The sequence below is a fragment of the Enterobacillus tribolii genome (assembly GCF_003363015.1).
Classification (GTDB): Bacteria; Pseudomonadota; Gammaproteobacteria; order Enterobacterales; family Enterobacteriaceae; genus Enterobacillus; species Enterobacillus tribolii.
The window spans coordinates 57672-114608 of record NZ_QRAP01000004.1 but is presented as its reverse complement, the minus strand read 5'-3'; the positions used below and the strand labels follow the sequence as shown (position 1 = coordinate 114608).

The 56937-nt window shown below is 56.9% G+C and carries 50 protein-coding genes, 8 tRNA genes and 1 pseudogene (2 of these 59 running past the window's edge); 29 read left to right on the top strand and 30 right to left on the bottom strand.

What is annotated here, in order from left to right; genetic code table 11:
* The 4 genes and pseudogenes from ptsI to C8D90_RS09930 form a co-directional block, all read right to left on the bottom strand.
* On the bottom strand, nucleotides 1-894 hold the 5' portion of the coding sequence (gene ptsI / locus C8D90_RS09945; RefSeq protein ID WP_115458291.1) for a phosphoenolpyruvate-protein phosphotransferase PtsI. Its footprint begins 834 nt before the window's first position; only the first 894 of its 1728 coding nucleotides appear in the window; its start codon is at nucleotides 892-894; its stop codon lies off the left edge, out of view.
* Nucleotides 895-943: 49 nt separating this feature from the next.
* Nucleotides 944-1201 (bottom strand): phosphocarrier protein Hpr, encoded by a 258-nt coding sequence (gene ptsH / locus C8D90_RS09940; RefSeq protein ID WP_013316619.1) that lies wholly within the window; start codon nucleotides 1199-1201, stop codon nucleotides 944-946.
* Nucleotides 1202-1596: 395 nt separating this feature from the next.
* A complete protein-coding gene (gene cysK / locus C8D90_RS09935; protein ID WP_115458290.1) occupies nucleotides 1597-2565 on the bottom strand; it encodes a cysteine synthase A in 969 nt (322 codons plus the stop codon).
* 215 nt (nucleotides 2566-2780) lie between these two features.
* Nucleotides 2781-2969 (bottom strand): annotated as a pseudogene (locus C8D90_RS09930) (tyrosine-type recombinase/integrase); the annotation flags it as partial.
* Between the two features lie 44 nt (nucleotides 2970-3013).
* Here C8D90_RS09930 and C8D90_RS09925 point away from each other — a divergent pair.
* The 3 genes from C8D90_RS09925 to C8D90_RS09915 all read left to right on the top strand — a co-directional run bounded on the left by C8D90_RS09925 (nucleotide 3014) and on the right by C8D90_RS09915 (nucleotide 4517).
* Nucleotides 3014-3298, top strand: a complete 285-nt coding sequence (locus tag C8D90_RS09925; RefSeq protein ID WP_115458288.1) for a hypothetical protein — start codon at nucleotides 3014-3016, stop codon at nucleotides 3296-3298.
* Between the two features lie 189 nt (nucleotides 3299-3487).
* Nucleotides 3488-4102: a pesticin C-terminus-like muramidase gene (locus tag C8D90_RS09920; RefSeq protein ID WP_115458287.1), complete on the top strand. Its 615-nt coding sequence runs from the start codon at nucleotides 3488-3490 to the stop codon at nucleotides 4100-4102.
* Between the two features lie 4 nt (nucleotides 4103-4106).
* Nucleotides 4107-4517: a lysozyme inhibitor LprI family protein gene (locus C8D90_RS09915; protein WP_162844386.1), complete on the top strand. Its 411-nt coding sequence runs from the start codon at nucleotides 4107-4109 to the stop codon at nucleotides 4515-4517.
* A 203-nt stretch (nucleotides 4518-4720) separates the two neighbouring features.
* Here C8D90_RS09915 and cysZ read toward each other — a convergent pair whose 3' ends face one another.
* Entirely contained in the window at nucleotides 4721-5482 is a 762-nt protein-coding gene (gene cysZ, locus C8D90_RS09910) for a sulfate transporter CysZ (protein WP_115458285.1), read from the bottom strand.
* A gap of 274 nt (nucleotides 5483-5756) precedes the next feature.
* Here cysZ and zipA point away from each other — a divergent pair, with 274 nt between their 5' ends.
* The 4 genes from zipA (at nucleotide 5757) to C8D90_RS09890 (ending at nucleotide 9925) form a co-directional block, all read left to right on the top strand.
* Nucleotides 5757-6794: a cell division protein ZipA gene (gene zipA / locus C8D90_RS09905; RefSeq protein WP_115458284.1), complete on the top strand. Its 1038-nt coding sequence runs from the start codon at nucleotides 5757-5759 to the stop codon at nucleotides 6792-6794.
* Between the two features lie 129 nt (nucleotides 6795-6923).
* The gene (gene ligA / locus C8D90_RS09900; RefSeq protein ID WP_115458283.1) at nucleotides 6924-8945 is read left to right on the top strand and encodes an NAD-dependent DNA ligase LigA; all 2022 of its coding nucleotides are present in this window, start codon (nucleotides 6924-6926) and stop codon (nucleotides 8943-8945) included.
* Between the two features lie 8 nt (nucleotides 8946-8953).
* A complete protein-coding gene (locus C8D90_RS09895) occupies nucleotides 8954-9169 on the top strand; it encodes a DUF3820 family protein (protein ID WP_115458282.1) in 216 nt (71 codons plus the stop codon).
* Between the two features lie 90 nt (nucleotides 9170-9259).
* Nucleotides 9260-9925: a hypothetical protein gene (locus C8D90_RS09890; RefSeq protein ID WP_147291347.1), complete on the top strand. Its 666-nt coding sequence runs from the start codon at nucleotides 9260-9262 to the stop codon at nucleotides 9923-9925.
* A gap of 39 nt (nucleotides 9926-9964) precedes the next feature.
* Here the strand turns inward: C8D90_RS09890 and C8D90_RS09885 are convergent.
* The 5 genes from C8D90_RS09885 to C8D90_RS09865 form a co-directional block, all read right to left on the bottom strand.
* Nucleotides 9965-10040 (bottom strand) — tRNA-Lys (locus C8D90_RS09885).
* A 7-nt stretch (nucleotides 10041-10047) separates the two neighbouring features.
* A tRNA-Val gene (locus tag C8D90_RS09880) sits at nucleotides 10048-10123 on the bottom strand.
* 37 nt (nucleotides 10124-10160) lie between these two features.
* Nucleotides 10161-10236, bottom strand: a tRNA-Val gene (locus C8D90_RS09875).
* Nucleotides 10237-10274: 38 nt separating this feature from the next.
* Nucleotides 10275-10350: transfer RNA gene (locus C8D90_RS09870), tRNA-Val, on the bottom strand.
* Between the two features lie 45 nt (nucleotides 10351-10395).
* Nucleotides 10396-10471, bottom strand: a tRNA-Val gene (locus C8D90_RS09865).
* 264 nt (nucleotides 10472-10735) lie between these two features.
* On the opposite strand from C8D90_RS09865, the gene gltX reads away from it, so the two are divergent.
* The gene (gene gltX / locus C8D90_RS09860; protein ID WP_115458280.1) at nucleotides 10736-12151 is read left to right on the top strand and encodes a glutamate--tRNA ligase; all 1416 of its coding nucleotides are present in this window, start codon (nucleotides 10736-10738) and stop codon (nucleotides 12149-12151) included.
* A gap of 87 nt (nucleotides 12152-12238) precedes the next feature.
* Here gltX and C8D90_RS09855 read toward each other — a convergent pair whose 3' ends face one another.
* The gene (locus tag C8D90_RS09855; protein ID WP_115458279.1) at nucleotides 12239-12634 is read right to left on the bottom strand and encodes a DNA-binding protein; all 396 of its coding nucleotides are present in this window, start codon (nucleotides 12632-12634) and stop codon (nucleotides 12239-12241) included.
* 262 nt (nucleotides 12635-12896) lie between these two features.
* Between C8D90_RS09855 and C8D90_RS09850 the strand changes: the two genes are divergently transcribed.
* The 4 genes from C8D90_RS09850 (at nucleotide 12897) to C8D90_RS09835 (ending at nucleotide 13990) form a co-directional block, all read left to right on the top strand.
* Nucleotides 12897-12972: transfer RNA gene (locus tag C8D90_RS09850), tRNA-Ala, on the top strand.
* Between the two features lie 85 nt (nucleotides 12973-13057).
* A tRNA-Ala gene (locus C8D90_RS09845) sits at nucleotides 13058-13133 on the top strand.
* A 65-nt stretch (nucleotides 13134-13198) separates the two neighbouring features.
* Nucleotides 13199-13274: transfer RNA gene (locus C8D90_RS09840), tRNA-Ala, on the top strand.
* Nucleotides 13275-13402: 128 nt separating this feature from the next.
* Nucleotides 13403-13990: a 2-phosphoglycerate kinase gene (locus C8D90_RS09835; protein WP_196238500.1), complete on the top strand. Its 588-nt coding sequence runs from the start codon at nucleotides 13403-13405 to the stop codon at nucleotides 13988-13990.
* Nucleotides 13991-14000: 10 nt separating this feature from the next.
* Here C8D90_RS09835 and C8D90_RS09830 read toward each other — a convergent pair whose 3' ends face one another.
* Complete coding sequence (locus C8D90_RS09830) at nucleotides 14001-15185, bottom strand: NupC/NupG family nucleoside CNT transporter (RefSeq protein ID WP_115458278.1); 1185 nt, start codon at nucleotides 15183-15185, stop codon at nucleotides 14001-14003.
* Between the two features lie 387 nt (nucleotides 15186-15572).
* Between C8D90_RS09830 and C8D90_RS09825 the strand changes: the two genes are divergently transcribed.
* Entirely contained in the window at nucleotides 15573-16805 is a 1233-nt protein-coding gene (locus C8D90_RS09825; RefSeq protein WP_115458277.1) for an Nramp family divalent metal transporter, read from the top strand.
* Between the two features lie 66 nt (nucleotides 16806-16871).
* Here the strand turns inward: C8D90_RS09825 and C8D90_RS09820 are convergent, their stop codons facing one another.
* The gene (locus C8D90_RS09820) at nucleotides 16872-17195 is read right to left on the bottom strand and encodes a hypothetical protein (protein ID WP_115458276.1); all 324 of its coding nucleotides are present in this window, start codon (nucleotides 17193-17195) and stop codon (nucleotides 16872-16874) included.
* A 322-nt stretch (nucleotides 17196-17517) separates the two neighbouring features.
* Here C8D90_RS09820 and C8D90_RS09815 point away from each other — a divergent pair, with 322 nt between their 5' ends.
* The gene (locus C8D90_RS09815) at nucleotides 17518-19182 is read left to right on the top strand and encodes an alpha-keto acid decarboxylase family protein (RefSeq protein WP_115458275.1); all 1665 of its coding nucleotides are present in this window, start codon (nucleotides 17518-17520) and stop codon (nucleotides 19180-19182) included.
* 5 nt (nucleotides 19183-19187) lie between these two features.
* On the opposite strand, the gene C8D90_RS09810 is transcribed toward C8D90_RS09815, so the two are convergent.
* Complete coding sequence (locus tag C8D90_RS09810) at nucleotides 19188-20063, bottom strand: LysR family transcriptional regulator (protein WP_115458274.1); 876 nt, start codon at nucleotides 20061-20063, stop codon at nucleotides 19188-19190.
* 119 nt (nucleotides 20064-20182) lie between these two features.
* On the opposite strand from C8D90_RS09810, the gene C8D90_RS09805 reads away from it, so the two are divergent.
* Both C8D90_RS09805 and C8D90_RS09800 read left to right on the top strand, forming a co-directional pair.
* Entirely contained in the window at nucleotides 20183-20638 is a 456-nt protein-coding gene (locus tag C8D90_RS09805; RefSeq protein WP_115458273.1) for a multidrug/biocide efflux PACE transporter, read from the top strand.
* Nucleotides 20639-20677: 39 nt separating this feature from the next.
* On the top strand, nucleotides 20678-21373 hold the full coding sequence (locus C8D90_RS09800; RefSeq protein ID WP_115458272.1) for an aspartate/glutamate racemase family protein: 696 nt from the start codon (nucleotides 20678-20680) through the stop codon (nucleotides 21371-21373).
* On the opposite strand, the gene C8D90_RS09795 is transcribed toward C8D90_RS09800, so the two are convergent.
* Nucleotides 21368-22627 (bottom strand): ion channel protein, encoded by a 1260-nt coding sequence (locus C8D90_RS09795; protein WP_115458271.1) that lies wholly within the window; start codon nucleotides 22625-22627, stop codon nucleotides 21368-21370. The genes C8D90_RS09800 and C8D90_RS09795 overlap by 6 nt on opposite strands.
* A 327-nt stretch (nucleotides 22628-22954) precedes the next feature.
* Between C8D90_RS09795 and glk the strand changes: the two genes are divergently transcribed.
* Nucleotides 22955-23926, top strand: a complete 972-nt coding sequence (gene glk, locus C8D90_RS09790) for a glucokinase (RefSeq protein WP_115458270.1) — start codon at nucleotides 22955-22957, stop codon at nucleotides 23924-23926.
* 61 nt (nucleotides 23927-23987) lie between these two features.
* Here the strand turns inward: glk and C8D90_RS09785 are convergent, their stop codons facing one another.
* Nucleotides 23988-24362 carry a MysB family protein gene (locus tag C8D90_RS09785; RefSeq protein ID WP_115458269.1) on the bottom strand — a complete coding sequence of 125 codons (375 nt, stop codon included), beginning with the start codon at nucleotides 24360-24362 and terminating at the stop codon, nucleotides 23988-23990.
* 754 nt (nucleotides 24363-25116) lie between these two features.
* Between C8D90_RS09785 and C8D90_RS09780 the strand changes: the two genes are divergently transcribed.
* The gene (locus C8D90_RS09780; RefSeq protein ID WP_115458547.1) at nucleotides 25117-26616 is read left to right on the top strand and encodes a glucan biosynthesis protein G; all 1500 of its coding nucleotides are present in this window, start codon (nucleotides 25117-25119) and stop codon (nucleotides 26614-26616) included.
* On the top strand, nucleotides 26609-29140 hold the full coding sequence (mdoH, locus tag C8D90_RS09775; RefSeq protein WP_115458268.1) for a glucans biosynthesis glucosyltransferase MdoH: 2532 nt from the start codon (nucleotides 26609-26611) through the stop codon (nucleotides 29138-29140). The genes C8D90_RS09780 and mdoH overlap by 8 nt, the downstream gene beginning before the upstream one ends.
* A 70-nt stretch (nucleotides 29141-29210) precedes the next feature.
* Here the strand turns inward: mdoH and ygjK are convergent, their stop codons facing one another.
* From ygjK to ebgR, 6 genes are all read right to left on the bottom strand, one after another.
* Nucleotides 29211-31565 carry an alpha-glucosidase gene (ygjK, locus tag C8D90_RS09770; RefSeq protein WP_260503134.1) on the bottom strand — a complete coding sequence of 785 codons (2355 nt, stop codon included), beginning with the start codon at nucleotides 31563-31565 and terminating at the stop codon, nucleotides 29211-29213.
* A gap of 16 nt (nucleotides 31566-31581) precedes the next feature.
* The gene (gene ygjJ, locus C8D90_RS09765; RefSeq protein WP_115458266.1) at nucleotides 31582-32643 is read right to left on the bottom strand and encodes a protein YgjJ; all 1062 of its coding nucleotides are present in this window, start codon (nucleotides 32641-32643) and stop codon (nucleotides 31582-31584) included.
* Nucleotides 32644-32689: 46 nt separating this feature from the next.
* Complete coding sequence (locus C8D90_RS09760) at nucleotides 32690-34111, bottom strand: amino acid permease (protein ID WP_115458265.1); 1422 nt, start codon at nucleotides 34109-34111, stop codon at nucleotides 32690-32692.
* Between the two features lie 75 nt (nucleotides 34112-34186).
* Nucleotides 34187-34636 carry a beta-galactosidase subunit beta gene (locus C8D90_RS09755; protein WP_115458264.1) on the bottom strand — a complete coding sequence of 150 codons (450 nt, stop codon included), beginning with the start codon at nucleotides 34634-34636 and terminating at the stop codon, nucleotides 34187-34189.
* Nucleotides 34633-37722 (bottom strand): beta-galactosidase subunit alpha, encoded by a 3090-nt coding sequence (ebgA, locus tag C8D90_RS09750; protein WP_115458263.1) that lies wholly within the window; start codon nucleotides 37720-37722, stop codon nucleotides 34633-34635. Before ebgA ends, C8D90_RS09755 begins: the two co-directional genes overlap by 4 nt.
* Nucleotides 37723-37915: 193 nt before the next feature.
* Nucleotides 37916-38902 (bottom strand): transcriptional regulator EbgR, encoded by a 987-nt coding sequence (gene ebgR / locus C8D90_RS09745; RefSeq protein WP_115458262.1) that lies wholly within the window; start codon nucleotides 38900-38902, stop codon nucleotides 37916-37918.
* Between the two features lie 225 nt (nucleotides 38903-39127).
* Between ebgR and C8D90_RS09735 the strand changes: the two genes are divergently transcribed.
* Nucleotides 39128-39460, top strand: coding sequence for a tRNA-binding protein (locus C8D90_RS09735; protein WP_115458261.1), 333 nt, complete (start codon nucleotides 39128-39130; stop codon nucleotides 39458-39460).
* A gap of 32 nt (nucleotides 39461-39492) precedes the next feature.
* Here C8D90_RS09735 and C8D90_RS22175 read toward each other — a convergent pair whose 3' ends face one another.
* Complete coding sequence (locus C8D90_RS22175; protein WP_196238499.1) at nucleotides 39493-40389, bottom strand: hypothetical protein; 897 nt, start codon at nucleotides 40387-40389, stop codon at nucleotides 39493-39495.
* Between the two features lie 221 nt (nucleotides 40390-40610).
* On the opposite strand from C8D90_RS22175, the gene C8D90_RS09725 reads away from it, so the two are divergent.
* Complete coding sequence (locus tag C8D90_RS09725) at nucleotides 40611-41018, top strand: hypothetical protein (RefSeq protein ID WP_115458260.1); 408 nt, start codon at nucleotides 40611-40613, stop codon at nucleotides 41016-41018.
* A 101-nt stretch (nucleotides 41019-41119) separates the two neighbouring features.
* On the opposite strand, the gene C8D90_RS09720 is transcribed toward C8D90_RS09725, so the two are convergent.
* The 6 genes from C8D90_RS09720 to ptrR form a co-directional block, all read right to left on the bottom strand.
* Nucleotides 41120-41506 (bottom strand): VOC family protein, encoded by a 387-nt coding sequence (locus tag C8D90_RS09720; protein ID WP_221810572.1) that lies wholly within the window; start codon nucleotides 41504-41506, stop codon nucleotides 41120-41122.
* 161 nt (nucleotides 41507-41667) lie between these two features.
* Nucleotides 41668-42450, bottom strand: a complete 783-nt coding sequence (gene moeB, locus C8D90_RS09715) for a molybdopterin-synthase adenylyltransferase MoeB (RefSeq protein ID WP_115458258.1) — start codon at nucleotides 42448-42450, stop codon at nucleotides 41668-41670.
* Nucleotides 42451-42453: 3 nt separating this feature from the next.
* Nucleotides 42454-43689, bottom strand: a complete 1236-nt coding sequence (moeA, locus tag C8D90_RS09710; RefSeq protein ID WP_115458257.1) for a molybdopterin molybdotransferase MoeA — start codon at nucleotides 43687-43689, stop codon at nucleotides 42454-42456.
* A gap of 156 nt (nucleotides 43690-43845) precedes the next feature.
* A complete protein-coding gene (gene fghA, locus C8D90_RS09705) occupies nucleotides 43846-44685 on the bottom strand; it encodes an S-formylglutathione hydrolase (protein ID WP_115458256.1) in 840 nt (279 codons plus the stop codon).
* A gap of 10 nt (nucleotides 44686-44695) precedes the next feature.
* On the bottom strand, nucleotides 44696-45823 hold the full coding sequence (locus C8D90_RS09700; RefSeq protein WP_115458255.1) for an S-(hydroxymethyl)glutathione dehydrogenase/class III alcohol dehydrogenase: 1128 nt from the start codon (nucleotides 45821-45823) through the stop codon (nucleotides 44696-44698).
* Nucleotides 45824-45867: 44 nt separating this feature from the next.
* Entirely contained in the window at nucleotides 45868-46749 is an 882-nt protein-coding gene (gene ptrR, locus C8D90_RS09695; protein ID WP_115458254.1) for a putrescine utilization regulator PtrR, read from the bottom strand.
* A 102-nt stretch (nucleotides 46750-46851) separates the two neighbouring features.
* Here ptrR and C8D90_RS09690 point away from each other — a divergent pair, with 102 nt between their 5' ends.
* From C8D90_RS09690 to C8D90_RS09655, 8 genes are all read left to right on the top strand, one after another.
* Nucleotides 46852-48030, top strand: a complete 1179-nt coding sequence (locus tag C8D90_RS09690; RefSeq protein ID WP_115458253.1) for a YbfB/YjiJ family MFS transporter — start codon at nucleotides 46852-46854, stop codon at nucleotides 48028-48030.
* A gap of 120 nt (nucleotides 48031-48150) precedes the next feature.
* Nucleotides 48151-48813 (top strand): GTP cyclohydrolase I FolE, encoded by a 663-nt coding sequence (folE, locus tag C8D90_RS09685; protein WP_115458252.1) that lies wholly within the window; start codon nucleotides 48151-48153, stop codon nucleotides 48811-48813.
* A gap of 68 nt (nucleotides 48814-48881) precedes the next feature.
* Nucleotides 48882-50087: a DUF418 domain-containing protein YeiB gene (gene yeiB, locus C8D90_RS09680; protein WP_115458251.1), complete on the top strand. Its 1206-nt coding sequence runs from the start codon at nucleotides 48882-48884 to the stop codon at nucleotides 50085-50087.
* Between the two features lie 221 nt (nucleotides 50088-50308).
* Nucleotides 50309-51319: an HTH-type transcriptional regulator GalS gene (galS, locus tag C8D90_RS09675; protein ID WP_115458250.1), complete on the top strand. Its 1011-nt coding sequence runs from the start codon at nucleotides 50309-50311 to the stop codon at nucleotides 51317-51319.
* Nucleotides 51320-51633: 314 nt separating this feature from the next.
* A complete protein-coding gene (gene mglB, locus C8D90_RS09670) occupies nucleotides 51634-52626 on the top strand; it encodes a galactose/glucose ABC transporter substrate-binding protein MglB (RefSeq protein ID WP_115458249.1) in 993 nt (330 codons plus the stop codon).
* A 144-nt stretch (nucleotides 52627-52770) separates the two neighbouring features.
* Nucleotides 52771-54300, top strand: a complete 1530-nt coding sequence (gene mglA, locus C8D90_RS09665; protein ID WP_115458546.1) for a galactose/methyl galactoside ABC transporter ATP-binding protein MglA — start codon at nucleotides 52771-52773, stop codon at nucleotides 54298-54300.
* 23 nt (nucleotides 54301-54323) lie between these two features.
* Nucleotides 54324-55334 carry a galactose/methyl galactoside ABC transporter permease MglC gene (mglC, locus tag C8D90_RS09660; RefSeq protein ID WP_115458248.1) on the top strand — a complete coding sequence of 337 codons (1011 nt, stop codon included), beginning with the start codon at nucleotides 54324-54326 and terminating at the stop codon, nucleotides 55332-55334.
* A gap of 131 nt (nucleotides 55335-55465) precedes the next feature.
* A complete protein-coding gene (locus C8D90_RS09655) occupies nucleotides 55466-56041 on the top strand; it encodes a UbiX family flavin prenyltransferase (RefSeq protein ID WP_115458247.1) in 576 nt (191 codons plus the stop codon).
* Between the two features lie 48 nt (nucleotides 56042-56089).
* Here the strand turns inward: C8D90_RS09655 and C8D90_RS09650 are convergent, their stop codons facing one another.
* A protein-coding gene (locus C8D90_RS09650; RefSeq protein WP_230472996.1) for an OmpA family protein crosses the window boundary here: on the bottom strand, nucleotides 56090-56937 show its 3' portion. 151 nt of this gene lie beyond the right edge of the window; the window shows 848 of its 999 coding nt (coding positions 152-999); its start codon lies off the right edge, out of view; the stop codon is at nucleotides 56090-56092.

Here is a 56937-nt window from a genome sequence, read left to right as displayed (position 1 = left end):
TTCGGTGCGGTACAGGCCCACGCCTTCCGCGCCGTTGCGCTCAGCGCCGGCAACGTCGCGTACGGTGCCGATGTTGGCGCAGACTTCAACCTGATGGCCGTCCAGCGTGATCGCCGGCAGGTCTTTCAGCTTGGCCAGTTCGTTTTTCTCGGTGATGTACTGGTTCTGTGCGGCTTTCAGTTCTTCGGTGATGTCAGCCGTCGGGTTAACGTAGATCTTGTTGTTAACCGCGTCGAGAATCAGGTTATCGCCGTTGTTCACCTTCTTGGTCACGTCGCTGGTGCCGACGATAGCCGGCAGCTCCAGGGAGCGCGCCATGATGGAGGTGTGGGAGGTACGGCCGCCCAGGTCGGTGATGAAGCCCAGCACCTTATCAAGGTTCAGCTGTGCGGTTTCCGACGGGGTCAGATCGGTGGCGACCAGAATCACTTCATCCTGAATCGCGCTCAGATCGACAATGGTCATACCCAGAATATTTTTCAGCAGACGCTTACCGATGTCGCGGACGTCGGCGGCGCGTTCTTTGAGGTATTCGTCGTCAAGTTCTTCCAGGGCTTTGGCCTGGGTGTCGATCACTTCAAATACCGCCGCGTCGGCGCTGCACTTGTCGTCTTTGATAAGGGCTATGATTTCCTGCTCAAGCTCTTCGTCTTCCAACAACATGATGTGGCCTTCGAAGATGGCGGCTTTTTCTTCGCCGAGGGTCTCGCTGGCTTTAATCCTGATCGCTTCAAGCTGCTGGGCGGCTTTGTCGCGACCGTCTTTAAAGCGGGCGATCTCCTGCTCAACCTGCTCTGCAGTGATTTTTTTCCGGTTGATGACAATTTCATCTTCTTTCAGCAGGAGCGCCTTGCCGAAAGCAATACCCGGTGATACTAAAATACCTGAAATCATAACCCTACCTTTACTGTTGACTGGTTTACCTATGCGTGACGGAAGCCGCTTACTCCAGCTCAGCCATCAGTTTTACCAGATGTTCAACGGCCTGCTGCTCGTCTTCACCCTCAGCGGAAATGGTGACCACGGTGCCCTGGGTCAGGCCGAGCGTTTGCAGTTTGAACAGGCTTTTGGCGCTGGCGCTTTTGCCGTTGGAGGTTACTGTGATTTCAGACGTGAAACCCTTGGCTTCTTTAACGAATTGAGCAGCAGGGCGGGTGTGCAGGCCATTCGGAGCGGTAATAGTAACTTCTTGCTGGAACATAAGTTTCCCCAACTTTTGGATTAATATTCGTGGACTAAAGCTTAGCCTACCGGCGGAACTTTAGCTTGTCGTGGTTCGCGTCTGACCAATGGAACATCGGCAAGTTTGCCACCGGCAACCGGATGCTTAGTGTAGCGTAAAAGGCAAACGCTACGACTGAACCATCAGGGCGCCTGTTCCATTATGCCGCGTCGGAGCCGATAAGAACAATTCAGTAAATCGATTCAGCGGCTATTGCGCATAGATTGCGAATAATTTCGCGGTTCAAAATAATTGCTTGCTTAAATACTAAACCTCAGGCGGAAAAGCAATGTCGAGGTAGTAAGAATTTTGAGCCACGCCACAAAAAAAGCACCCATCAGGGTGCTTTTTAACGTGTTTTCAACATGCTGATTTCACTGCTGCAATTCCTGTTCTGTGAACAGATCTGCAAAGAGCGCGGTGCTGAGGTAACGTTCACCTGATGAAGGCAGAATAACGACAATTGTCTGGTCAGTAAAGTCGGGATCGTTGGCTAAACGCAACGCGGCGATGACGGCGGCGCCGGAGGAAATACCGGCGAGAATGCCTTCCTCTTCCATCAGGCGGCGCGCCATGGCGATGGCGTCGTCGTTGCTGACGCGCTCAACGCGGTCAACCAGCGACAGATCGAGGTTTTCCGGGATGAAGCCGGCGCCGATGCCCTGGATTTTATGCGGGCCGGGTTTGATTTCCTGACCGGCCAGCGCCTGGGTGATCACCGGTGAATCTTCCGGTTCGACCGCCACGGAAATCACCTTTTTCCCTTTGGTTTTTTTCAGAAAACGGCTCGTGCCGGTCAGTGTACCGCCGGTACCGACCCCGGCGATCAGCACATCGACCTTACCATCGGTGTCTTCCCAGATTTCTGGGCCGGTGGTCTTTTCGTGAATCGCCGGGTTGGCAGGGTTGCTGAACTGCTGAAGCAGTACGTAACGGGACGGATCGGAGGCAACAATCTCTTCGGCTTTGGCGATAGCGCCTTTCATGCCTTTCGCGCCTTCGGTCAATACCAGGTTGGCGCCCAGCGCTTTCAGCAGCTTACGGCGCTCCAGGCTCATGGTTTCCGGCATGGTCAGCGTCAGTTTGTAACCGCGCGCGGCGGCAACGAAGGCGAGGGCGATGCCGGTGTTGCCACTGGTCGGCTCCACCAGTTCCACGCCGGGTTTCAGAATGCCGCGCTGCTCCGCGTCCCAAATCATATTGGCGCCGATGCGGTCTTTTACGCTGAAGCTCGGGTTGCGGGACTCCACTTTCGCCAGGATACGGCCGTTACCGATGCGGTTCAGACGTACCAGCGGGGAATGGCCGATGGTCAGGGAGTTGTCATCATAAATCTTTGTCATATCCTGTCCTTTTAACTCTATGAAATGCAGGGAACATTAGGGGAGCATACGCGAATACGCCACGCAGGGAAGTAAATAAAAGATATAACGTTATGTTATGAAGATATATCTTTTATATACGAAAAAAATCAATATGTTGCATATAAATCATGTAATTACGACACTAAACAAAACAATCAAGATCAAATCAATTGGGGCGAAATATGGACACGCGGTTACGTTGCTAACGGATTAAATTGCACCTCCCCAACCAGATGATCGGGGAAGAAATACCTGTAAATCATCGTGTTGGATATTGAGCGATGCCCCAATATTTTTTGTAGTACCAGGATGTTACCGCCGTTTGACATGAAGTGCGTTGTAAATGTGTGCCGGAACATGTGTGTGGCCTGGCCGTCGGGTAGCGTCTACCGGTGGTACGGGGTATGTGACGCGTTGCGGCCCGGCGATGCGCGGCCTGTGCAACGCCCTGGCGGCTGCGACTAAGTTGCGGTTTACATTCCCCGCGGCGGATTATGTTGATGTGAAAATCCTGCATTTCAAAAGCACTGGCACCGGTTACGCACTGATCGAATCCCTGGCCGGTGCGTTTTCGTGTGGTAATTTTTTTGCAAAAATTTTACGCCGCAATAATGGCGCTAAGCCTCGCCGCCGCTGGGTCTTTTGTATTAGCCATTATTTACAATCTGTGCAATGGTCTGCCGGGATTTGCCAAAGCAACCCCGGCGGTTAGCGCCTTACGGAAAACTTAATGTTATCTAATGTAAGAAGATTTAATTAATTTCGTGAGATTGTATCGAGAAACGGTCAGTGCCCCGGATGTTCATCCGTATTTGACATGCCAGGCGTAGCGCGGCTTGCTGGGGAGAAAGGTTGTCTGTAGGTTTTGCAATCAACCACACAAACAGGGAGGGCGTTTGATATGGCGGATTCAGCGAGTAACGGCGTAAACCGTGGTCACCTAACATTCAGGGGGGAGGGGAACAACAACCGCAATTCAGTGAACTATAGCCGCGTGGTGCATTACCCGCAGCTCGGCGATTCTGGCGTTACCATTGGCCACGGGTATGATATGGGCGGACGGTCACAGCAGCAGGTTTACGCTGACCTAATACGGGCCGGGATTAGCCAGGGCCAGGCGCGGGCGATTTCCGCCGCGGCAGGATTGCGGGGCCGGCAGGCAGCTGAGTTTGTGCGTCAGCAGCGCGCGACAATTGGCGAGATCACAGAGCAGCAGCAGGCCGCGCTATTCAATCAAATCTTTCCCTCCTATGAGCGCCGGGCGCAGTCGGTGTATAACGCCCGCGCCGCGCATGTGCAGAATCGCCCGGAGTGGTCAGAGCTTCACCCGGCTATAAGAGATGTCATCGTTGATATGGTCTATCAGGGGCTGAGGTGCGAAACAGCCGCGCCAGCAGCCGCGAGCAATAATATCGACAGTTTTATTGATTACATGAGGCGGACGCCGTTAATCATGCGGCATGAGCCGGCGAGAAATAGGATCGGATATCTGGAATCTAACCGAGGGGATAGGTAACACCATGAAACGATTGTTTATAGCGTCACTGTTTTTTATCCCGTTCGTGTCCAATGCCGCGCCGACGTTTGACGAGCTGAGGGAGAAAAATCCGGAGGTATGCAAGGACATATCGAAAGAGGACGGATATCCAGGATTTGTGGATTGCGTCGTTAGGATGAATGAGGCTTCAGAGCAGAAACTACAGGCCCGTCTGCCGGCACTGAGAAAAGATTTGGATAGCCTGAGTTTGATTGAATACCGTGCAAATTTCGACCAGAACCAAAAAGCCTGGGAGGAATACAAGAAAACGCGCTGCACCTATTTGACTACAGGGATGGAGGGGCAAGCGCGTGATTTTGAGGCGACTATGTGTAATCTGATGGAGAACTATCAGAGGTTAGATGTGCTGGAAGGTGAGCCGGCATTTCCCTAACCGAATAGCCCCGCAATACGGGGCTTTCTTTTTGTGATCAATTCGTGGGTCATGAAATTAAAAAAATGATAAATATCATGATGTTGCATTCATTAAAAGTTATGAAAAAATAACGTTTGCATTACATTATGGAACGAAAAACGGTGAAAGTTGCGGCAATGCGTGCGGGGCCGGACGGCCCCGCGGGGGAAAAATCGTGACGATCAGCGCACGAAACCGGCGCGGTAACGGTCAACCCACATGGCGGTGGCGCCGCAGACGGCGACGGGCATGATGACCAGGTTGAGCACCGGGATCATGGTGAACAGGCTGGTCAGCGCGCCGAACTGCAGGTTGGCGACGCGGTGGCTGGTCAGTGCGCTGCGCATCTGCGGAAAACTCACCTTGTGATTGTCGAAGGGGTAATCGCAGTATTGAATGGCCATCATCCAGGCGCTGAACAGGAACCACAGCAGCGGCGCCAGCGTTTGACCAATGCCGGGAATAAAATAGAGAATCAGCAGCACGAAGGCGCGCGGCAGGTAATACGCCAGCTTCAGCCATTCCCGCTTCATGATGCGCGGAACGTCTTTCAGCGTGGAAAGCAGGCCGCTTTCAGGCAGGGATTTCCCGGTCAGTTGCCCTTCAAGCTGTTCCGCCAGCAGCCCGTTGAACGGCGCGGCGATCAGGTTGGTTATGGTGCTGAAAAAATAGCTGGATACCAGCAAGACGGAAACGACCGCCACCGGCCACAGCAGGTAACTCAGCCATTGCAGCCAGGAAGGCACGTGGCTCATCAGGGCGGGGATCCAGTCTCCGAGCTGCGTAAACAGCCACCAGAATGCCAGCCCCATCAGCACGATGTTGACCAGCAGGGGCATCAGAACATAGCGTTTGATACCCGGCATGCGGATAAGACGCCAGCCCTGGGAGAAGTAGTAAACCCCGTTTGCGTTACGGGAAGATGATGCATTGTTTGATGACATAAGCGTCGAATTTCTCATTACGGAATAATCTTGACTATCATATCGGTGCGCGCGTGGCCTTTCCACTTCAGAATTGACCGAAAAAACAACAATTGAACAATAAAAATCGCCTTTATTAACATAAAGTTCAGCACAGACTTGCACTTGTTAACTCAGGGAAATAGAGTTATAGGCTAGGCTGTGCTTCAAACTTTGATAAAGAAAGCGATGCGCAGCCGCCAAGAGGCTCGCCACCCTGATGGCGTGGTAATGAATAAAAACGACAGAGATAGCAATGATGCAGGATTTGCGTCTGATATTAATCGTTGTTGGTGCGGTTGCCATTATCGCGCTGTTGCTGCATGGTCTGTGGACCAGCCGCAAAGAGCGATCTTCCCTGTTTCGCGACCGCCCGGCCAAACGTCAAAAGAAAACGCGTGATGAATCACCGCCGACAGAAACGGATGACGATGATGCTGGCGTGGGAGACATCCGGATTCGCCATAGTGCGAAACCGGTTCATCAGCCCGTTGAGCCTGCGTTTGGCCGTTATGACGATGAGCCGGACGCAGATATCACCGCCGAAGTACCGGCTCCGAAAGTTTCCCGGCAGGAAGACGTCGTGGAACATCACGATGAGCCGCTTGATCCGCTGCTGGGCGATGACAGGACGGATGACGACGCGGATGATGAAGATAAATACGCCGCGCCGCGGCAGCCTGAAGTGCCCGTAGCGGCGCATCAGCATCATCAGCAGCATGGCGCCCGCCAGGCCGAAACGATTTCTGCGGCGCGTCAGCGCGAGTTTGAGTTCGAGGGGCCGGAGCAAGGCACTGCGCATCATGATGATGTGTCCGACAAGCAGGCATCCGCGCCGGCCGCCGGCGCACAGGAAAAAGACAAAGGGCAGGACGTTGTGCTGGTTCTGCACGTCGCCGCGCATCACGGCAGCGTGATCGGTGGTGAGGTGCTGCTGCAGAGCGTACTCCAGGCCGGCTTCCAGTTCGGCGAGATGAGCATTTTCCATCGTCATCTCAGCCCGGCGAACAGCAGCGGGCCGGTGTTGTTCAGCATGGCGAATATGGTGAAGCCGGGGAGTTTCAATCCGGACACCATGGCGGATTTCACGACGCCGGGCGTTTCGTTCTTCATGGTGGTGCCTTCCTACGGCGATGCTAATCAGAACTTCAAGCTGATGCTGCAGTCGGCGCAGCGCATTGCTGACGACGTCGGCGGCGTGGTGCTGGACGACGAGCGCCGCATGATGACGCCGCAGAAACTGGAAACCTACAAGGCGCGTATCCGTGCCGCGCTGGAAAACGCGCGCCGCTGAGAGGCGGGCCAAACTCTCCCCGCTCATTCGGGCCGTTGCGACGTATCGCGGCCTGAATCAGGGCTGGGTGTGAACTGACCTTATAAACCCCCGCGAACCGGGGGTTTTTTATCATTTGTATGGTGGCTTATGAACCCGACGATTGAACAGCAAATCGAACACTTAAGAACGACGTTGCGCCATCATGAATATCAGTATCACGTACTGGACGACCCCCAGATTCCCGACGCGGAATATGACCGGCTGATGCGCGAACTGCGGGCGCTGGAAGAGCAGCATCCTGAGCTGGTGACGCCGGATTCTCCCACGCAGCGCGTCGGCGCTGCGCCGCTGACGGCGTTTCGTCAGGTACGCCATGAAGTGCCTATGCTGTCGCTGGATAACGTTTTTGATGAAGAAAGCTATCTGGCGTTCGACAAACGGGTTCACGATCGCCTGAAAACCGCCGAACCGCTGACCTTCTGCTGCGAGCTGAAGCTGGACGGTCTTGCCGTCAGCCTGCTGTATGAGGACGGCATGCTGGTAAGTGCCGCTACCCGCGGCGACGGCACCACCGGCGAGGATATTACCGCCAACGTGAAGACCATCCGCGCCATTCCGCTGCGCCTGACGGGCGACAATATTCCCCGCCGGGTGGAGGTGCGCGGCGAAGTTTTTATGCCTCAGGCCGGTTTTGAAGCCATGAATGAAGAAGCGCGGCGCAAGGACGGCAAGGTGTTTGCCAACCCGCGTAACGCCGCCGCCGGTTCCCTGCGTCAGCTTGATCCGCGTATTACCGCTAAACGTCCGCTGACGTTTTACTGCTACGGCGTCGGGTTGCTGGAAGGCGGAACCCTGCCGGGCAGCCATTATCAGCGCCTGATGACGTTTCGTTCCTGGGGGTTGCCGGTAAGCGACCGGGTGACGCTGTGCACCGGCAGTGAGAACGTGCTGGCGTTTTACCATCAGGTAGAACGCGATCGCCCTTCGCTGGGGTTTGATATCGATGGCGTCGTGCTCAAAGTGGACGACATCGCTACGCAGGAAGAACTTGGTTTTGTCGCGCGCGCGCCGCGTTGGGCGACCGCGTTTAAGTTCCCGGCGCAGGAACAGATGACGGTGCTGAAGGGCGTGGAGTTTCAGGTCGGACGTACCGGGGCGATTACGCCGGTCGCGCGGCTGGAACCCGTGTTGGTGGCCGGGGTGACGGTCAGTAACGCCACGCTGCACAATGCGGACGAAATTGAACGTCTGGGCATTCGCATCGGCGACACCGTGGTAGTGCGCCGCGCCGGCGACGTCATTCCGCAGGTGGTCGGCGTGGTGGAGTCACAGCGCCCTGCAGATGCCCAGGAAGTGGTGTTCCCTGCCCATTGCCCGGTTTGCGGCTCCGACGTGGAACGTATTGAGGGCGAAGCCGTGGCGCGCTGTACCGGCGGCCTGTTCTGCGGCGCGCAGCGCAAAGAGGCGCTCAAGCACTTTGTTTCCCGCCGGGCGATGGACGTCGATGGGATGGGGGATAAGATCATCGAGCAGTTGGTCGATAAAGAATACGTCAAAACGCCGGCGGATCTGTATCGCTTAACCGCAGGCGTGCTGACCGGGCTGGATCGCATGGGGCCGAAGTCGGCGCAGAATCTGGTGAGCGCGCTGGATAAGTCCAGGGAAACCACGCTGGCCCGTTTCCTGTTCGCGCTGGGCATCCGTGAAGTCGGGGAGGCGACCGCCGCTAACCTGGCGGCGCACTTCGGCTCGCTGGAAGCGTTACAACAGGCCGATACCGAAGCGTTGCTGGAAGTGCCGGACGTCGGCGAGATCGTGGCTAAGCATGTACGGCATTTCCTTAATGAGGAGCACAATCAGCACGTTATCGCCGAGCTGATCAGTCCGGAAATCAATATTCACTGGGAAAATCCCGTACCGATCGTCCGGGAAACCCTCGACAACCCCTTCGCCGGTAAAACGGTGGTGCTGACCGGCTCGCTGAGCCTGATGTCCCGCGATGAAGCGAAGGATCGTCTGACGGCGCTGGGAGCGAAGGTCAGCGGCAGCGTGTCGAAGAAAACGCATATGGTGATTGCCGGTGAAGCGGCCGGCTCCAAGCTGGCTAAGGCGCAGGAATTGGGGATTCCGGTAATTGATGAGGCGGAGATGGTCCGTCTGCTGGGGTAACGGCAAAGATGGAAAAGGAAGACTTGATCGCCCTGGCCAATACCGTGATGCCCTTCGGCAAGTATAAGGGCAGGGTGTTGATTGATTTGCCGGAAGAATATTTGCTGTGGTTCGCCCGTAAGGATGAATTTCCCAAAGGGAAACTGGGTGAACTGATGCAGATGGCGCTGGCAATCAAAATAGAAGGGTTGCAGGGATTAGTGACGCCGCTGAAGCGGCGCTAATCCCGGTATTGCACTGAAGTGCTAAAGTTTTGCCCGCCATTGGCCGACATATTCCGGTAATGACACCTGCGCATACAGCCGGAGGCGCCAATGGCGATCCCCCCTCTTGAACCTCATGACAACCGGGATTTTCTTCGTCCGGGACGTATGACGGACAGCCTGCTGACGGTTGCCCGTATCGATCGCTTACTACAGTTGCTGGAACGGCGGGATATTCCCCCACAGCAGCGTGTGCGCTTGCTGAATGCGCTGAACGGCCTGCAGCAGCAACATGCCTTGTTAAAATCGCAGGAAGCCAATAATCCGTCGTCGTCGTCCACCCAGGGAAAAGAGGGGGCCTTTACCGCCTTGGGGCACCGTGACGGCGGGCAGGCCGCGGTGCGCGTTGTGCTCGGAGAGATGGGCAGGACATTGTATCAGCAAGGCGAAGTAGAACGGGCGCTGGATGTGAAAGGCGGGTTGGAGAAGGCGTTATCCGGTATCGACCGGGCGGCGTCTGATGCGAACACGAAAGCCGGGGCCACGCGTGCGGTAACGGAAAACTATCTGGCCGTAGCGGCACAGGTTCCTCCGCCCGGCGTGAACGAAATGGGAGCGCAGGGATTACAAACCAGTGAACCCCGCCCGGTGTTCGGGCTGATTCCCCCGCTGTGGCTGCCGGAGGGGCTGCGTACGGGTAAATGGCGTTCTGCCGGAGATTCTTTGCTGTTGTTCGTCGTGGCGGTATTGGTACTGCTGGCGTTGTTGTTTATCTGAGGGAATTTCTGGAGGAGAAATAACAGGGAACCGGGGGGATGGTGGGTCGTGCAGGATTCGAACCTGCGACCAATTGATTAAAAGTCAACTGCTCTACCAACTGAGCTAACGACCCGCAGAAGTGGTGGGTGATGACGGGATCGAACCGCCGACCCCCTCCTTGTAAGGGAGGTGCTCTCCCAGCTGAGCTAATCACCCACTTCTGTATACCCGATTGTCTCTGTCTTAGCGGAAGTGGTGGGTGATGACGGGATCGAACCGCCGACCCCCTCCTTGTAAGGGAGGTGCTCTCCCGGCTGAGCTAATCACCCACTTCCGATTGACAGATTGTAGCAACTTTTCCGAAAAGTGGTGGGTGATGACGGGATCGAACCGCCGACCCCCTCCTTGTAAGGGAGGTGCTCTCCCAGCTGAGCTAATCACCCGCTGTTCGGTCTGTTACTTTACACGGCGGGATCACGAAAGAATCGTGGTGGGTGATGACGGGTTCGAACCGCCGACCCCCTCCTTGTAAGGGAGGTGCTCTCCCAGCTGAGCTAATCACCCCCGCTGTGTGGAGTCGCATTATAGGGAGCCGCGAAAAATGGTCAACGGTTTTTTCATGGAAAAATGTTGTTCGTCCGAAATTTAGGCAAGATGGGCGTGGCGGAATAAAGCATGTGCGGACTTCTTCTCCGTTTCCGCTTCCGGACGGGGAAGACTGCGGAACGCGTTGAGGAATTGAGGCGTAATGGTAGAATGTCGCGCACTGATATCGACGCAGATAACGAGGCGACCCGTCTCCGTTTGCATAACTAGGCCACGATCCCCATGAAAATCAAAACACGTTTCGCGCCGAGCCCGACCGGCTACCTGCACGTCGGCGGCGCCCGTACCGCGCTTTATTCCTGGTTGTATGCCCGTCATAACGACGGCGAGTTCGTTTTGCGCATCGAAGATACCGATCTGGAGCGTTCAACGCAGGAAGCCATCGACGCCATTATGGACGGTATGAACTGGCTCAACCTGGAATGGGACGAAGGCCCGTATTACCAGACCAAGCGTTTTGACCGCTATAACCAGGTTATCGATCAGATGCTGGAGCAGGGCACGGCCTACAAATGCTACTGTTCCAAAGAGCGTCTGGAGAAGCTGCGTGAAGATCAAATGGCGAACGGCGAGAAGCCCCGCTATGACGGTCATTGCCGCGACAGCCACGAGCATCACGCCGCCGACGAACCGTGCGTGGTACGTTTCCGCAATCCGCAGGACGGCAGCGTAATTTTTGACGATAAAATCCGTGGCCCGATTGAAATCAGTAATCAGGAACTGGACGATCTGATCATTCGCCGTACCGATGGTTCTCCGACCTACAACTTCTGTGTGGTGGTCGACGATTGGGATATGGAGATCACCCACGTGATCCGCGGTGAAGACCATATCAACAACACGCCGCGCCAGATCAACATCCTGAAAGCGCTGGGCGCGCCGGTGCCGGAATATGCCCACGTTTCCATGATCCTGGGCGACGACGGTAAGAAGCTGTCTAAACGCCACGGCGCCGTTGGCGTGATGCAGTACCGTGATGATGGTTATCTGCCGGAAGCTTTGTTGAACTACCTGGTGCGTCTGGGATGGTCCCACGGCGATCAGGAAATTTTCAGCATTGATGAAATGAAGGAATTTTTCACGCTGGAGGCCATCAACAAGTCTGCCAGCGCGTTCAATACCGAAAAACTGCAATGGCTGAACCACCACTACATCAATGCGTTGCCGCCGGAGCGTGTTGCGGTGTATCTGGACTGGCATATTCGTCAGGCCGGTTACGACACCCACAACGGCCCGCAGTTGACCGCCATCGTGAAACTGCTGGGAGAACGTTGCAAGACGCTGAAAGAAATGGCCGCTCAGGCGCGCTGCTACTATGAAGACTTCAGCGAGTTTGACGCCGATGCCGCTAAAAAGCATCTGCGCCCGGTTGCGCGTCAGCCGCTGGAAGTGGTCCGCGCCAAGCTGGCGGCCATCACGGAGTGGACGCCGGAAAACATTCACCATGCCATTCAAAGCACGGCCGATGAGCTGGAGCAGGGGATGGGGAAAGTGGGGATGCCGCTGCGCGTAGCGGTAACCGGCTCAGGCCAGTCGCCTGGCGTGGACGTTACCGTAGAGGCCGTGGGCAAGAGCCGTTCGCTGGCGCGTATTGATAAGGCGCTGGCATACATCGCCGAGCGCGAAGCGCAGCAGTAACCGCGTCAATAAGAGAACCGCCCTGGGATGGCTCCCGGGGCGGTTTTTTGTTTATTACGCTGGATTTAACTACGGGTACCGGTTTTCTTACCCTTCACACTCAAGCTCGGGTTTTTCTTTCATGCTCGCACTGCGTCGTTCAAGCCCTAAACGCTCAAAAAGCGAATTGATGCCTTCACGCATAACGAACGTGGTCAGTAACTCCCGTTCTTCATCGGTCAACTGATAATAAATCGCTGACCATGCCTTGATGGTGTTCGGTGGCTCAACCTGATACCCCTGAGAATCTTCGCGTGCTGCGAGTTCTGCTACGACATTGGGCGGGAAACTGCTGATGTGGTATTCAATAGCGCGACCCTGAACTCCCGAGCGACGCTGTTTGCGCCAGCCTTCCGCCTTGGCTCTCTGATTGATTGCCTGAGGTGTAGTGGGAAATCCACCAATTCCGACTAGCTCTTTTGCAGCGTACCATTCCTTCTTCATAGATGTTTCCCTACCAAATACGTATGGCCGGACGATTACGTTACTAAATTCACTTATATAAACATCTAATAGCATACAGTGAGATGGCTCAGAAAAAAACCAGTCAGATATAAACTTTGTTAATCAAAAAAAGGGTTATGTGTCGAAGGATTAGGCATGTGTGGCGTCTTTTTCAGCGCTTGCTCCGCGATTGGCATTTAGCCGTTGACAGCCTCCCGGAGGTTGCATATCATGCGCCCCGTTCCCGCAAAAACGGTCAAATGGGGCTATAGCTCAGCTGGGAGAGCGCCTGCATGGCATGCAGGAGGTCAGCGGTTCGATCCCGCTTAGCTCCACCATCGTCTCAAAGTCTGAAATGATGGTCGTCAGAACGTTTTTACGAAAGTTGTGATAATAATCACATGTGGGATGCCACAAAACTGTGGGGCTATAGCTCAGCTGGGAGAGCGCTTGCATGGCATGCAAGAGGTCAGCGGTTCGATCCCGCTTAGCTCCACCAAAATTCCCAATCACTGCGGTGACGTTCACTTCGCAAAATAACGCGCAGGGAACACGGTCTATCGTGGGGCTATAGCTCAGCTGGGAGAGCGCCTGCATGGCATGCAGGAGGTCAGCGGTTCGATCCCGCTTAGCTCCACCAATCACTTCTTTCTTCCCCTGATTCTCTTTCTCCCTGGTCTTTCGGCAAAAAAAAGCATTTCCTACGATTTATGCCTGATATAAGCGGGTTAAGCTGTGCGTCTGGCGCCAGATGATAGGGAGAAAGGTATGATTATTTTGATTGGCGGCTGCAGCTCGGTGGGGAAAACCCTGCTGGCGCAGCGCTTGCTCGAACACTGCCTGGTGCCTTATCTGTCCGCAGATCATCTGAAGATGGGGCTGTACCGCGCCGATGCCACCCGCTGCGGTTTTACGCCGATGGATCGCGATGACGTGATAGAGCAGCGCCTGTGGCCGATTCTTAAAGGCATCATCGACACCAACATCGAGAACGGGCAAAACCTGATTATCGAAGGATGCTATCTGTTCCCGCAGCGCCTGGCGTCTTTCCCTGAGGAGTATCGCCGGCATATCATTCCTGTCTTTCTCGCGCTGTCAGAGCGCTATATTCGCGCGCATTACCACACTGGCATCCTCCGGCACCGCAATGTGATTGAACGGCGCCAGGGGCCGGAGGAGCGCACGATAGCGCAGGTCATCGATGAGAACCGGGCACTGAAAACGCGCTGTGATGAAAGCGGCGTTGCCTGCATTGAAATAGACGGGGACTATGAGCGCACGCTTGAACGCGTTTGCCAGCGGATTGCGCAAGAGGTTGCCGGCAATAAAAAAGGCGCCGCAGCGCCTTTTTCCTGAGCCTTGATGCTTACAGCACCAGCCCCGCAATAGACGCCGACAGCATGCTGACCAGCGTGGAGCCGTACACCAGTTTCAGGCCGAAGCGCGAAACCACGTTGCCCTGATGTTCGTTCAGCCCTTTGATAGCGCCTGCCACAATCCCGATTGAGGAGAAGTTGGCGAAAGAAACCAGGAATACGGAAAGGATGCCCGCGCCGCGCGGCGACAGCTCGCCGACAATCTTCTGCAGGTCGATCATCGCCACAAATTCGTTGGACACCAGCTTGGTCGCCATGATGCTGCCGACCTGCAACGCTTCGTTGCTGGGAACGCCCATGATCCAGGCAAACGGGTAGAAGACGTAGCCCAGAATGCCCTGGAAGCTGATACCGAACAGCATGCTGAACAAGGCGTTAATGGCGGAGATCAGCGCGATAAAGCCAATCAGCATCGCCGCAACGATAATGGCGACCTTGAAACCGGCCAGAATGTATTCGCCCAGCATTTCGAAGAAGTTTTGCCCTTCATGGGTGTTTTTCAGCTGCAGATCGCTTTCACCGTCAACCTGATACGGGTTGATCAGCGACAGAACGATAAAGGTGCTGAACATGTTAAGCACCAGCGCGGCCACCACGTATTTGGGCTCCAGCATGGTCATGTAGGCGCCGACGATGGACATGGATACCGTAGACATGGCGGTTGCCGCCATCGTGTACATCCGCTTTTCCGACATCTTGCCCAATACGTCTTTATAGGCGATGAAGTTTTCTGACTGTCCCAAAACCAATGAGCTGACGGCGTTGAAGGACTCCAGTTTGCCCATGCCGTTGATTTTCGACAGCACCGTACCGATAGCGCGAATGACGACGGGCAGTACGCGGATATGTTGCAGGATACCGATCAGCGCCGAGATGAAGACGATGGGGCAGAGGACGTTCAGGAAGAAGAAGGCCAGTCCTTTGTCGCTCATATTACCGAAGACGAAGTTGGTCCCTTCGGCGGCAAACTTCAGCAGCTTTTCAAAGAACTCGGAGAATCCTTTTACAAAGCCCAATCCCACGTCGGAGTTCAGGAAGAAGTATGCCAACAGAACTTCCACTACCAGCAATTGGATTACGAAACGTAAGCGAATGCTTTTGCGATCGCGGCTGACCAGCAGGGCGAGGATCGTGACGACTGCAATCGCCAAAACAAAATGCAGAATACGGGACATAAAAGCTCCAAATTTGAGGAGGGCTAGATTTTCAGGCTCATTCTATGTAACGCGTTAACTAAAAACGAGATGTGTATAGCAAATATCAAAACTAATGAAAAAATTATCACTAAATCCAATGGAAAAGTTAAAATTATCACAAAACCAAGCAGTCTTGGTTGTAAGAGAAATTTTTAGTTTTTGTGATAAAATTATTAAAAGCCAGAATGCGTGTTTTAACCAGGGCATGTTCAGCGTTTATTGGGTTATCACTCAACGTGTTTTATGAAGGCGTCTGTCGCTCTGTTTCCTATTAAAGCGATAGGTATGTAACTCTCAAATGAGTTTGATAATTATTATCATTTATTTGATAATGATGACATCATCTAAGCAGTAAAGGTCCCGAAAATGCTGAACATCCGCACGATAGATACCTCCGAACGTGCATCACGGAAGATCAAGCTCTCCCTGATGGGACCCGCCTTTATTGCTGCCATCGGCTATATCGATCCCGGAAACTTCGCCACGAACATCCAGGCCGGCGCTGCCTTCGGCTACAAGCTGCTGTGGGTCGTGGTGTGGGCCAACATCATGGCGATGCTGATCCAATTGCTGTCGGCCAAGCTGGGCATCGCGACCGGAAAAAATCTGGCGGAGCACATCCGCGATCGCTTTCCGCGGCCTGCCGTCTGGGCCTACTGGGTTCAGGCTGAAATTATCGCGATGGCGACCGACCTGGCCGAGTTTATCGGCGCGGCCATCGGCTTCAAGCTATTACTGGGAATCTCATTGTTGCAGGGCGCGGTCCTGACTGGCATCGCCACCTTCCTGATCCTGGTGTTGCAGCGTCGCGGGCAAAAACCGCTGGAGCTGGTTATCGGCGGTTTGCTGCTGTTCGTTGCCGCTGCGTATATCGTTGAGCTGGTTTTCTCCCGCCCTGATATGGCGGAGCTGAGCAAGGGCATGCTGTTCCCTGCTTTACCGACGCATGATGCGGTATTTCTTGCCGCCGGCGTGCTGGGCGCGACCATCATGCCGCACGTGATCTATCTTCATTCCTCCCTGACGCAGGCTTCAACCGGCGGCACCAAAGCACAGCGTTACGCCTCAACCAAGCTGGACGTCGCCATCGCCATGACCATCGCCGGCTTCGTGAACCTGGCGATGATGGCGACAGCCGCTGCGGCGTTTCACTTCAACGGGCATACCGGCATTACTGAACTGGATGACGCCTACCTCACCCTGAAACCTCTGCTGGGCAACGCCGCAGCAACGATTTTTGGCCTGAGTCTGGTGGCGGCGGGGCTGTCGTCTACCGTGGTGGGCACCCTGGCCGGGCAGGTTGTGATGCAGGGTTTTATTCATTTCCACATTCCGCTGTGGCTGCGGCGCAGCATTACCATGCTGCCGTCGTTTATCGTGATCCTCGCCGGGCTGGACGCGACGCGCATCCTGCTGTTGAGCCAGGTATTGCTGAGCTTCGGTATTGCCCTGGCGCTGGTGCCGTTGCTGGCGTTTACCGGCAACAAGGCGCTGATGGGGGAAATGGTGAATGGCCGCGGCGTACAGACCATCGGCGGCGGGATCGTGGTGCTGGTTATCGCCCTGAATGCTTACCTGTTGTTGGGTATGCTGTTCTAGCGCGCTGCATGATACACGGGCGTCAAAATAAACCGGCCTCTCGTCCGTGAGCGGCCGGTTTATATTTTACCAACGACGTTCCCGCCAATCCTGGGCGTTGTTATAGCGCCGGTCGTTATATTTGAAATCCGCTTTCTTCCAGCTGTGGTTATTGTTCCAGTCGCGCCCGTAGTGGTTGCCGCGCTCCTGGTGCCAGCGTCCCTGTGAATGCCAGCCGCGCTTATTATCCCAGCCGTGATCGCGGTTGGCGTGGCGTTCATTATTCCAGCCCATATGCTGGCCATGATTATTGTTGCCCCATCCCCGGTCGTGATGCGGGCCGGCGTAGCTTTGGCTCAGGGGGAGTAATGAGCCCAGGGCGATTAATACGGCGATAGCAGGTTTAAACATGTCATTCTCCTTCGGAAAAGAGCAGGGGTGTTACTGTGCCCGGTATCGGGCCGTTGAGAATATATTAACAGGGCAAATGTGGAGAAAATAAGGTGATGGGGGAGATACAGGCGTTAACTCAATAAATTGAGAGTATTCCGGATGAAAAGTATAAGCTTTACTTATTTATTTGTGTTTCGGTAATGTTAAGAAAAGATAAATAATTAACGATTTCGTAAACTTAAATTTACGTGCCTTTAACCTTTGCATTTGGGTTAATTAAGAAAGCTAAAACTATACTTTTGGTGTAGCGACGTCCTTTCCTTTTTCAGGGGTTAACACCATGAGTAAAGCGTACACCGTAGCTGACTATTTAATTGAGCGACTAACGCAACTGGGCATCCGCCACATGTTCGGCGTGCCCGGCGACTATAACCTGCACTTTCTCGATCATGTCGTTGCCCACCCGCAATTAGCCTGGGTCGGTTGTGCCAATGAGTTGAATGCCGCCTATGCCGCCGACGGCTATGCCCGTCATGCTCCGGCGGCGGCCATGCTGACGACGTTCGGCGTCGGTGAACTCAGCGCCATCAACGGTACGGCCGGCAGTTATGCGGAATACCTGCCGGTGATCCATATCGTCGGCGCGCCTTCCGTGGAGGCGCAAAAGAACCGTGCCCTGCTGCACCATAGCCTTGGCGACGGCGACTTCGAACATTTTATGCGTATGGCCGCTGAAGTAACCTGCGCGCAGGCCAGCCTGACGGTGGAAAATGCGGTGGAGGAGATCGATCGCGTGTTGGGCGAAGCGGTGCGGCAGCGCCGTCCCGTTTACCTGCTGTTGCCCAGCGATGTTTCCGAAACCCCGCTGCGTGCCCTGCCGCAGGCGGCGGCAAACATTTCCGCGCCTTGCGCGCCCGACAGCCTGCAGGCGTTTGCCCAGGCAGCGCGGGAGTTGCTGAAAGGCGCGCGCCACACCACGCTGCTGACGGATTTTCAGGCCGGACGCTTCGGGCAGACGGCGGCCTTGCGCAAGCTTGCCGCGTTTCCGGGGCTGGCCGGCGCGACCATGATGATGGGGAAGGGCATTCTTGATGAAAGCCAGGCTAACTTCAGCGGAACCTACACCGGCAGCGCCAGTCTGCCGCCGGTGAAGGCGGCGGTAGAGCAGGCGGACGTGCTTATCAGCGTCGGGGTATGCCTGAGTGATGCGCAGACTGCGGGATTTACGCACCGGATAAATGAGAAAAAACGTATCGATCTGCGGCCGTTTTCCGCCAGCGTGGGCGGCTATCGCTTCGGCCAGTTGCCAATGGGCGAAGCGCTCAGGGTGCTGAACGAGCTGGCCGGGGAATTGGCGGTGGAATGGCGGTTGCGGGAAGAAACCGCGCCGGACGCCCCTCCGGCCAGCGCGGAAACGCTGGACCAGCGCGCGTTCTGGCATCAGATTCAGCAGTTTCTCCAGCCGGGGGATATCATCATTACCGAGCAGGGAACCGCCAGTTTCGGTTTTGCGCATGTTCGTTTGCCGCAAGACGCGTCATTGACTGTGCAGACACTGTGGGGCTCCATCGGCTATACGCTGCCGGCAACGCTGGGAGCGCAGATGGCGCAACCAGATCGGCGTGTGGTTTTGATTATCGGCGACGGGTCCGCGCAACTGACCATTCAGGAACTGGGCACGCTGCTGCGTCAGGGGCTGAAGCCGGTGATCCTGCTGCTGAACAATGACGGCTATACCGTGGAACGCGCCATACACGGCCCGTATCAGAGCTACAACGATATCGCCGCCTGGAACTGGAGACTGATTCCTGCGGCGTTATCGCAAAATGCCCCCTGCAACGTACACCGGGCAGAGACGGTGGCTGAACTGCGTCAGGTGCTGCAACAAATTGATAAACCTGAGGCATTAACCCTGGTTGAAGTTATGCTGCCCAAATACGACGTGCCGGACTTACTGGGCGTGCTGTGCCGCACCATGGAAGCGCGCAACTCAGCGCACGGCTGAGGTTCTCACTTTTTAAGCTTCTGCTGCTGCAAATAGTGGCGGATCCAGCTCCCCGCCGGCCCCGGCGGGGTTTTCTTATTCCAGACCAGGTCGGTGGAGATCAGCTTGGGCCAGCCGGGAACGTTAAGCTGCGTCAGCTGGCCGGAGGTCGAAAAATCATTAACCAGGGTACAGGGGAGGGTGCTCCAGCCGAACCCCTGAACGGTCATGGCGAACAACAGCAGGTAGTTCGGCGCCAACCACACCGGCCCCTGAGCCTGACCGGCGTCGCGCTCAAGATACGTGCTCAGGCGCAGCTCGCGCCAGACCCGCAGATGCTCCGGCGTCAGCACTTCCTGGGACGCCAGCGGGTGAGTGGAGGCGACGTACCGCGCCATCTCGGTCTGCGCCGGAATGCGGATGGCGCCGATGTCGGTCGGATAGGCGTTCCGCGCTTCCAGCAGCCCCAACTGGGCGCGTTCTTTCTGCACCAGATCGATGACGTCCTCATCTTCGCCGGTCAGACATTCAAATTCCGTATGCGGATAATGCTTATCAAACTGATGCATAAGGTCTTCCAGCGCATCGGGATGGAAGGTGTCTGACAGCACCAGGGTCAGGCGCATTTCCGTCGCGCCCGCCAGATGAATCGCCAACTGATCGAGCCGTTCGCTGGCCGCCAGGATGTCCTGCACGTGGCTGAGCACCTGTCTCCCCTGTTCGGTCAGCAGCGGGTGACGGCCGGAGCGGTCAAACAGCGTGACGCCCAGATCGGCTTCCAGGTTGGCGATCGCAGTGCTGACGGTCGACTGGCTTTTATGCAGACGACGGGCGGCGGCAGAGAAGGAGCCTGCCGCAACGGTTTCCACAAAGGCCGTTAGTGCTTCGGGAGAGTAGCGCATGATGTATCTGTTTTATCGATGGTATCTATTTTTAATGTATCCCAAAAAACGATGATAATCACCACCGGCTTAAATGCCGCGCTTTTGAAGTAATAAATATCAAGAGGTTAAATCGTTTTATGCAACAAAACATACAGTCAGGTAAAACGCCGGCGGAACGTGTCTTCCATGCAGTCGGTTTTGAAGTTATCGCTACGGCGATTTGTGCGCCGGTCGCCGCCTGGGCGATGGAGCGTTCGGTACTGGAGATGGGCGGACTGTCCCTGGTTCTGGCTACCACGGCGATGTTATGGAACATCGTGTATAACGCTATTTTCGATCGTCTCTGGCCGGCGGCTAAAACGCCGCGGGTACGTGTTTTTCATGCGCTGGGGTTTGAGGTCGGTTTTATCGTTTTCGGCCTGGCCATCGTGTGCCAGACGCTGGGCGTCGGGATATTGCAGGCATTTATGCTGGAGGTCGGCTTTTTCCTGTTTTTCTTGCCCTACACCGTGGCGTATAACTGGATCTATGACATATTACGTGAACGCTACATGGCGCGTCGCGGGCACAACGCCGCGCTGGACCGGTCCTGATCCCTCAGGGCTGCACGGAGAACAACAGGAGAGAATTCGGTGAAAACGTTGGGGCTGATTGGCGGAATGAGTTGGGAATCTACATTGCCTTATTACCGGATTATTAATCAGGTGGTGAAGTCGCGCCTCGGCGGGCTGCATTCTGCGCAACTGGTGCTGTACAGCGTCGACTTTGCGCAGATTGAAAAGCTACAGATGGAAGGCGACTGGCAGCGGGCGGGAGAACTGCTGGGGCAGGCCGCGCTCAGCCTGAAGGCGGCCGGCGCCGAGAAGCTGGTGCTATGCACCAATACCATGCACAAGGTCGCGGCGCAGATTGAAGAAGCCGCGCAGCTGCCGTTGCTGCATATCGCTGACGCGACGGCGGAGGTGATCCGCGCCAGCGGAATAAACCGCGTCGGCCTGCTGGGCACGCGGTTTACCATGGAGCAGGACTTTTATCGCGGGCGCCTGAGCCAGGCGTTCGGCATTGACGTGGTAATACCGGACGAACCGGACCGGGCGGACGTGCACCGCATTATTTACCAGGAACTGTGCCAGGGCGTGATCAGCGAAGATTCACGGCGTATCTATCGCGACGTGATGCGCCGCCTGGTTGAACAAGGCGCGGGAGGCATCATTCTGGGATGCACGGAAATTGGTCTGCTGGTTCAGGAGGCAGATGCCTCCGTTCCCTTGTTCGACACCGCGGACCTGCATGCCAGAGCCGCCGCGCTATGGTCTGTGGAATCATAACCGGCTTTCAGACCGCGCGGCGGGAGAAGGCTTGTTAACCAGCATCAGCGGTCTGCCCGCCAGGCACCACCAGGCGGGCAACAGCACCAGGCAGAGCAGCGGCAGCAGGACCGGGCTGTGCGCTACCGCTGCGGCCATAAACAGGCTCAGCCAGCCGTCGCGGGTCACGACCAACACCAGCCCGAGGATGGCGCAACTGATCGCCACGGCCGGGGAAAGTGCGGGAAACGCGGCGCTGAGCGCCAAACCGAGGCTGACGCCGGCGAATACCGCAGGAAAGATCCGCCCGCCGCGAAAGCCGCAGCTGGCGGCAATCAACAGCGCCGCCAGCTTAACCAGCGTAATGCCGAACAGCGCAGAGGCGCTGTTTCCGGGAAGGTGCAGTAACTGGCGCATTTCGTCCAGCCCCTTGAACAACGTGACGGGCCCGCCCAATACCCCCAGACACCCCAGAATAAAGCCGCCGCATCCCAGCATCAGCACCGGATGGCGTAAACGCTGAAACAGCGCGTGACAGTGCGGCAGCAGATAAACCACCACCATGCCGATGGCGCAGGCGCACAGCGCGACGCCGCTGCCCATCAACACGTCCGTGAAGCGCGGGGTATGCTGGAAATGCAGGCTGAGGGAAAAGTCCGGCAGGAAAAACTGCTGGGTAGTCAGGGCGCCGGTGCCGGCAGCAATTAACGGGGCAAACAGGCGATCCCAGAACGGTGTTTCTTCCGTTCCGCCCAGTTGCTGAGAAAAGATCAGCGCGGCAGCGACCGGAGAGCCGAACATCGCGCCGATGGTGGCCGATGCCGCCAGAATAACCCACTCCTGATTAGCGGTTTTGGGCATCAGGCGCTGACCGATAATCAGCGTGAGCGCGATATTGATTGCGGTGATCGGGTTTTCCGGCCCCAGGCTGACCCCGCCGGCCAGCCCTACGATCAGGGCCAGCCCCAGTCCCGGCAGCGCGTTTATCGCCAGCGGCATGCCGACCAGGGATTCCGTAGCCGGGTCAGGGCCGCCGTGGCCCGGCATAAAGCGGACGATCAGGCCGACGGCGATGCCGGTCAGCGTCAGGGTGCCGATAATCCATGCCGGGGAATCCGGCCTGACGGCAAATAAGCCAGGCAGGCTTTGCCACAGTATGTGTTGCAACTGAGCTGCGATACCCATCATTCCAATCAGCATCAGGCTGGAAAGAACGCCGATTATCAGTGCGGGGAGCGCCATTTTTATCATCAGGCGTGCGCGGGGATGAAACATATAAGGTGTTCGTCCTGCAACAGTAAATGTGATACCGCCGGATTAAGCGTCGGATCGGCGCTTTTTTATCCGGCCATCTTTTTGCTGAAACGATTTTTGTGATCTGCTTCAATGTTGTGCACCGGATGGCACGGCGGGTGCTGTTGCTGACGGGATTGCTGTGTTTATATGCTGCTGTGTCAGCGCAGTCTGCTGTCTATCCGGGCATGCTGCCGTAAGCATAGCGTCTTTTATTGTGTTGTTAGCTAAAAATTGATTTAAGTAAACCTTGATCGAAACAGACCTTGATTGAAACAACCGTTGATTGAAGTAAACAAAGGGAGAGCCATGATGAGTTACGCCCTGGTCGGGGATGTTGGCGGGACGAATGCCCGCCTGGCGCTGTGCAACCTGAGCGACGGCGCCATTTCGCATGCCAAGACTTACTCCGGCCTGGATTTTGACAGCCTGGAATCAACCATTCGTACCTATCTCCTTGAGCATGATGCTCAGGTCAGTGAAGCCTGTATCGCGATTGCCTGCCCGGTTACCGGCGACTGGGTGGCGATGACCAATCACACCTGGGCGTTTTCCATTGCGCAGATGAAGGCCAGCCTGGGGCTGAGCGTGCTGGAGGTGATCAATGATTTCACCGCCGTGTCGATGGCGATCCCGATGTTGAAAGAGAGCGATCTGATGCAGTTTGGCGGCAAAGCTCCCCAGCGTGATAAGCCCATCGCCATTTACGGCGCCGGCACCGGCCTGGGCGTGGCGCACCTGCTGCATGCCGGCGGGCGCTGGATCAGCCTGCCCGGCGAGGGCGGGCACGTAGACTTTGCCCCCAACAGCGAAGAAGAAGATCAGATCCTGATGGTGCTGCGTAAAGAGTTGGGCCACGTCTCTGCTGAGCGGGTTTTATCCGGGCCGGGGCTGGTGAATTTATACCGCGCTGTTGTCGAGTCGGACAACCGTCTGCCGGAGAACCTGGCGCCGAAAGACGTCACGGAGCGGGCATTGGCTGACAGCTGCACCGACTGCCGTCGCGCGCTGTCGCTGTTTTGCGTGATTATGGGGCGTTTTGGCGGCGATCTGGCCCTCAATATGGGCACCTTCGGCGGGGTGTATATCGCGGGCGGCATCGTACCGCGCTTCCTGGACTTCTTTAAAGCCTCAGGATTCCGTGCGGCGTTTGAAGACAAAGGGCGGTTGAAAGACTTTCTGGAAGATATTCCCGTCTACCTGATTACGCACGGCAGCCCGGGATTGTTGGGCGCGGGCGCTCACCTGCGCCAGCAGATGGGCATGTCGCTGGAACAGTAATTACCTGCAGCGCACGTTAACGAAATCCGGAACCCGCACAGGTTCCGGATTTTTTACCGGGTTAATTACGTTCATCCCATTCGTCCGCTGCGGCTTCGCCTTCTTCGGTGTCCAACGGCGGTTCCAGTTGGAAATCATCCTCATCCCACTCATAAAGCGTATTTTCATCAATCCATTCTTCCCGGAGTTCCGCCTCATCATAGTCATCATCGAACACCGCCTGCGCCGCTTCGCCGCTCAGCATCGGCACGCATTCGGTGCTTTCACCTTCTTCTGCCATGAATTCAGCCTGCCACATAATGTCGCCGTCCTGCATGACGTACTTCTGCAAGTTGAACTGGGCTACCTGTGGGTCGTTTCCGTCATCGGGGCCGTTGGTGATGAAAAGCTCCCTGGCGGCCTCTATGGCTTCATCTAACGTCAGATACATATCCATAAGTGTCCCTCTGTGTAAGTGGTGGTCAGTAAGCGGAGTGATTGCATATCGGTGGAGAGTTTCGTGTTGATAATTGTTGTCGTAATACTCCAGCACGCAAGGAAAAAACGATAAATTTTCCCGTCAGAATACGGTGTGGCGGATGAAATCCTGCTGAAGTAAGGGGAAGAGGTAAACTGATTCTCTGAGCCTTGCGCGTCAGGTCATGATAAAAAAACGGGCTGGCGGTAAAGTTTAACAGAAAAGTCTGTAGTTTTTTTGTCCATAACAAAGCCGGATGGGAATGGGGTAACTGTAAGACTCCGGGCGATTTTTAACCGGCGCAGTAAGTTTATTTGCGTTATTCGGAAAGTTATTACGGCTATTACGAAGTGCGCCAGCTAAATTATTGCATGGATAAAAATACAGTTATTTTCATGCGCTGCGGCGTGTTTATTTCCGCGCAAGACTGAATAATCCGCAATATATTAAGGGAGGAATACCAATAAAAATACCATTGCTTTAATCTCATGATTATTATGTAAAATTTTATTTCTCCGTGCGCTTCGCGCGTAAACTTTCCATGCGGGTTTTGTGATGGCCTTAACAGGCTGTTGTCGGGGAGGGGAGGAATCCATTATTATACCTTTCATCGCAAACGCTGTTTACTTTGTTCTCGTCTCATAAAGTACCTTCAGGGGGGTATGTGCTTACATATTCAATAACCACCCGTACCAAATCTCGCGTGGTTACCGGGCTGGCCGCATCCGTTCTTATGTTATTCGCTGCCGCTCCGTCGTGGGCTTTCTCACTGGATGACGTCGCCAAACAGGCCAAAGCGCTGGCGGACGAAAAATTTAAAGCGCCGAAAAGCAACCTGCCGTCCGAATTCCGGGACATGAAATTCGCTGATTACCAAAAAATTCAGTTCAATCATGACAAACCCTATTGGAAGAACGTCAAAACGCCGTTCAAACTGGAGTTTTATCACCAGGGGATGTATTTCGACACCCCGGTGAAAATCAACGAAGTCACCGCAACCGCCGTTCACCAGATTAAATACAGCCCGGAATATTTCAGCTTCGGCGATGTGAAGCATGACCCCGATGCGGTGAAAGAGCTGGGCTTCGCCGGCTTTAAGGTACTTTATCCGCTGAATAAGGCGGGTAAAAACGACGAGGTGATGAGCATGCTGGGCGCCAGCTATTTCCGCGTCGTGGCGAAAGGGCAGGTTTACGGCCTTTCCGCCCGCGGCCTGGCGATCGATACCGCGCTGCCCTCCGGCGAAGAGTTCCCGCGCTTCCGTGAGTTCTGGATTGAGCGGCCGAATCCCAAAGATAAGCACCTGGTGATTTATGCCCTGCTGGACTCGCCGCGCGCCACCGGCGCCTACCGCCTGATGCTGACGCCGGGTAGCGAGACGAGCGTCGACGTTCAGTCCCGCGTTTACCTGCGCGACAAGGTCGGCGTGCTGGGTCTGGCTCCCCTGACCAGCATGTACCTGTTTGGCGCCAACCAGCCTTCCCCGGTGATGAACTACCGTCACCAGCTGCACGACTCCGAAGGGCTGTCGATCCATGCCGGTAACGGCGAGTGGATCTGGCGTCCGCTTAACAACCCGAAACATCTCTCGGTCAGCACCTTTACCGTGGAAAACCCGAAAGGGTTCGGCCTGTTGCAGCGTACCCGCAGCTTCTCCGAGTATGAAGACCTCGACGATCGCTACGATCTGCGTCCGGGCGCCTGGATTGAGCCGAAGGGCGTCTGGGGCAAAGGCAAGGTGGAACTGGTGGAAATCCCCACGGCGGATGAAACCAACGACAACATCGTCGCGTTCTGGACGCCGTCCAGCCTGCCGGAAACCGGCAAGCCGATTAACCTTGATTACCGCCTGCGTTTCACCAGTGCGGAAGACAAGCTGCACGATCCCGCGCTGGCCTGGGTAAAACAGACTATGCGTTCAACGGGAGACGTGCGTCAGTCCAACCTGATCCGTGAAGCGGACGGCAGCGTCGCTCTGCTGGTGGACTTCGTCGGCCCGGTATTGAAAGCGCTGACGCCGGATGCGTCGGTGACGACTCAGGTCAGCACCGACGACAATGCGAAAGTGGTGGAGAATACCTTGCGCTATAATCCAATCACCAAAGGCTGGCGCCTGGTTTTGCGTCTGAAAGTGATTGATGAGAAAAAACCGGTTGAAATGCGTGCCGCGCTGGTAAAAGACGACAAGCCGCTGAGCGAAACCTGGAGCTACCAGTTACCTGCTAATGAATAAATCCACTGAGAATGCCAACGCCTATCTGGAGGCGTTGGCGCTGAGCGCGGAACAACGGTCCGCGCTCGATGCGCAACTGGGCGCCGGAGAAACGTTGTCGGTTGAAACGATTCATCGTGCTTTGGGCAGCGGGGAAAACCTGCCTGAGCAGGAAGCGCGCGACGTTCCCCTCTGTTCCGTGAAGTCCCGTCTGGCGCTGGCCTGGCCGGGTGAAAAAGAACAACTGACGCACGATGCGGCCGGGCGCACGGCGATCAAGGCGATGCCGACCATCCGCCGCACCTCCATGTTTCCGGAAGTCTGGCGCACCAATCCTTTTGGCCGCCTGTGGGACAGCTTGCTCGGGCGCACCGAGCCGCCGAAGCACACCTTTACGTCAACGGAGGAGGCGGAAGCGGACAAACGCTGGCGCCGCGTTGGATCTATGCGTCGTTGGGTGCTGCTGATTCTGACGCTGTTCCAGACCGTAATTGCGACCTGGTACATGAAGACCATCCTGCCGTATCAGGGATGGGATCTGATCGACCCGCTCTCCGTGTTCGACAAACCGCTGTTGCAGTCCACGCTGGAGCTGCTGCCCTACGTGCTGCAGTTCGGCATTCTGGTGCTGTTCGCCATTCTTTTCTGCTGGATCTCCGCCGGTTTCTGGACCGCGCTGATGGGATTCCTGCAACTGTTGATCGGCCGTGACAGGTACAGCATTTCCGCCAGCACCGCCGGCAACGAGGCGCTGAATCCGGCGCACCGCACGGCGCTGATCATGCCGATCTGTAACGAAGACGTTTCCCGCGTGTTTGCCGGCCTGCGCGCTACCTTTGAGTCGGTGCGGGCCACCGGCCAGCTTGAGCACTTCGATGTGTTCATCCTCAGCGACAGCTACAACCCGGATATCTGCGTGGCGGAGCAAAAAGCGTGGATGGATCTGGTGCGTGAAGTCGGCGGGGAAGGGAAGATCTTTTATCGCCGCCGCCGCCGCCGGGTGAAACGTAAGTCCGGCAACATCGACGATTTCTGCCGCCGCTGGGGCGGGGAATACAGCTACATGGTGATCCTGGACGCCGACAGCGTGATGAGCGGTGACTGCCTGACCAATCTGGTGCGTCTGATGGAAGCGAACCCTTCCGCCGGGATCATCCAGTCCGCGCCGAAGGCGACGGGCATGGACACGCTGTACGCGCGCATCCAGCAGTTCGCCACCCGCGTTTACGGCCCGCTGTTCACCGCCGGGCTGCACTTCTGGCAGTTGGGGGAATCCCACTACTGGGGCCACAACGCCATCATCCGCGTGAAGCCGTTTATTGAACACTGCGCGCTGGCGCCCTTGCCGGGTAAAGGCACTTTCGCCGGCTCCATTCTGTCTCACGACTTCGTGGAGGCCGCGCTGATGCGCCGCGCCGGTTGGGGGGTGTGGATCGCCTACGATCTGCCGGGCAGTTATGAAGAGCTGCCGCCCAACCTGCTGGATGAGCTGAAGCGCGACCGCCGTTGGTGCCAGGGCAACCTGATGAACTTCCGTCTGTTCCTGGTGAAGGGCATGCATCCGGTACACCGCGCCGTGTTTCTTACCGGGGTGATGTCCTACCTGTCCGCGCCGCTGTGGTTCATGTTTTTGGCCCTGTCCACCGCGTTGCAGGTGGTACATACCCTGATGGAGCCGCAGTATTTTCTGCAACCGCGCCAGTTGTTCCCGGTGTGGCCGCAGTGGCGGCCGGAACTGGCGATCATGCTGTTTTCCACCACGTTGGTGCTGCTGTTTTTGCCGAAGCTGCTGAGCGTGCTGTTGATCTGGGCCAAAGGATCCAAAGAATTCGGCGGCCCGATCCGCGTGTTCATTTCGATGCTGCTGGAAATGCTGTTTTCCGTGCTGCTGGCGCCGGTGCGGATGATTTTCCACACCGTGTTCGTGGTCAGCGCGTTTCTCGGCTGGTCGATTACCTGGCAATCACCGCAGCGCGATGATGACGCTACGTCATGGGGCGAAGCCTTCCGCCGCCACGGTTCGCAGCTCATCCTCGGCCTGGTGTGGTCCGCGGGCGTGGCGATTCTCGATCTGCGCTTCCTGTGGTGGCTGTCGCCGATCGTGGTGTCGTTAATCCTCTCTCCCTGGGTTTCCGTGATCACCAGCCGCCGCAGCCTGGGGCAGAAGTGCAAACGGGCCAAATTGTTCCTGATCCCGGAAGAGTATCAGCCGCCGCGTGAAATGTCGGACACGGAACGCTACGTGGAGATGAATCACCAGCGTGAACTGGAGCACGGCTTCCTGCACGCGGTATTCGACCCGGCCTATAACGCGCTGGCGACCGGCATGGCGACCGCACGTCACCGCGTCCATCCGGCGATTGAGCAGTCACGCAATGAAAGGGTCGAAGCGGCACTGAGCCGTGCGCCTGCTGAGGTGAACGCTAACCAGCGTTTATCGCTGCTGAGCGATCCGGTGGCGATGGCGCGTATGCATCAGCTGCTGTGGAGCGCGCCGGATCGTTATCCGCAATGGACCGAGGCCTACCGGCGCCTCAGCGCATAATCCCTGTGTTACGAAACCGGCCTTTCCCTGTAAGGGAAAGGCCGGGGTTAACAACACGTCAGGGAACACGTCAGGGTTGCCTGAAAAAATCATTGTAGAGCATGTATAAGTGCGCTGCGCTCCAGGAAAAATTGGGGGCGCCCTGTTGTGCTCCGGTCAATGGATTGTAGTTCTCCTGAATCGGGCCGTCGGATGTTAAACCTTTGGCGTGACGGAAAAACGTATTCGCCAGTTTCAGCGCATCGTCACGATATCCGTAACGCTCCATCCCTTTTAGCCCAAACCACAGCTGATCCACCCATACCCGTCCGCGCCAGTAAATATCGGCGCCGAATGCCGGGTTAGTCAATGCTGCGGTACCAAGCGGCACGTAGGTGTTAAATTCCCGTGGGTCGAGCATCACGGAGACGACCGCATCGGCATGAGGTTGCGTCGCGGCGCCATTGAACAGCGGCGACCAACCTTCTGGCCCTTTGCCCCGCTCCACGATGGGTTTTCCGGCGCATCCGTTGGGCAGTGGCTGGTCCTCAATACGGATGTCATAATAGAATTTTGTTGCCGGATCGAACATGCAGGTATTGATGTAATCCGCCAGCTTTTGCGCCAGCATGCGATAGTGCCGGGCGTCAGCGGTTTTGCCGAGCAGGGCCGCCATTTCAGCCAGATAATGATTGTCGCTGTACATATAGCTGGCCTGATCAACGGATTCCTGCAGCAGCGAGTAGCCTAACAGCGTGCCGTCCTTTGCCCGGTTTTCGGCAAATTTTACTTCCCAGTCGCTGCGTTTACCGCCGTTGGCAATATATCGGGCCAACTGGTCGCTATCGATGAATCCGAAGACGGCTGCGTCATCGCGTCCGGACTCCCAGGATGCGGCGACCTGAGCCGGAATTTGCAGGCTGTCGTACTGACCTTTGTCGATCATCGCGGCATAATTTTTCAGCCCGGATAAGGTTTCTTCTTTTCCCCCATGGGTGACGGTAAACAGCATGCTGCCGTCCGGGGTGTTGTGGGCTTTGTCGCGCGTTGCGCCATATTCCGGCACACCGTTACCGTTGTGATCGCGGTTGCGCAGCCACCAGTCGTGATAAGCGACCAGCTTTGGATACATCTGCTCCAGCCAGGCTTTATCTTTGGTGACGTTATAGACCTCCATCACGGACCATGCCGCCAGGCTGGGCTTCGTGTTACGCTCGTTCCAGTTGCCGCCGTCACCGCCGCGTTCCGGGCTGAGATTCCAGGCAATCAGGTCGGGAACAAACCCGGCATCCTGCGGCCGTACCGCGTCGCCGGGCTGAATTTGATGTGAGAACACGGCGCGAATATTTTCTTTGGCAATATCCGGATTAAAGTGCGCCATGGCGAATGCCTGCTTCCAGGTATCCCACGGCCATGTCTGGTTACCGGAAAACCAGCGGCCGGTTACCGATGGCGTTACGGTGTCGTGCTTCAGCGCACCGCCGGGGGAACGCCAGTTACCGTTCAGGGTCTCAATCGCTTTGACCGCAACACGGGTTTGTTCCGGCGTGGCGTTCGGGTTGCTCAGCCCCCGTTGCAGATAACCTTCCCAGCGTTGTTGTGATGCGCTGAGGTAGCGCTGCGGATGCGCCAGCATGTCCTGTATCCGGGGTTGTTCAGCGCGCACCTCTTGCCCGGTCAGCAAGTGTGAGTAGGTGGTGTAGATCGTCGTTGAACCGGTGATATGCGCTTTGCTGGTGAACCGGTGGCCATCGGTGACGGTGTGCAGCGGGATAGACTTATGTATCTGGTACTGTGATTCACCGGATGTCAGCAAATCCCAGGTGGCGCGGACTTTACCGAACGTGACCTTCAGGCCGTTGCCGGTGGCGATGATGCTGCGACGATAATCCGGAAACGCGGCATCAATGGTTTTACCGGAAGATGACTTTCCTTCTTTGGCCTCCGGCTTTTCCAGCAACTCGCCGTCCCAAACCAAATCTAGCGCAACCGGGCTGATGATCCTGGTTTCCAGCAGCGAAGTACGGTCACTGGCAAAGCGCAGTGTCATTTTAATCTGTACTTCTGCGCCGGTGAGTATTTGTACCAGGGCGCCGGGGATGCTGTAGGCTTGCAGGGTGAAATCCAGTTTCTTTCCGTTTTGGTATACCGTCAGGCGATCAAAATTCTTCGCCATAAAGTTGATGTATTCTTCCGTGAGGAGCGCGGTACCAGGAAAGCCGCCAGATGTGTCAGGACCATCCGGCAGCAGGTGACCATGCCAGGCGCCGAGGTCAAAAAACGGATTAAAGCGCTGATGGTCGTCAGCATCAAAGTCGCGCATATACTCAGGCGCACCGGTGCGGTTAATGACGTTTTTGAAATCATCAGCCACAGCGGCATGAACGGCGTTGTTCATCAGTAACGCGCACACCAGCGGCGTTAGCGGGAGGAGGGGCTTGATCATTATTGGTTATCCCTTGTTACCAGTAGAAATATTGCATCAGGAAAATTTTGTCGCTGGGATCGCCAGAGGCATTTTTCATGTACCAGCGGCTGTCGAAAGCGGTGGCGAAGCGTCCGTCGCCGTATTCATACCAAATCCCGAACTGCGCAAATGAGGTGGTTTCATCCGCGGCGTTATCAGGCCGGTGTTTGGCGTAGCTGTAAGCGGTTGACAGGTAGACGCCCTTCAGGGCTTCTGCCATGGCGCTGACCATAAAACCGGTTTCCGTTCCCGCTGCATCCCGGCCTTTGGCCCGCCCGGTATGATGCCAGGCGCGGGCGGCCAGGTTGGACGTCAGCAAGCCGGTTAAAAACAGTTGCCCGGTTCCATCGGTGATTTCCAGACCATTCATCCAGGTTACGCCTTTGGCTATGTCATATTGTAGGTAGCCGTTAGCCATCGCCGGGTAGGTATACTTATCGTCATAGCGGTCGTACTTGCCGAAATGAAGCCAGGCTTTACTTTCGTTATGGTGCCCGGCGGGTGCTGCTGTGATGCTGTAGCGAAGGGCGCCCGCCAGGTTTTGTATCTTCAGCGCAGTGGTCAGGTCACGGGTGTTGGGGATGACGTAGCCCAGGTCGGGCGTAAAGTCGCCCCACCATTGCAGATCGTCCAGCGAGGAATCATTGCGCACGCTGAGTATGACTTCAGTGTTGCCATCGGTACGATAGCCGCCGTAAAGACGGTTCAGGCCGCCCTCAAAGCCGCCCCAGCCGTGGTCTGGCACCCAGGCGTTTCCCTGGTGGTCGGCCTGAACCGTCCACCCTTCGCCGTAAATCAGGCCAAACCAGGAACCGTGTTTGATCTCCAGCCCGCCCTCAATATAGGTGCCGTCGCTGTATTTATGCTTATCCTCTCCTTCTGTGTCCATATATCCGCCAAGCCCTATTTCTCCGTAAAAACGGAATGCCGGGGCGGTGAGTTCAGGTATTTTTGTATCATCATGTTCTGCAGGATGAATAGTTTCTGCTGCCAGGGAAAAAGAACAGCCGAAAAACAGGGCCGGTAAGGCCCTGTTGACATGAAAATTTAATTTCATTCATTTATCTCGAAAATGTATTTAGCGTTGTTTATTTATATTGTGATTAAATCGGTGCGCGTTCTGTTTTTTGTTCTTCCTCTGATAAGCCTTTTTCATAGTTACCGTATTTCCACCAGGCAAAGCCAAGGAAAATAGCGATACCGCCAACGTTATAAAAAATAATGGTCATAATATTTGCGCCGGTCGGGAAAGTAGAGGCGACAAACCCGATGGCAAATATCACGATCAGCATCGACACAATGATTATGCCCGTCCTGCGCGAACCCATTTTAAAGTCGCGCGGCAGGTGATCGAGCTTAGAACGCAGATTCAGGTAAGCCAGCATAATAAATAACGGTGGCAGCATAGAGGCTGCGGCAGTCATATTAATTACCGTGTTCATCAGGTCCTGTGCGGTATCAGAACCCAGGCTCGGCACGATCATCAGCGGAATAACGATCAAAAACTGAATCCAGGCCGCACGCGCCGGTACGCCGTTTTCATTGAGCTTAACGGTTTTCGCGCCGAAAATGCCCGCCGGAATTTCGGAGAAAAAGATTTTAACCGGCGTTGCCGTCCACATCAGCAGCGAGCCGAACATCGCGGTAAAGGACACCATGCCGACGAAGCGGTTCACCAGCATTTCCGGCAGCCCGAAGTAGGCGGCCATCCCGTGAAAAACCTGGACAGAGCCGCCGGTGTACTTCAGTTCCTTGCTGCTGATGAAAACGTTAATCAGCACGGAAGAAACGGAGTACAGCACGCCGATAAAAATACCGGCAAGGATAATCACCTTAACGAACGATTTTGACCCGCCCTTGACGTCGTTAACGTATACCGCGACGGATTCGGCGCCGCCTGCGGCCATAAAAATCCAAGTAATGATGCCGAGGAAAGCCCAGCTGAAGTTCGGGATCATGGCGTCAACGGTGATCGGATCCACCGGCTGTACGCCGCCGAGCAGCGCCGCGCCCGCCAGCAGAATATAAGACAGCGTGAGCAGCAGCATCAGCGTGGACGTCACCGACGTAATCGGCCCCAGCATCTTCGCGCCGTTGGTGGAAACCCAGGTGGAGAAGGCGAACAGGATCATGCTCAGCACCGTGGTGGCGATGGGCGTCAGGATATATTCGTAGCCTAAGAACGCATAGGAGGCGTAGGCGAGAACACGCGGCAGCAGCGAAGTGAAAAAGAACAGGTTAACAAACCAGTAGGTATACGCCGAAATAAATGCCCAGCGCCCGCCCAGCGAACTTTTCACCCAGGCGTAAACGCCGGCTTCTGAGTTTTTATTCAGCGATACGAATTCCGCAATAATTAAGCAGAATGGAATAAAGTAGAAAATGGTTGCTAAAAAGAACATCGGGGCAGAGGCAAGCCCCAGCTCAATATTATTATTGATGACGTTATTAAAATTAAAAACGGCGGCGAAGGTCAGTGATAATAAGCCGAACTTGCCGATTGTATTACGTTTGACATCAGACATAACACATCTCCGGATAGATATAGGGTAAGGGCGGCGCGACATAGGCGCCACCTGTATTTCTGTTTGTTGTGATCTTTATTTATTGTGAAAATACCCCTCTTCGGTGGTTACCAGGAGAATGACCTTTTTCACGTCGCCATCGCTGATAAAGCGATAGGCTTCGGCGTTATCGCAGATCACTATCTGACCTGCGTGTACCCGCACGATCTCTCCTGCGCCTTCCAGATATTCACGGTCGGTTTCGTCACGGTAACTTTCGGCGGGGCGTAACCAGGCCTTTGGCGCGAATTCGATTTCTTGTGTTCCCTGCAAGTAGTAATGCACTTCAAAATAGCGGCGGTGGCCGACGAAACACGCGTCGGTGACGGCGCGGGTTTCCAGGCGGTATGCCAGGGAATCCCCCACGGAATGCGCGACGCCGGGCCTGATGTTGCCGATATTTTCAATGGCTTCCACGCAGCGGCGCCATTTGCGCCCGGCGTGATAAACCTGCTTGAACTGTTCTAAGCTATCGAGAATTCTCATTTTTCCACCTCGCCTGAAGCCGCGGAGAAGAAGCCATCGCCGAACTGATGGCGCGCCAGCGCCTGCGGCGCGGCGTTGCCGCTGGTCAGCGCAAGCAGCGTGAAACCGTAACGGAACGGCGTGAACCCGACGCGCCAGCTGTCCAGCACTTCGCTGCCCCAGGAGTTCGACCCCAGGCCAAGCAACTGGTGATCCAGGTTCAGGGTGATGTCATCGCTGCGGCGCAGTTCGTTACAGTGCTGTGCCGCCTGAATGTTCTCCGCGCTGTACGGCCAAGCGCTGAAGTGAACAGGCTGCTGCGGCACGACCAGCAAACCGCTGCCGTGACGGTCAGTAAGCGACGCCCACCGCACGTGTTGGCGGTTGCCGTTGTTTTGCGGGAAGGGATAGTTTTCGAACATGTCCGCGACGGTGCTGCGCCAGACATCAATGATGTTGGCCTGGCGGCTGTCGGGGTAGTTTTCGCCGGGGCCGCGGCCATAGTAGGTCACCTGGTTGAAGCGGCCGTTAATGCCCATGGTGAAACCGATGCACGGAATAATGTGCGGGTAGTCGCCGTAACGCTCTCCCTGCAATTCAACATTGATCTGCCCGTCTGCGGTGATACGCCAGCGGTAGGTGCAGCGCATGCCGAAATCGAACACCGGCGGGGCGATGACGCTGCGGGTCGTGACGAATACCGCGCCGTCGCGCAGTTCCGCCGTGAAGCCGCGCAGATGTTCCTGCATGATTTGCAGATGATTGGGCTGCCAGAGTCCTTCGAACTCCTGCTTGTGGTTGTCGATAACCGGTTTGAAAAAGTTGATTTTCGGCGCGGTGGTGACGCGTTCTTCGCCGTCGACCAGCCAGGAGACCAGCTTGCCGCTGACTTTGGAGAACGCTATGCGGAAGTTGTAGCCGTTGACGACGTAACGTAAGCGGTCCTCTTCCGTCGTCAGGGGCGCGGCGTTGTGATTAACGAACGGCGCCATTTCGGCGCTGTGCGCCTTAAGCGGGAACTGATACACGGCGATTTCATGATTTGCGTCGCTGTAGAGCGTGCGTGAGTCCTTGCTCACCGTGACGTTCACAAAGGCTTCCCGCTCATCCAGCGCCGGCAGGTCGATGTTGATGGCGCGACCCTCGCCAGGCTCCAGGCCGGTGAGCTTAATCCGCTGAGCGGCAAGCGTTTCGCCTTCCGCCCGGATTTCGATGTACAGCGTGTAATCATCCAGCGTGGTAAACCACAGCTTGTTTTCGACCCACAGCTCGCCGCGCGCCATGTCTCCGGCGTAAATTTTCACCGGCGCGATCACCTGCTTGTACTCTTTCAGGCCGGGACCGGGGGTTTGATCGGGGTAAATTAGTCCGTCCAGACAGAAGTTGTAGTTGTTGGGATAATCGCCGTAGTCGCCGCCGAACTTATAGTAAATGACGCCGTTTTCATCCGTGGCCTGAATGCCGTGATCGCACCATTCCCACACGTAGTGGCCCTGTATGCAGTCATGCTGGTAAAACACGTTCTGGTATTCCGTCAGCCCGCCGGGGCCGTTGCCCATCGCATGGGCGTATTCGCAGATAATGCGCGGCTTGGCGTGGGGATATTCGCCGAAGAGGTTCATCAGCGGTACGCGGGTATACATGGTGGAGATAACGTCAACCACCTCGGCGTCGCGGTCTTCTTCGTAGTGGATCAGCCGGGTGTCATCCAGCGCTTTGGCGGCGTGATACATCGCCGGGATGTTGCAGCCGTAGCCGGATTCGTTGCCGAGTGACCAGATGACGATCGACGGATGGTTTTTCTGCGCGTGGATATGGCGCACGATGCGCTCCACGTAGACATTTTCCCAGGCGGGATCGTCGGTAATACGGCTGAGATCGCCGACGTTGGCGAAACCGTGGGATTCCACGTCGGTTTCCGCCATGACGAACAGGCCGTAAACGTCACACAGCTCATAAAAGCGTGGATCGTTGGGGTAGTGCGCGGTGCGTACCGAGTTGATGTTGTGCTGCTTCATCAGCACCAGATCCCTTTCCACGCGATCCATGCCTACCGCGCGGCCTTTCAGGTGATCGTTATCGTGGCGGTTGACGCCGTGCAGCATGACGTAGCGATTGTTGATGTAAAACAGCCCGTTGCGGACTTTGATGTCGCGAAAGCCGACGCGCTGCGGAATCACTTCGAGAATGTTGCCCTGCGCGTCTTTCAGCGTCATGACCAGGTGGTAGAGGTACGGCGTTTCTGCCGACCACTGCTGCGGCGCCGCAACGTCAATGACGAATTCCGCCGTCGCCCGCGGGTGGACGATATGCGTGCTGACCTCGCCGTGGTGCAGACAGCGCCCGCCGTCGTACAAATCGTATTCCAGCGTGGTATGGGCCGGCTCCGCCGCCAGTTTTTCCAGCTCGACCCGGCAGGCGAGGGTGGCGTTCCGGTAGTCGTCGTCAAAGTCGGTTCGTACGCTGAAGTCCCAAACGTGCGTGTCGTTTTTGCCGACCAGATACACATCGCGGAAAATGCCGGCAGACCACCACATGTCCTGATCTTCAATGTAGGTCGAGTCTGCCCACTGCATAACGCGCACGCACAGCAGGTTATCACCCGTTTTTACCGCATCGCTGATGTCGAATTCCGCCGTCAGACGGCTGCCTTTGCTGAAGCCGATATAGCGGCCGTTAACGTAGACCTCGAAGTACGTCTCCACGCCGTCGAACTTGATGATGACCTGCCTGCCGCGCCAGCCGTCGCCCAGCGTAAAGCGGCGCTGGTAGGCGCCGGTCGGGTTATCGGCGGGAACGTAAGGAACGTCAATCGGGAAAGGGAAACCCTCGTCGGTATACTGTAACTGCCCGTGGCCCTCCATTTGCCACATCCCCGGCACCGTGATGCTCTCCCAGCCCTCCATGTACTGCGCGGTAAACGTCTCCGGCACCCACAGCGGATTGGTAAAAAAGCGGAAATTCCATTGCCCGCTCAGGGGCAGAAAGTGGCTGCTGTTTTCCCGGACAAAGCTGCGCGCCCGGGCGATCGTGTCATACGAGAAGAAATACGCACGTGGCGCCAACCTGTTTTCGTGGGTGAGTTGGACGTTTTCCCAACGATTCATGTAGCCTCCCTGTGTGGCAGGTAAGAATTGATGCTGGGATTTTAGTAAAAAATTTACTAAATAATACAAGTAAAGATCACATAATTTGACTTAAGCGCGTTTTTTACTCATGGAGAGGGAAAGCGGGAGAAAACGGGAAAAAGGAGAAAACGAGAAAGAGGAAGGCCGCCGTATCCGGCAGCCGGGAAAGCCGTCAGCGGGTGGTGCCGCGCAGCTTCAGTTTGCTGGGAACGAAAACCCGTAACGGCAGCGCACGCCCGTCGCGGGCTTTTTCAAACAGCAGGTTGACCCCCTGGCTGCCCATCATTTCGGAATGAATGCGCACGGTAGACAGCGGCGGGAAGGTGAAGCGGGCCGTCGGAATGTCGTTGACGCTGACGAGGGAAATATCCTGCGGCAGCGACAGGCCGCGTTCGTGAATGGCGCGCAGCACGCCGATGGCGATGGAGTCCGACGCGACGAACAGGGCGGCGGGGTAGTCGGGCTTCGCCAGCATGATTTTTGCCAGCTCATAGCCGGAAGAGCTGGAGAATCCGCCGCGGTAAATATCTGCCTCCGACACCACGCCTTTCAGGCGGCCATATTCGGTAAACGCCACTTCGCGCACGTCGGCCTTGCCGGGTTTATCTTCGCCGCCGATGAAGCCGATGCGCGTTACGCCCTGCGCGATAAAGAAGTCGATGATCTCTTTGCTGATGTTCGCCAGGTCAATATCGACCGCGTCGTAGTCGCTGGCGGCTTCATGAAAATCGATAAAACAGACGTTGTCCGTCAGCGCAGTGGCGGCGTGGCGCAGGGAGGGCGACGGTTGACCGACGATCAGCACGCCGGTGATTTTCTTCACGTCGGGGATTACGTTGTTTTCATAGCAGTTGGTCAGCTCAATGCCCAGCTTTTCGCACTGCGTTTCAATGCCATGGCGGATGGCGAGGTAGTAGGGATCGTTGATCTCCAGCTCCTGCTGATAGCTGTACAGCGCCAGAATATGGCGATGCCCCGCCGGCGCACCGGCCTGATTTTTGCGTGAGCTGCTGGTTTTATATTCAAGCTTTTCGGCAATTTCCAGAATACGGTGCTTGGTTTCCTCTTTAACGTTCAGATTCGGGTCGTCATTTAAAACCCGGGATACTGTCGCCTGGGAGACCCCGGCCTCGGTCGCGATATCTTTTAGTGTTGCCATGTTGGTCCTTTCGACGTAGACGTAGCTGCCGTATGCGTTTGAGCCATTGTAAAGGATGTGCTTTTACATGCATCTGTTTTTAGTAAAAACGACGTAATAAGCGTGGATATCTGCGGGTTATGTTTATCCGGTTAAAAAGTGATGGCGATAACATTTTGAGCAGTTACGTGCGCAGAGGAAAAATTTTTTGTTATCATTTACTAAAATTTTACTAACGGAGGACGTATGGAAACGGTCGCTTATGCGGATTTTGCCAGGCTTGAGATGCGTACGGGGAAAATCGTTGACGTTAAACGTCATGAAAACGCTGACAAACTTTATATCGCTAAAATCGATGTCGGGGAACAAACACTGCAAACCGTGACCAGCCTGGTGCCATATTACCGGGAAGAGGAGCTGTTGGGAAAAACGGTGGTCGTGCTGTGCAATCTGGCGAAAGCGAAGATGCGCGGTGAAGTGTCGGAATGCATGTTGCTGTGCGCGGAAACGGATGATGCCGCCGAAAGCGTTCTGCTGACGCCGGAACGCGCGATGCCGTGCGGTGTGCGCGTGGTTTAAGCCTGCTGAAAACCGGAGAAGCGCAAACGCCGTTACTTTTGCTTTTCCTTCTCCGGCATTGGCCCTTTCTCCCGGTATCCGCCGGGGTAGTAGCTGATGTTCTGGCGCTGCCATAGCGTCGTCACCTGCGTTTTCTCTTCGCCGCCGTTGCCGCGGAAATAAAGTTTCTCCTGTTTTTCCACCAGCGTACAGTTGCCGCCGGGATCCCATTGCTGGCACAGGCTGCTGTAGGTGATGTAAGGCGTTTTCGTGGTCGTGCTCAGGTCTTTGCCGTCCTGGGTGAAGGTTGAGTAGGAGACATTGTCATTTTTAATGACCTTGGTCAGCCGTCCGTCCTTCCCATACAGGTAGAGGCCGAAACCGGGCCTGCCGCCCAGCGACAGATAAAAACGCACCCGCTGATCCGGCGTATAGAAGTAGTAGCGGTTAGTGACGCTGATGGCGCCCGGCTGCGCCTCCACGTTAGACACTTTAACGATGCGTCCGGCTTTATCGGTTTTATAGGCGCTGACGAACTGCGTGACTTTCGTTCCATCACGGGTTTTCACGGCGACAGCGCTGCGGCTGACCCAGCCGGCAACGATGTTGTCAGGGTGCAACTGACTTTCCCACACCGGATTCGGGCCATAGCTTTGGACGGCGCTGATGATCTGGCCGTGTTGATCGAAATCCACGTTGACGTCGCGTACGTAACGCTCGCTTTCCGGGCCGATGACGTATTGACGGAACGCTTTAACCGGGCCGATGAGATCGCCTTCCATCAGGATGATGTTATTCGATTTGACAATGTTGGAGGGGCCGCCTCCGGAGGGAAGCGCATATGCCATCGCCGGCAAAAATAAAAGCATGGCCGGTAAAGCGAATGTCCGGAACTTCATACGGTTACCTTTCTTGATGCTGACGGCGATGGTGCCTCGGCGAATAGACAATCATAACGCATTGACACCGGGCAGTTAAACCAGCGGGTGCGGCGCGGAGATAAATTAGGAGTAAATGGGCAAAGAGGCCGGGGGACGTGATTATCATATTGAAATATAAAGAATTAAAGTTGAAAAAAGATCCCCTCAAATGCTGTTCCTCTGCGATGGCGAACAATATACTGTATGCATAAACAGTGCATTGATGTCTGAATAATCAAAGAGGAATAATCATGTTTACAAGTATTGAGCAAGTATTCACCTCCGTAACCCGCGTTGCCGGCCGTCGCCTGCGTATTGCGCTGAACCCGGAAGCGATGGCGCCGGAATATTCCCGTTATAAAATCGGCTTTATCATTACCGACATGCCGCATAATGCCTGGCCGGCGCCGTACCGCAATTTGAACAATACGGGGAAACTGATGCTGCCCAATTACGCTTTTCCGGCACTGCCTGAAACTATCGGCGAATTCGTGCAGCGAATTCCGCTGGAAGGGAACGCCGCAACAAACGCCATCGAATTTCTGATCCCCGGCGTAGCGGATGAAGACAGCGTAAGCATGCGTGTTTGCATTATTGATCCGAGCGACATTGAGTTTAAGGAAGCGCCGCTTTTGGCGGTTATTGATTTGTCATTCTGAATGCTTTTCACACGCCCCGGCGGGGGCGGTGAAAAGCAGCGCCGGGATTAAAAACAGCGGTGAGTGTCTCTGGGCACTCACCGCGCAATTTTTTAAGCCGTTTACAGCAGATTGGCGATTTCGATGAGGTTGCCGTCCGGATCGCGCAGGTACAGGGAGTTCAGCCTGCCGGTGGCGCCGGTTCTTTCTACCGGGCCTTCGACAATCTCAACGCCGCAGCCGATTAACCACAGCATCACTTCCTGCAACGGCTGGGGTGTAATGAAGCAGAGATCGGCGCTGCCGGGCACCGGTGTTTTCGCATGGGGAAGAAAGGGGGTGTTGGCGGGATGCAGGTTGATTTTCTGCTCGCCGAATTTCAGCGCCGTGCGCTGTTGCTGCTCGCCGAAGGTTTCCGCCTCCATGCCCAGAACGTTTTGATAAAAAGCGACGCTTTTGGCGACGTCCGCGACGGTCAATACCACGTGATCGAGACGGGAAAGCTTTATCATGACGGCTCCTTAGAAATTCGGTACTAATGCAAATTGAGCTATCAGGTAAACAAAAAAATAGCATTTTCTCAATAGTTGATTAACGAAACTGTGGCTTTACGGCGGGCGTCCCCGTCATTCCCGCGCTTTCGGGTATAACGGGGAAAGATCAGAGGGCGTTATTCGCCAGCGGCTTCGGCGCCGCACACTTCGCAGTGCGGATTTTTGGGAAGGGCCATGCTGCGCCATTGCGTGGTCATCGCGTCCAGCATGAGCAACCGGCCGCCTGGCGGTGTGCCGAAGTGCGTCAGCAGCTTGATGGCTTCCAGCGCCTGCATGGTGCCGATGATGCCGACCAGCGGAGCCATCACCCCGGCTTCTACGCAGCTCAGCACGTTCTGGCCGAATAACCGGCTCAGGCAGCGGTAGCAAGGTTCATCCGGCTGGTAAGTGAAGACGCTGATTTGTCCTTCCATACGGATCGCGGCGCCGGAAACCAGCGGTGTTTTACGCTGAAAGCAGAGACGGTTAAGGCTGTCACGAATGGCGACGTTGTCCGTACAGTCGAGCACCAGATCCACACCGGCAATCAGATCGTCCAGTGCGTCTTCTTCCAGCCGGGCGTTAACGGTGCGGATCTCTACGTGCGGATTGATGGCGCAGAGCGTCTGGCGTGCGGATTCCACCTTGGGCATGCCGATACGGGCGTCGGTATGCAGGATTTGACGTTGCAGGTTAGACAGGGAAACTGTGTCGAAGTCCAGCAGCGTCAGCTTGCCGATGCCGGCGGAGGCCAGATATTGCGTCGCGGCGCAGCCCAGCCCGCCCAGCCCGACCACCAGCGCATGCGAGGCTTTCAGCCGCTCCTGGCCGTCAAAGTCGAAACCGCGCAGCACGATCTGGCGGTTATAACGCAGGGTTTCCTCGTCGCTCAGCGCCGGCAGGGAAGAAGAGGGCGCCATGATTTATACCTTCAGCAACGGGTTAAACAGTTCGATATTGACCCACTCGCCGGCCTGCACGTTGCCGCGCTCGCGCTCCAGCACGATGAACGCATTAGCAAGGCTGAAAGAACTGAACACGTGGGAACCCTGGTTGCCGGTGGTGCGTACCTCCAGCTCGCCCTGCGCGTTGGCGCTGACGATGCCGCGCTGCAGATCAAGGCGGCCGGGAGTTTTCTTCAGCGGCGTCAGCGCGCGGGCTTTCTGGCGTGCCGGCGGCTGCCAGTGCGTGTTGCCGGACAGGTGCACCAACAGCGGCTGAACCAACTGATAGAACGTCACCACGGCTGATACCGGATTACCCGGCAAACCGCAGAACCAGGCTTTGCTGAGTTTGCCGAAGGCGAACGGTTTGCCGGGTTTCATCGCCAGTTTCCAGAAGCTGATGCTGCCCACTTCGTCGAGGATTTGCTTGGTGAAGTCGGCCTCCCCAACGGAAACGCCGCCGCTGCTGATCAGCACGTCGGCGCATTCGTCCGCTTTACGGAACGCCTCGCGCAGCGCCTGCGGATCGTCGCGGACGATGCCCAAATCGACAATCTCGCAGCCGAGCTGCTCCAGCATCAGACGCACTGCGAAACGGTTGGTGTCGTAAATCTGCCCCTCCTGCAGCGGCGTGCCGACCGGCTGCAGTTCGTCGCCGGTGGAGAACAGCGCCACGGTCAGCTTACGCACCACGCGCACCCGTTCGATGCCCAGCGAGGCCAGCAGCGGCAGTTCGGCCACGCCCAGCCTGACGCCGGCGTCCAGCACCGGCGCGCCGCGGCGGATGTCTTCGCCGGGCAGGCGGATATTCTGGCCCTTTTCCGGCGCTTCGCTGAAGCTGACGCCCTGTTCGCCGGCCTGCGCCAGCTCTTGCATGATGACGGTATCCACGCCGGCGGGAACCGCCGCGCCGGTCATAATGCGGATCGCGCTGCCTGCCGGGCATTCGCCGTGAAACGGCGCGCCGGCGAAAGATTTACCGGCCACCGGCAACACCACGCCCGGCGTGACGTCGGCCGCGCGTACGGCGTACCCGTCCATCGCTGAGTTGGCAAAGGACGGCACGTCCACCGGCGAAACCACGGCGTCGGCGGTAATTCGCCCGGCGGCTTCGGTAAGCGGAACCTCTTCAAACTCTTGCAAGGGCCGGGTTTGGGTCAACAGTTTTTCCAGGGCTTGTTCAAGCGAGATGAGGCCGGACGTATTCAATTCCATCAGCAAACTCCAGGGCGGATAACGGGCAAAACGCTATTATGGCAGAGATTGCGGACGGGTAGAACGTTAGCGGGCGCGGCAGGTGACAAAGGCGGCGTTTTACCTGATGACGAAACGTGAGAGATGTCCGCCGCGCGCCGGCGGCGGACGCGGGGCTTACAACCCGAGATGGGCGGCGTGGAACCGCAGGTGATCTTCGATAAAGGTGGCGATGGTGTAATAGCTGTGATCGTAACCCGCCTGAATGCGCAGGGTCAGCGGCCAGTCATGCTGACGCGCCAGCTCGGCCAGACGCGCCGGCTGCAGCTGATCTGCCAGAAACTGATCGTTGTCGCCCTGATCGATTAACACCGGCACCTTCGGGCCGGGGCGGGCGATCAGCGCGCAGCTGTCATATGCGCGCCAGGTGGTTTCATCATCGCCCAGATAGGCGCTGAAGGCTTTGCGTCCCCACGGCACCTGGGACGGATTCACGATCGGCGCGAAGGCGGAAATCGAGCTGTACTGTGCGGCATTGCGCATCCCGATAACCAGCGCGCCGTGCCCGCCCATCGAATGCCCGGCGATCGCCTGACGGCCATTGCAGTTGAAATGGCTGTGCATCAGCTCCGGCAGTTCCTCGCTGATATACTGGTACATCCGGTAGTTGCGATCCCAGGGGGGCTGCGTGGCGTTGAGGTAAAAACCGGCGCCCTGGCCCAGATCATAAGCCTCGTCGTTCGGCACGTTCTCCCCGCGCGGGCTGGTGTCGGGGATCACCAGCGCCAGCCCCAGCTCGGAGGCCACGCGCTGCGCGCCGGCCTTGGTGGCGAAGTTTTCGTCGCTGCACGTCAGGCCGGAAAGCCAGTACAGCAACGGCGGCGGCGCATCGTCCGCCGTCGGCGGCAGGTAAACGCTGAACGTCATCGCGCAGTTCAGGCTGCCGGAGTCATGACGGTAGCGTTGCTGCCAGCCGTTGAACAAGCGGTGTTCTTCCAGTAGCTCCAGTGAGTCCACTGTTCCCTCCTTATTTTTGGCCGAAGTGAATGACGCTGCGGATGGATTTTCCTTCGTGCATTAAATCAAAGGCGTCGTTGATTTCGTCCAGCGACATGGTGTGGGTGATGAAGTCGTTAAGCTGGAATTCGCCGTCGAGGTAACGCTGTACGATACCCGGCAACTGTGAACGTCCCTTCACGCCGCCGAACGCGGAGCCGCGCCATACGCGCCCGGTCACCAACTGGAACGGACGGGTGGAGATCTCCTCGCCGGCGCCGGCCACGCCGATAATGACGGACTCGCCCCAGCCCTTGTGGCAGCACTCCAGCGCCGAACGCATGACGTTAACGTTGCCGATGCACTCAAAGGAGAAGTCTACGCCGCCGTCGGTCAGTTCAACGATCACGTCCTGAATCGGGCGATCATAGTCGCGGGAGTTGATCAAATCGGTCGCGCCCAGCTTTTTCGCCAGCTCGAACTTATCCGGGTTGATATCGATGCCGATAATGCGCCCGGCGCCGGCCATTTTCGCGCCGATAATCGCCGACAGGCCGATACCGCCCAGGCCGAAAATCGCCACGCTGTCGCCCGGTTTTACCTTGGCGGTGTTCACCACGGCGCCCATGCCGGTAGTGACGCCGCAACCCAGTAGGCACACTTCTTCCAGCGGCGCTTCCTTGCTGATTTTCGCCAGCGAGATTTCGGAAACGACGGTGTATTCAGAGAAGGTGGAGGTGCCCATGTAATGGAAAATCGGCTTGCCGTCTTTAAAGAAGCGGGTGGTGCCGTCCGGCATCAGCCCTTTGCCCTGCGTGGTGCGGATGGCCTGGCACAGGTTGGTTTTACCGGAAAGGCAGAATTTGCACTTGCCGCATTCCGGGGTGTACAGCGGAATGACGTGATCGCCCACCGCGACGCTGGTAACGCCTTCGCCCACCGCTTCTACGACGCCCGCGCCTTCGTGACCCAGAATAGCCGGGAATACGCCTTCGGGATCTTTACCCGAAAGGGTGTAGGCGTCGGTGTGGCACACGCCGGTGGCGACGATACGTACCAGCACTTCCCCTTTTTGCGGCGGCATCAGGTCCACGTCTTCGATTTTCAGGGGTTGATTGGGGCCCCAGGCAACGGCGGCGCGGGTTTTAATCATTTGCATGGTGGTGCTCCTTATTAGTATGGGAGATGAAACGTGCAAGAGTTTCAGGCTGCATCTTCTTCGGCGGCCTCGTGTTCGATGATGAGCATCTTCAGGGCGCGTACGGCGGGGCTGAAGGCGTCGCGGCGCCAGATCAGCCAGGTGCCGGTGGCGGCGATGTCATCGGGAAGGGGGTGAACCGTGACCTGCTCGTGGCCGGGCAACAGGCTCAGGACGGAATGCGGCAGCATGGCGATGCCGGCGCCGCTGGCCACGCACGCCATCATGGCGTGATAAGACTGGATTTCCATAATGTTGCCCGGCAGCGCGCCGTCCTGCCTGAACCAGGATTCAAAACGCAGCCGGTAGGAACAACTGGGACGGAAGGCGAACAGGGTGCGCCCCGCCACGTCGTGCGCGCTGGTGATGGGGGGCTGCTCCCGGTTGGCGATGATCACCATCTGCTCATCAAAGGCCTTGCAGCCGTTCAGCTCGGTGTGCGCCACCGGGCCGTCGACCAGTGCCGCCGCCAGCGTGCCCGCCCGCACCCGTTCTATGGTTTCGCCTGAGGTGCCGGTAAGCAGGGAAAGCGACACCTGCGGATAGCGCTGATGGTAGGCAGCCAGCAGGGAAGGCAGGCGGGTCGCCGCGGTGCTCTCCATTGAACCGAGGGCGAAGTGTCCGGCCGGTTCGCCGGCGTGGGTTACGCTCATCGCCTCGTCGCTCAGCGCAAGGATGCGTTCCGCATAGTGCAGAAAGTTGTGGCCCATGGGGGAAAGGCGCAGCCGCTGCTTTTCGCGGATGAACAGATCGGCGCCCAGCTCCTGTTCCAGCTGGCGCAGGCGGGTAGTCAGGTTGGACGGCACCCGGTGGAGCTGTTCGGCGGCGCGGGCAACGGAGCCGGTTTCAGCTACGCTACAGAACATGCGCAGTTGCGTAAGATCCATAGATGTTCTCTTTTCGAGAGTAAGTTGCTCCCGATTATTCACTTTTTGTAACTTCCAGATCAAGTCAATATAACAACAAACCCAACGGGCAAGAGGAAAAACATGGCGGTACGTATTGCGCTTAGCGGTTTTCTGGCGCTGGTGGTGGCGATGGGCATCGGGCGGTTTGCCTTTACGCCGCAGGTGCCGTTAATGATTGCCGAACATCAGTTTGATTTGACCGGCGCCGGCATTGTTGCGGCGGCGAATTACCTGGGGTATCTGGCCGGGGCGTTTGACGCCATGCGCGCGCGCCGGCGGGTGGAAATGCGCTTATGGGCCGGGCTGTGGGGCGCGGTGCTGCTTACGCTGCTGTCCGCCTGCGCCGGGGGCATCGGCGGGCATCTGGTGATCCGCTTCGCGATCGGCTGCGCCAGCGGCTGGGCGATGGTGCTGGTGGCGGCGTGGACCAACGAGCGTCTGGGGCATTTCGGTAAACCGGCGCTGGCCGCCGCGGTGTTTGCCGGGCCGGGCGCCGGGATTTTCATCAGCGGAATGCTGGCGGTCGCCATCGGCGCGCTGCAGCTGGATGCGGCGCAGGCCTGGCTGATTTATGGCGTACTGGCGCTGCTGTTGGTGGCCGCCATCAGCCGTTTTCTGCCGCGCGGCGGAGAACTGCACCGGCCGGAAAGCACGCCGCAGCCGCTGGTGCTGACCCCGATGCTGAAACGCCTGGTCTGGAGCTACAGCCTGGCGGGATTCGGCTACATTTTGCCGGCGACCTTTTTGTCCCAGATGGCGCATGCGCGTTTTCCTGACAGCCTGTTCGCCCAGTTCGTCTGGCCGGTGTTCGGCGCGGCGGCGGTGGCGGGGATTGGCCTTGGGATCCTGACGCGCCGCTGGCTGCTGACCCGTCAGCGGCTGGCGTTGGTGTTGTGGGTTCAGGCGCTTGGCGTCGTGGCGGCGGAGACGGTGCCCGGCGTGTGCGGGCTGGCGCTGGGCGCCGTGTTGACCGGCGGCGGCTTTCTGTGCGTGGTGCAGCTTTCGTTGCAGTTCGGGCGGGAACTGGCGCCTGAGCACACCCGCTACATGGCGGGGCTGCTGACGACCGGCTACGCCGTGGGGCAGCTGGCGGGGCCATTGCTGTCGGCGATATCCACCGCGCTGACCCATCGGCTGGAACCGGCTTTATATATTGCTGCAATAGCCCTGGCCGTTGCCGGCGGGCTGGTGTTTGGCCGTCAGCGTGCGCCACAGGCGGAATTGGCGGAAATATCCGTAGAAAAATCAGGGGGGAAATGAGGGATTTTCATCCGAGACTGAAAGAGTATCACTGGATTAAGCGCTTGCGCTCAACTAAAGTGGTGGCAAAATCCTGACGTGATCTAAGTCAAGATTCGGTACATTCGCAGGAGATCATCGATGTCGACACTGAGTAAAGAAGCCGCAATGGTACACGCCGCACTGGAAGCCCGCGGTCTGGAAACGCCGCTGCGCGGCGTCATGCTGGATCGTGAAACGCGCAAGCAGCGTATTGAAGGGCACATGACGGAAATCATGCAGCTACTGAATCTGGATCTGAGCGATGACAGCCTGGCGGAGACGCCGCACCGCATCGCCAAGATGTACGTGGATGAGATTTTCTCCGGGCTGGACTACGCCAACTTTCCCAAGATCACCCTGATTGAGAACAAGATGAAGGTGGATGAAATGGTGACGGTGCGTGACATCACGCTGACCAGCACCTGTGAGCATCACTTCGTCACCATCGACGGCAAGGCGACCGTCGCCTATATCCCGAAAGATTCGGTGATCGGGCTGTCGAAGATTAACCGTATCGTCCAGTTTTTCGCCCAGCGCCCGCAGGTGCAGGAGCGCCTGACCCAGCAAATCCTGATCGCGTTGCAGACGCTGCTGGGCACGAACAACGTGGCGGTGTCCATTGACGCGGTACACTACTGCGTTAAGGCGCGCGGCGTGCGTGACGCCACCAGCGCAACCACCACCACATCGCTGGGCGGGCTGTTTAAGTCCAGCCAGAATACCCGCCATGAATTTTTGCGTGCGGTACGCCATCAAAGCTAAAATATGCCTCCAGATACCCGTGCCATGCGCGGGTTTACTCACTGAATTTTCTTGTCCGGATCGGCTTCATGACCTTGCAGCGGCTTCATCCTGAATCACCGGCACCGGTGCTGAAGGCCGGGCAGCCCCGGCCCCGCATTGACACGCTGGACTGCGCGCGCGGCCTGGCGGTGTTGGGTATTCTGCTGCTGAACCTGGTGGGGTTTGGCCTGCCGAAAGCGGCTTATCTGAATCCGGCCTATGCCGGGCAACCGGCGTTTGCTGACGCCCTGACCTGGCTGCTGCTCAATATTTTCGTGCAGGGAAAATTTCTCGCCATGTTCGCGCTGCTGTTCGGCGCCGGTTTGCAACTGCTGATGCCGCGCGGCAAAAGCTGGATACGGGCGCGCCTGACCTGGCTGGTGCTGTTCGGGCTGATTCACGGCATCTTCTTCTGGGAAGGGGATATTCTGCTGGCGTACGGCATGATTGGCCTGATCTGCTGGCGGTTGATCCGCGACGCCGCTTCGGCGGCGGCATTGCTGCGTACCGGGCTGCTGCTTTACGCTATCGGCACCGGATTGCTGTTGTTGTTGGCGCTCAGCGCCGGGCCAGAGCCGACGGCGTTCTGGCAGCCCGGCCCTGCCGCGATCCAGTACGAACATTTGTGGAAGGTGCGCGGCGGATGGGAGGCCTGGCGCAACCGCACGGACCTGGTGGGCGGCAACCTGATGGCGATGGCGGTGCAATATGGCTGGCAACTGGCGGGGCTGATGCTGCTGGGGGCGGCGCTGATGCGCAGCGGCTGGCTGAGCGGCGCGTTTAGCCTGCGTCACTACCGTAAGGTGGCGCTGTGGCTGATTGTCGCCGGGCTGTTGATACAAACGCCGACGGCGCTGGCGCAGTGGCGCCTGGAATGGGATTATCGCTGGGCCGGCTACCTGTTGCAGGTTCCCGGCGAACTGGCGGCGCTGCCATTGATGCTCGGTTACGTCGCCCTGTTGTACGGCTTCTGGCCGCGGCTCAGCCGCATTACCGGTTTTCTGCGTGCGGTAGGGCGCATGGCGCTCAGCAACTACCTGCTGCAAACGCTGATCTGCACCACGCTGTTTTATCATTTCGATTTGTTCGCGCAATGGAACCGCAGCGGGCTTTTGCTGCTGGTTCTGCCTGTCTGGGCGGCGAATATCCTCTTTTCCATGCTGTGGCTGCGTTATTTCCGCCAGGGGCCGCTGGAGTGGCTGTGGCGCAGGCTGACGACGCTGGCGGCAACGCCGCAGAAAGAAGTCCGCTGAGCCATTCCCCTCGCAGGTGGAGTTTTATATATTTTATTAATGATTGGTTAATGAAATGTATGAAAACGTTTTCTTTACTGTGACAGCATTCACGGCATCATTGGCCCGTAACTGAGTAGCATACTGACACTTCTTGCCGAACGTATGCTTAGCGCCGCCATGAATAACGAAAAAAACACGCACGACAAACAAAGCCTGATGACCGTTTCCGGGAGGGCACGGTGATTACCATCCGCGATGTGGCTAAGCTGGCCGGCGTCTCCGTCGCCACCGTCTCAAGGGTGCTGAACAACCCGGCGATCACCACGGCGGAAACGCGTGCGCTGGTGCTGAGCGCGGCGGAACAATTGGGGTATCGCCCCAATGCCAACGCGAAGGCATTGGCAACTCAGGTCAGCGATATGTTGGGCGTGGCCGTCATGGACGTCTCCGATCCCTTTTTCGGCGCGCTGGTGAAGGGAGTGGACGGCGTCGCGCAGCGCCATCACAAACATTTGTTGATCGCCAACAGTTACCACAATGCGGAAAAAGAGCGCCACGCGATTGAAGTGCTGATCCGCCAGCGCTGCAATGCGCTGATCGTGCACGCAAAAATGCTGCCGGATGAGGAACTGGCGGGTTTTATGCGTCAGTTGCCGGGCATGGTGATGATCAACCGTATCGTGCCGGGCTATGAACATCGCTGCGTCGGCCTGGACAACCGCGCCGGCGGGGCGTTGGCGACCCGCCTGCTGCTGGACAAAGGGCACCGGCGGATTGGTTATCTCGCTTCCGATCACCCCATCGAAGATCAGTTCGATCGTCAGCAGGGCTATGAAGATGCGCTTATCCTCGCCGGCATCACCCCGGACCCTGCCTGGCGCGCCGTGGCGGAGCCCAGCCTGGCGGGCGGGGAGGCGGCGATGGTGGAACTGCTGAGCCGCAACCCGCAGTTGAGCGCGGTGTTCGCCTACAATGACGCCATGGCCGCCGGGGCGTTGTCCGTGCTGAAAGAGAACGGCATCGCGGTTCCGGAACGTTTCTCCATCGTCGGTTTCGACGACATCCCCATTGCCCGCTATACCTCCCCGAAGCTGACCACCGTACGTTATCCCGTCACCCCGATGGCGGCGCTGGCGACGGAACTGGCGCTGAAAGCCGCCGCCGGTACGCCGGACGCCGGTGATGAGCACCGTTTCATGCCGACGCTGGTGCAGCGCTGGAGCACATCGTTTTGCGCCTCTCCAGACTGAATGACGACAAAATGTAACCGTTTTCAAACTGTGATTTCATTCACGGATTATTAACATATCTGTGACTATTCTTATTCCGATTTATTTTTACATTAAAATAACAACTGAGTGTTTGTGGTTAACAAACTGGCGGTAAATCACGTGATTACGCGAGTGACTATTTTCTCCGTTTGTTAAATTTATGTTTTAGGGGTGGCTGTGATAACAGCCGTCTCAAGGCAGGAACCGGATGCGTGATGTCCGTCGGCACGCACTGTAATACCGCCCCTCAGGGGGCCGTGACAAAAGACCCTACACCTTTAGCGGAGCTTCACATGAATAAGAAAGCGTTAACCCTGGCAGCACTGGCCGTTGGCATGATGTTCGGTACGGCAGCGCAGGCGGCAACGACGTTGGGCGTGACCATCTACAAGTATGACGACAACTTTATGTCGGTTGTTCGTAAGGCCATTGAAAAGGATGCGCAGGCTGATTCTGGTGTGAAGTTGCTGATGAATGATTCGCAGAACGACCAGTCGAAACAAAACGATCAGATCGACGTGCTGATCGCCCGCGGCGTGAAAGGGCTGGCGGTGAACCTGGTTGACCCGGCGGCTGCGCCGACGATTATCGACAAGGCCCGCGGCGCCGATATTCCGGTGGTGTTCTTCAACAAAGAGCCGAGCCGCAAGGCGCTGGACAGCTACGACAAAGCCTTTTTCGTCGGCACTGACTCCAAAGAGTCCGGCGTGATCCAGGGGCAACTGATCGCCAAGCACTGGAAAGCGAATCCGTCGTGGGATCTGAACAAGGACGGCGTGATTCAGTATGTGCTGCTGAAAGGGGAACCGGGCCATCCGGATGCCGAAGCGCGCACCAGCTACGTGGTGAAAACGTTGAATGAAGCGGGCATCAAGACCCAGCAGCTGCAACTGGATACCGCCATGTGGGACACCGCGCAGGCCAAAGACAAGATGGACGCCTGGCTGTCCGGCCCCAACGCCGGCAAGATTGAGGTGGTGATCTCCAACAACGATGCGATGGCGATGGGCGCTATCGAGGCGCTGAAGGCGCACAACAAGTCGCTGCCGGTATTCGGCGTGGATGCGCTGCCGGAAGCGCTGGCGCTGATTAAGTCCGGCAAGATGGCGGGCACCGTACTCAACGACGCCAATAACCAGGCCCGTGCCACGTTCGATCTGACCAAAAACCTGGCGGAAGGCAAACCTGCCGCCGACGGAACGCAGTGGAAGGTTGAAGAGAAAGTGGTGCGCGTTCCTTACCAGCCGGTAGATAAAGACAATCTGGCGCAGTACCTCGCCAAGTAAACAATAAAGTAACGCCAACATTAAGGGAGACAGGCCGCGCCTTCGCGGGCGGCCTGAAAGACGGCAGCAGGCTCTTTGTCTGCTGCCGTTTTTGAACGCGGTACGGAGAGGTTGAAACAGGGCAGCGCTATGGCAGAGAACATAATGACAACGACTATCGATACCCCGCAGAACGCAGACGGCGGTTGGTTACTGGAGATGGACAACATCAGCAAAGCGTTCCCCGGCGTGAAGGCGCTGGATAACGTTAACCTGCGCGTCCGCCCGCATTCCATCCACGCCCTGATGGGGGAAAACGGCGCCGGAAAATCCACGCTGCTGAAGTGTTTGTTCGGCATTTACCAGAAAGATGCCGGGCGCATTGTTTTTCAGGGGCGGGAGGTTAATTTCAAAAGCGCCAGAGAGGCGCTGGAGCATGGCGTTTCCATGGTGCATCAGGAGCTGAACCTGGTGTTGCAGCGCAGCGTGATGGACAACATGTGGCTGGGCCGCTATCCCATGAAGGGCATCTTCGTCGATCAGGAGAAAATGTACCGCGATACCAAGGCGATTTTCGATGAACTGGATATCGATATCGATCCACGCGAAAAAGTCGCCGGCCTGACGGTGTCGCAAATGCAGATGGTGGAGATCGCCAAGGCATTCTCCTATGACGCCAAAATCGTCATCATGGATGAACCGACCTCGTCGCTGACGGAAAAAGAGGTCAACCACCTGTTCACCATTATCCGTAAGCTGAAAGAACGCGGCTGCGGCATCGTTTATATCTCGCACAAAATGGAAGAAATCTTCCGCCTGTGCGATGAAATCACCATTTTGCGCGATGGCCAGTGGATCGCCACCCAGCCGCTGGAAGGGCTGACGATGGACCGGATCATCGCCATGATGGTCGGGCGCTCCCTGACGCAGCGCTTCCCCGACCGGGCCAACGTGCCGGGCAACGTGATTCTGGAGGTGCGCAACCTGACGTCGCTGCGCCAGCCTTCCATCCGCGATGTTTCCTTCGATCTCCATGAAGGGGAAATTCTGGGCATTGCCGGGCTGGTGGGGGCCAAGCGTACCGACATCGTGGAAACGCTGTTCGGCATCCGCGAAAAGGTGAAGGGGACGATCCGCCTGCACGGTAAAGAAATCTATAACCGCAGCGCCAACGAGGCCATCAACAATGGCTTCGCGCTGGTCACGGAGGAACGGCGTTCGACCGGCATTTACGCCTACCTTGACGTGGGCTTCAACTCCCTGATCTCCAATATCCGCAAATATAAAAACAGCATCGGCCTGCTGGATAACCGGCGCATGAAAAGCGACACCCAGTGGGTGATTGACGCCATGCGGGTGAAGACGCCGGGCCACCAGACCACCATCGGTTCTTTATCGGGCGGGAATCAGCAGAAGGTGATTATCGGACGCTGGCTGCTGACCCAGCCGGAGATCCTGATGCTGGACGAGCCGACCCGTGGCATCGACGTCGGGGCCAAGTTTGAAATCTATCAACTGATGACCGAGCTGGCGAAAAAGGGGAAGGGGATCCTGATTATTTCCTCTGAAATGCCTGAACTGCTGGGTATTACCGATCGCATTCTGGTTATGAGTAACGGTCAGGTGGCCGGCATCGTCAACACCAGGCAGACGTCGCAAAACGAAATTCTGCGCCTGGCGTCGTTGTACCTGTAATTATTTTAAGGGTTGTTATTACTATGAGCGCATTAACGAAAAAGAGCCTGTTCACCTATCTGAAAGAAGGCGGAATTTATGTGGTTCTGCTGGTGCTGCTGGCCATCATTATTTTTCAGGACCCGACGTTTTTAAGCCTGATTAACCTGAGCAATATCCTGACGCAGTCTTCGGTACGCATCATTATCGCATTGGGCGTGGCGGGCCTGATCGTCACCCAGGGCACCGACCTTTCCGCCGGGCGCCAGGTGGGGCTGGCGGCGGTGATCGCGGCGACGCTGCTGCAATCCATGGATAACGTCAACAAGGTGTTTCCTGGCCTGGAAACCATGCCGATTCCGCTGGTGATTCTGATTGTTTGCGCGGTCGGGGCGGTGATTGGCCTGATTAACGGGATCGTGATTGCTTACCTGAACGTCACGCCGTTTATCACCACGCTGGGCACCATGATCATCGTCTACGGCGTTAACTCGCTGTACTACGACTACGTCGGTGCTTCGCCGGTGGCCGGGTTCGACAGCCATTTCTCCACGTTCGCCCAGGGGTTCCTGCGCTTCGGCGACTTCAAGTTGTCGTACATTACGTTTTATGCGCTGATTGCCGTGGTGTTCGTCTGGATTTTATGGAACAAAACCCGTTTCGGTAAAAATATCTTCGCCATCGGCGGAAACCCGGAGGCGGCCAGGGTATCGGGCGTTAACGTACCGCTTAACTTAATCATGGTGTATGCCTTATCCGGCGTATTTTATGCCTTCGGCGGAATGCTGGAAGCCGGACGTATCGGCAGCGCGACCAACAACCTCGGCTTTATGTATGAGCTGGACGCCATCGCCGCGTGTGTGGTCGGGGGCGTTTCCTTCAGCGGCGGGGTCGGGACAGTTATCGGCGTCGTCACCGGCGTCATCATTTTCACCGTTATTAACTACGGGCTGACCTACATCGGCGTGAACCCTTACTGGCAGTACATCATCAAAGGCGCCATCATTATCTTCGCGGTTGCGCTGGACTCCCTGAAGTATGCGAAAAAGAAATAGATATTCATTCGCCGCGTACTGAGATATCAGTGCCTGTCCGCCGGAACTTCCGGCGGACGGATTCCCCGCCCGGCGCATTGCCCCTCACATTCTGATAAACTCCCCTCAGCTTTACTCCTAAAGGATCCCCCATGAAACGTCTCATTGTCGGCATGTCCGGCGCCAGCGGCGCCCTCTACGGTATACGATTGCTGGAAGTACTGAAAAATGTCCCTGAAGTGGAAACGCATCTGGTGATGAGTAATGCCGCCCGTCAGACGATGGCGCTGGAAACCGATATGTCGCTGCGGGATGTGCAGGCGATGGCTGATGTCGTCCACGATGCCCGCGACATTGCCGCCAGTATTTCTTCCGGCTCTTACAAGACCGACGGAATGGTTATCCTGCCATGCTCAATGAAAACGCTGTCCGGAATCGTCCACAGCTACAGCGACGGGCTGCTGACCCGCGCCGCCGACGTGGTGCTGAAGGAAAACCGCAGGCTGGTGCTGTGCGTGCGCGAAACGCCGCTGCATTTAGGGCATCTCAGAATGATGACCACGGCGGCGGAGATGGGGGCGATCGTGATGCCGCCGGTGCCGGCTTTTTACCACCGGCCCACGACGGTGGGGGAGATCATCGATCAAACCGTCAACCGGGTGCTGGATCAGTTTGATATCGCGTTGCCGCAGGATCTGTTTACCCGCTGGCAGGGTGCGAAGCCCTGAAGGTAAAAAGCCCGCCGGATGGCGGGCTGGCTGGCATGGCGCGGAGAATTACTTTTCCGTCACCATGATATCAATACGGCGGTTTTTCGCCCGGTTTTCATCCGTGTCGTTAGGCGCGACAGGGTGAGCAGAGCCGTAGCCCTGAGCTTCAATGCGGGTGTTATCCGCACCCAGTTCGATCAGCGCCTGGCGTACCGCGTCAGCGCGATCCTGCGACAGCTTCATGTTGATTTCATCGGTGCCGGTGTTGTCGGTGTAACCTCCCAGCTTCAGCTTCACCTTCGGGTAGGCGCGCAGAATTTCAACGATGTTTTTCAGCTGTTCCTGAGAAGCCGGCTCCAGCTGGGCGCTGTTGGTTTTAAACAGCAGACGGTCGAAAGAGAACCAGCGATCGGCGCTTACCGGCTCATTGCTTTCAATGAATGCGATCAAACGGTTTTCTACGCCGTTTTGCGGGATATTCAGCGTCTTGCCATCGGGCAGCGCTTTACTGAAGAAGGCGCCAAGGTCGCCCCACAGCGAACGTGAGTCGCTGCTTTGCTGCGCCTGCACCGGCGCTTCTTTTTCACCGCAGCCGCGCAGCAGGAACAACAACAGCAAAACGATCAGCAGAAGCAACAGCAGCCAGGGCCACTTGCTGCTCTTTTTCTGCACTACCGGTTGTGGTGCGGCGGGGGCAGCGCTGACCGGTTTAACGGTATCGCTGACGGCCGCCGGCGCCAAGAAAGCCGCGGGGATCGGATTGATTGCGCCCTCGGTCTGCTTTTGCAGCCAGCTTTTCAGGGAGAGCGACTGCTGGGTGCGGCCATACAGATAGTCACGCATCGGTTTGAACAGCAGGGCGGAACCGAGTGCGATCAGCGCGTTGGCGGATTCCGGCGTTGTTTTCGTCGCGT

Excerpts from the sequence above, each read along its gene's own strand:
- ptsH (WP_013316619.1), bottom strand. The coding sequence starts at position 1,201 with ATGTTCCAGCAAGAAGTTACTATTACCGCTCCGAATGGCCTGCACACC.
- cysK (WP_115458290.1), bottom strand. The coding sequence starts at position 2,565 with ATGACAAAGATTTATGATGACAACTCCCTGACCATCGGCCATTCCCCG.
- C8D90_RS09925 (WP_115458288.1), top strand. The coding sequence starts at position 3,014 with ATGCGCGGCCTGTGCAACGCCCTGGCGGCTGCGACTAAGTTGCGGTTT.
- C8D90_RS09920 (WP_115458287.1), top strand. The coding sequence starts at position 3,488 with ATGGCGGATTCAGCGAGTAACGGCGTAAACCGTGGTCACCTAACATTC.
- C8D90_RS09915 (WP_162844386.1), top strand. The coding sequence starts at position 4,107 with ATGAAACGATTGTTTATAGCGTCACTGTTTTTTATCCCGTTCGTGTCC.
- cysZ (WP_115458285.1), bottom strand. The coding sequence starts at position 5,482 with ATGTCATCAAACAATGCATCATCTTCCCGTAACGCAAACGGGGTTTAC.
- zipA (WP_115458284.1), top strand. The coding sequence starts at position 5,757 with ATGATGCAGGATTTGCGTCTGATATTAATCGTTGTTGGTGCGGTTGCC.
- ligA (WP_115458283.1), top strand. The coding sequence starts at position 6,924 with ATGAACCCGACGATTGAACAGCAAATCGAACACTTAAGAACGACGTTG.
- C8D90_RS09895 (WP_115458282.1), top strand. The coding sequence starts at position 8,954 with ATGGAAAAGGAAGACTTGATCGCCCTGGCCAATACCGTGATGCCCTTC.
- C8D90_RS09890 (WP_147291347.1), top strand. The coding sequence starts at position 9,260 with ATGGCGATCCCCCCTCTTGAACCTCATGACAACCGGGATTTTCTTCGT.
- gltX (WP_115458280.1), top strand. The coding sequence starts at position 10,736 with ATGAAAATCAAAACACGTTTCGCGCCGAGCCCGACCGGCTACCTGCAC.
- C8D90_RS09855 (WP_115458279.1), bottom strand. The coding sequence starts at position 12,634 with ATGAAGAAGGAATGGTACGCTGCAAAAGAGCTAGTCGGAATTGGTGGA.
- C8D90_RS09835 (WP_196238500.1), top strand. The coding sequence starts at position 13,403 with ATGATTATTTTGATTGGCGGCTGCAGCTCGGTGGGGAAAACCCTGCTG.
- C8D90_RS09830 (WP_115458278.1), bottom strand. The coding sequence starts at position 15,185 with ATGTCCCGTATTCTGCATTTTGTTTTGGCGATTGCAGTCGTCACGATC.
- C8D90_RS09825 (WP_115458277.1), top strand. The coding sequence starts at position 15,573 with ATGCTGAACATCCGCACGATAGATACCTCCGAACGTGCATCACGGAAG.
- C8D90_RS09820 (WP_115458276.1), bottom strand. The coding sequence starts at position 17,195 with ATGTTTAAACCTGCTATCGCCGTATTAATCGCCCTGGGCTCATTACTC.
- C8D90_RS09815 (WP_115458275.1), top strand. The coding sequence starts at position 17,518 with ATGAGTAAAGCGTACACCGTAGCTGACTATTTAATTGAGCGACTAACG.
- C8D90_RS09810 (WP_115458274.1), bottom strand. The coding sequence starts at position 20,063 with ATGCGCTACTCTCCCGAAGCACTAACGGCCTTTGTGGAAACCGTTGCG.
- C8D90_RS09805 (WP_115458273.1), top strand. The coding sequence starts at position 20,183 with ATGCAACAAAACATACAGTCAGGTAAAACGCCGGCGGAACGTGTCTTC.
- C8D90_RS09795 (WP_115458271.1), bottom strand. The coding sequence starts at position 22,627 with ATGTTTCATCCCCGCGCACGCCTGATGATAAAAATGGCGCTCCCCGCA.
- glk (WP_115458270.1), top strand. The coding sequence starts at position 22,955 with ATGATGAGTTACGCCCTGGTCGGGGATGTTGGCGGGACGAATGCCCGC.
- C8D90_RS09785 (WP_115458269.1), bottom strand. The coding sequence starts at position 24,362 with ATGGATATGTATCTGACGTTAGATGAAGCCATAGAGGCCGCCAGGGAG.
- C8D90_RS09780 (WP_115458547.1), top strand. The coding sequence starts at position 25,117 with ATGTTATTCGCTGCCGCTCCGTCGTGGGCTTTCTCACTGGATGACGTC.
- mdoH (WP_115458268.1), top strand. The coding sequence starts at position 26,609 with ATGAATAAATCCACTGAGAATGCCAACGCCTATCTGGAGGCGTTGGCG.
- ygjK (WP_260503134.1), bottom strand. The coding sequence starts at position 31,565 with ATGATCAAGCCCCTCCTCCCGCTAACGCCGCTGGTGTGCGCGTTACTG.
- ygjJ (WP_115458266.1), bottom strand. The coding sequence starts at position 32,643 with ATGAAATTAAATTTTCATGTCAACAGGGCCTTACCGGCCCTGTTTTTC.
- C8D90_RS09760 (WP_115458265.1), bottom strand. The coding sequence starts at position 34,111 with ATGTCTGATGTCAAACGTAATACAATCGGCAAGTTCGGCTTATTATCA.
- C8D90_RS09755 (WP_115458264.1), bottom strand. The coding sequence starts at position 34,636 with ATGAGAATTCTCGATAGCTTAGAACAGTTCAAGCAGGTTTATCACGCC.
- ebgA (WP_115458263.1), bottom strand. The coding sequence starts at position 37,722 with ATGAATCGTTGGGAAAACGTCCAACTCACCCACGAAAACAGGTTGGCG.
- ebgR (WP_115458262.1), bottom strand. The coding sequence starts at position 38,902 with ATGGCAACACTAAAAGATATCGCGACCGAGGCCGGGGTCTCCCAGGCG.
- C8D90_RS09735 (WP_115458261.1), top strand. The coding sequence starts at position 39,128 with ATGGAAACGGTCGCTTATGCGGATTTTGCCAGGCTTGAGATGCGTACG.
- C8D90_RS09725 (WP_115458260.1), top strand. The coding sequence starts at position 40,611 with ATGTTTACAAGTATTGAGCAAGTATTCACCTCCGTAACCCGCGTTGCC.
- moeB (WP_115458258.1), bottom strand. The coding sequence starts at position 42,450 with ATGGCGCCCTCTTCTTCCCTGCCGGCGCTGAGCGACGAGGAAACCCTG.
- moeA (WP_115458257.1), bottom strand. The coding sequence starts at position 43,689 with ATGGAATTGAATACGTCCGGCCTCATCTCGCTTGAACAAGCCCTGGAA.
- C8D90_RS09700 (WP_115458255.1), bottom strand. The coding sequence starts at position 45,823 with ATGCAAATGATTAAAACCCGCGCCGCCGTTGCCTGGGGCCCCAATCAA.
- ptrR (WP_115458254.1), bottom strand. The coding sequence starts at position 46,749 with ATGGATCTTACGCAACTGCGCATGTTCTGTAGCGTAGCTGAAACCGGC.
- C8D90_RS09690 (WP_115458253.1), top strand. The coding sequence starts at position 46,852 with ATGGCGGTACGTATTGCGCTTAGCGGTTTTCTGGCGCTGGTGGTGGCG.
- folE (WP_115458252.1), top strand. The coding sequence starts at position 48,151 with ATGTCGACACTGAGTAAAGAAGCCGCAATGGTACACGCCGCACTGGAA.
- yeiB (WP_115458251.1), top strand. The coding sequence starts at position 48,882 with ATGACCTTGCAGCGGCTTCATCCTGAATCACCGGCACCGGTGCTGAAG.
- mglB (WP_115458249.1), top strand. The coding sequence starts at position 51,634 with ATGAATAAGAAAGCGTTAACCCTGGCAGCACTGGCCGTTGGCATGATG.
- mglA (WP_115458546.1), top strand. The coding sequence starts at position 52,771 with ATGACAACGACTATCGATACCCCGCAGAACGCAGACGGCGGTTGGTTA.
- mglC (WP_115458248.1), top strand. The coding sequence starts at position 54,324 with ATGAGCGCATTAACGAAAAAGAGCCTGTTCACCTATCTGAAAGAAGGC.
- C8D90_RS09655 (WP_115458247.1), top strand. The coding sequence starts at position 55,466 with ATGAAACGTCTCATTGTCGGCATGTCCGGCGCCAGCGGCGCCCTCTAC.